General features: G+C 68.2%; 59 protein-coding genes and 2 tRNA genes (2 of these 61 cut by a window edge). 23 read left to right on the forward strand and 38 right to left on the reverse strand.

Annotated elements, in window-relative coordinates:
- On the reverse strand, positions 1-491 hold the 5' end (the start) of the coding sequence (locus ACQPYH_RS30655; protein ID WP_432878307.1) for a carbohydrate ABC transporter permease. It extends 538 nt beyond the left edge of the window; 491 of the gene's 1,029 nt are visible here — the first part of the coding sequence; the start codon lies at positions 489-491; its stop codon lies beyond the left edge, outside the window.
- 1 nt (position 492) lies between these two features.
- Positions 493-1,773, reverse strand: coding sequence for an ABC transporter substrate-binding protein (locus tag ACQPYH_RS30660; RefSeq protein ID WP_432878310.1), 1,281 nt, complete (start codon positions 1,771-1,773; stop codon positions 493-495).
- Between the two features lie 119 nt (positions 1,774-1,892).
- On the opposite strand from ACQPYH_RS30660, the gene ACQPYH_RS30665 reads away from it, so the two are divergent.
- The 3 genes from ACQPYH_RS30665 (at position 1,893) to ACQPYH_RS30675 (ending at position 6,572) form a co-directional block, all read left to right on the forward strand.
- Positions 1,893-2,513: an HAD family hydrolase gene (locus ACQPYH_RS30665; protein WP_432878312.1), complete on the forward strand. Its 621-nt coding sequence runs from the start codon at positions 1,893-1,895 to the stop codon at positions 2,511-2,513.
- An 87-nt stretch (positions 2,514-2,600) separates the two neighbouring features.
- The gene (locus ACQPYH_RS30670; protein ID WP_432878315.1) at positions 2,601-4,247 is read left to right on the forward strand and encodes a GxGYxYP domain-containing protein; all 1,647 of its coding nucleotides are present in this window, start codon (positions 2,601-2,603) and stop codon (positions 4,245-4,247) included.
- 126 nt (positions 4,248-4,373) lie between these two features.
- Complete coding sequence (locus ACQPYH_RS30675) at positions 4,374-6,572, forward strand: DUF222 domain-containing protein (protein WP_432878317.1); 2,199 nt, start codon at positions 4,374-4,376, stop codon at positions 6,570-6,572.
- A 1,168-nt stretch (positions 6,573-7,740) separates the two neighbouring features.
- On the opposite strand, the gene ACQPYH_RS30680 is transcribed toward ACQPYH_RS30675, so the two are convergent.
- The 6 genes from ACQPYH_RS30680 to ACQPYH_RS30705 form a co-directional block, all read right to left on the reverse strand.
- A complete protein-coding gene (locus ACQPYH_RS30680; RefSeq protein WP_432878319.1) occupies positions 7,741-8,484 on the reverse strand; it encodes a peptidoglycan-binding protein in 744 nt (247 codons plus the stop codon).
- Positions 8,481-8,693 (reverse strand): hypothetical protein, encoded by a 213-nt coding sequence (locus ACQPYH_RS30685; RefSeq protein ID WP_432878321.1) that lies wholly within the window; start codon positions 8,691-8,693, stop codon positions 8,481-8,483. The genes ACQPYH_RS30680 and ACQPYH_RS30685 overlap by 4 nt, the downstream gene beginning before the upstream one ends.
- Before the next feature lie 133 nt (positions 8,694-8,826).
- Entirely contained in the window at positions 8,827-9,309 is a 483-nt protein-coding gene (locus tag ACQPYH_RS30690) for a GNAT family N-acetyltransferase (protein WP_432878323.1), read from the reverse strand.
- Positions 9,310-9,435: 126 nt separating this feature from the next.
- Positions 9,436-10,269 (reverse strand): SMP-30/gluconolactonase/LRE family protein, encoded by an 834-nt coding sequence (locus tag ACQPYH_RS30695; RefSeq protein ID WP_432878326.1) that lies wholly within the window; start codon positions 10,267-10,269, stop codon positions 9,436-9,438.
- Positions 10,270-10,306: 37 nt separating this feature from the next.
- Positions 10,307-11,551 (reverse strand): MFS transporter, encoded by a 1,245-nt coding sequence (locus ACQPYH_RS30700; RefSeq protein ID WP_432878329.1) that lies wholly within the window; start codon positions 11,549-11,551, stop codon positions 10,307-10,309.
- On the reverse strand, positions 11,548-12,168 hold the full coding sequence (locus ACQPYH_RS30705; protein WP_432878331.1) for an HAD-IA family hydrolase: 621 nt from the start codon (positions 12,166-12,168) through the stop codon (positions 11,548-11,550). The genes ACQPYH_RS30700 and ACQPYH_RS30705 overlap by 4 nt, the downstream gene beginning before the upstream one ends.
- Positions 12,169-12,235: 67 nt before the next feature.
- On the opposite strand from ACQPYH_RS30705, the gene ACQPYH_RS30710 reads away from it, so the two are divergent.
- The gene (locus ACQPYH_RS30710; protein WP_432878334.1) at positions 12,236-13,390 is read left to right on the forward strand and encodes an ROK family transcriptional regulator; all 1,155 of its coding nucleotides are present in this window, start codon (positions 12,236-12,238) and stop codon (positions 13,388-13,390) included.
- On the opposite strand, the gene ACQPYH_RS30715 is transcribed toward ACQPYH_RS30710, so the two are convergent.
- Genes ACQPYH_RS30715 through ACQPYH_RS30725 form a run of 3 tightly spaced genes read right to left on the reverse strand, consistent with a single transcriptional unit; the run spans position 13,387 to position 15,834 of the window.
- Positions 13,387-14,055, reverse strand: a complete 669-nt coding sequence (locus ACQPYH_RS30715; RefSeq protein ID WP_432878337.1) for a DinB family protein — start codon at positions 14,053-14,055, stop codon at positions 13,387-13,389. The two genes, ACQPYH_RS30710 and ACQPYH_RS30715, sit on opposite strands and share 4 nt — an antisense overlap.
- Entirely contained in the window at positions 14,052-14,870 is an 819-nt protein-coding gene (gene thiD / locus ACQPYH_RS30720; RefSeq protein ID WP_432878340.1) for a bifunctional hydroxymethylpyrimidine kinase/phosphomethylpyrimidine kinase, read from the reverse strand. Before thiD ends, ACQPYH_RS30715 begins: the two co-directional genes overlap by 4 nt.
- Before the next feature lies 1 nt (position 14,871).
- Positions 14,872-15,834, reverse strand: coding sequence for a thiamine-phosphate kinase (locus tag ACQPYH_RS30725; protein ID WP_134111537.1), 963 nt, complete (start codon positions 15,832-15,834; stop codon positions 14,872-14,874).
- Between the two features lie 148 nt (positions 15,835-15,982).
- Between ACQPYH_RS30725 and ACQPYH_RS30730 the strand changes: the two genes are divergently transcribed.
- The 4 genes from ACQPYH_RS30730 (at position 15,983) to ACQPYH_RS30745 (ending at position 18,462) form a co-directional block, all read left to right on the forward strand.
- A complete protein-coding gene (locus ACQPYH_RS30730) occupies positions 15,983-16,219 on the forward strand; it encodes an Lrp/AsnC family transcriptional regulator (RefSeq protein WP_170990044.1) in 237 nt (78 codons plus the stop codon).
- Positions 16,220-16,251: 32 nt separating this feature from the next.
- Positions 16,252-16,707, forward strand: coding sequence for a DUF3515 domain-containing protein (locus ACQPYH_RS30735; protein ID WP_432878343.1), 456 nt, complete (start codon positions 16,252-16,254; stop codon positions 16,705-16,707).
- A 130-nt stretch (positions 16,708-16,837) separates the two neighbouring features.
- Complete coding sequence (locus ACQPYH_RS30740) at positions 16,838-17,245, forward strand: YciI family protein (protein ID WP_202878065.1); 408 nt, start codon at positions 16,838-16,840, stop codon at positions 17,243-17,245.
- Between the two features lie 5 nt (positions 17,246-17,250).
- Positions 17,251-18,462, forward strand: a complete 1,212-nt coding sequence (locus tag ACQPYH_RS30745) for an RNA polymerase sigma factor (protein ID WP_432878346.1) — start codon at positions 17,251-17,253, stop codon at positions 18,460-18,462.
- An 82-nt stretch (positions 18,463-18,544) separates the two neighbouring features.
- On the opposite strand, the gene ACQPYH_RS30750 is transcribed toward ACQPYH_RS30745, so the two are convergent.
- Together ACQPYH_RS30750 and ACQPYH_RS30755 are read right to left on the reverse strand one after the other, a co-directional pair.
- Positions 18,545-19,678 (reverse strand): D-alanine--D-alanine ligase family protein, encoded by a 1,134-nt coding sequence (locus ACQPYH_RS30750; protein WP_432878348.1) that lies wholly within the window; start codon positions 19,676-19,678, stop codon positions 18,545-18,547.
- A gap of 101 nt (positions 19,679-19,779) precedes the next feature.
- On the reverse strand, positions 19,780-20,976 hold the full coding sequence (locus ACQPYH_RS30755; RefSeq protein WP_432878350.1) for a cytochrome P450: 1,197 nt from the start codon (positions 20,974-20,976) through the stop codon (positions 19,780-19,782).
- A 107-nt stretch (positions 20,977-21,083) separates the two neighbouring features.
- On the opposite strand from ACQPYH_RS30755, the gene ACQPYH_RS30760 reads away from it, so the two are divergent.
- Together ACQPYH_RS30760 and ACQPYH_RS30765 are read left to right on the forward strand one after the other, a co-directional pair.
- Positions 21,084-21,713, forward strand: coding sequence for a TetR/AcrR family transcriptional regulator (locus ACQPYH_RS30760; RefSeq protein WP_432878353.1), 630 nt, complete (start codon positions 21,084-21,086; stop codon positions 21,711-21,713).
- Positions 21,703-22,815, forward strand: a complete 1,113-nt coding sequence (locus ACQPYH_RS30765) for a trans-sulfuration enzyme family protein (protein ID WP_432878356.1) — start codon at positions 21,703-21,705, stop codon at positions 22,813-22,815. The genes ACQPYH_RS30760 and ACQPYH_RS30765 overlap by 11 nt, the downstream gene beginning before the upstream one ends.
- Here ACQPYH_RS30765 and ACQPYH_RS30770 read toward each other — a convergent pair.
- Together ACQPYH_RS30770 and ACQPYH_RS30775 are read right to left on the reverse strand one after the other, a co-directional pair.
- A complete protein-coding gene (locus ACQPYH_RS30770; protein ID WP_432878359.1) occupies positions 22,808-24,001 on the reverse strand; it encodes an MFS transporter in 1,194 nt (397 codons plus the stop codon). The two genes, ACQPYH_RS30765 and ACQPYH_RS30770, sit on opposite strands and share 8 nt — an antisense overlap.
- Positions 23,998-24,735: a DeoR/GlpR family DNA-binding transcription regulator gene (locus ACQPYH_RS30775; RefSeq protein WP_432878361.1), complete on the reverse strand. Its 738-nt coding sequence runs from the start codon at positions 24,733-24,735 to the stop codon at positions 23,998-24,000. Before ACQPYH_RS30775 ends, ACQPYH_RS30770 begins: the two co-directional genes overlap by 4 nt.
- Before the next feature lie 76 nt (positions 24,736-24,811).
- On the opposite strand from ACQPYH_RS30775, the gene ACQPYH_RS30780 reads away from it, so the two are divergent.
- Positions 24,812-25,981, forward strand: a complete 1,170-nt coding sequence (locus tag ACQPYH_RS30780) for an MFS transporter (RefSeq protein WP_432878363.1) — start codon at positions 24,812-24,814, stop codon at positions 25,979-25,981.
- On the opposite strand, the gene ACQPYH_RS30785 is transcribed toward ACQPYH_RS30780, so the two are convergent.
- Complete coding sequence (locus tag ACQPYH_RS30785) at positions 25,970-26,221, reverse strand: hypothetical protein (RefSeq protein WP_432878366.1); 252 nt, start codon at positions 26,219-26,221, stop codon at positions 25,970-25,972. The genes ACQPYH_RS30780 and ACQPYH_RS30785 overlap by 12 nt on opposite strands.
- Before the next feature lie 48 nt (positions 26,222-26,269).
- Between ACQPYH_RS30785 and ACQPYH_RS30790 the strand changes: the two genes are divergently transcribed.
- Together ACQPYH_RS30790 and ACQPYH_RS30795 are read left to right on the forward strand one after the other, a co-directional pair.
- A complete protein-coding gene (locus tag ACQPYH_RS30790) occupies positions 26,270-27,040 on the forward strand; it encodes a MerR family transcriptional regulator (RefSeq protein WP_432878368.1) in 771 nt (256 codons plus the stop codon).
- Positions 27,041-27,053: 13 nt separating this feature from the next.
- Positions 27,054-27,596 (forward strand): GNAT family N-acetyltransferase, encoded by a 543-nt coding sequence (locus ACQPYH_RS30795; protein ID WP_432878371.1) that lies wholly within the window; start codon positions 27,054-27,056, stop codon positions 27,594-27,596.
- Here ACQPYH_RS30795 and ACQPYH_RS30800 read toward each other — a convergent pair.
- Positions 27,559-28,245, reverse strand: a complete 687-nt coding sequence (locus tag ACQPYH_RS30800) for a FadR/GntR family transcriptional regulator (protein ID WP_432878374.1) — start codon at positions 28,243-28,245, stop codon at positions 27,559-27,561. The genes ACQPYH_RS30795 and ACQPYH_RS30800 overlap by 38 nt on opposite strands.
- Positions 28,246-28,327: 82 nt before the next feature.
- Between ACQPYH_RS30800 and ACQPYH_RS30805 the strand changes: the two genes are divergently transcribed.
- Positions 28,328-29,509, forward strand: coding sequence for an MFS transporter (locus ACQPYH_RS30805; RefSeq protein WP_432878377.1), 1,182 nt, complete (start codon positions 28,328-28,330; stop codon positions 29,507-29,509).
- Here ACQPYH_RS30805 and ACQPYH_RS30810 read toward each other — a convergent pair whose 3' ends face one another.
- On the reverse strand, positions 29,510-30,517 hold the full coding sequence (locus ACQPYH_RS30810; RefSeq protein WP_432878379.1) for a sugar phosphate isomerase/epimerase family protein: 1,008 nt from the start codon (positions 30,515-30,517) through the stop codon (positions 29,510-29,512). It abuts the gene before it with no gap.
- Between the two features lie 11 nt (positions 30,518-30,528).
- Positions 30,529-31,623 (reverse strand): Gfo/Idh/MocA family protein, encoded by a 1,095-nt coding sequence (locus ACQPYH_RS30815; RefSeq protein WP_432878382.1) that lies wholly within the window; start codon positions 31,621-31,623, stop codon positions 30,529-30,531.
- A gap of 75 nt (positions 31,624-31,698) precedes the next feature.
- Between ACQPYH_RS30815 and ACQPYH_RS30820 the strand changes: the two genes are divergently transcribed.
- Entirely contained in the window at positions 31,699-32,838 is a 1,140-nt protein-coding gene (locus ACQPYH_RS30820) for an ROK family protein (RefSeq protein ID WP_432878385.1), read from the forward strand.
- A 71-nt stretch (positions 32,839-32,909) separates the two neighbouring features.
- Here the strand turns inward: ACQPYH_RS30820 and ACQPYH_RS30825 are convergent, their stop codons facing one another.
- The 3 genes from ACQPYH_RS30825 to ACQPYH_RS30835 are packed head-to-tail and all read right to left on the reverse strand — an operon-like array spanning position 32,910 to position 35,601.
- The gene (locus ACQPYH_RS30825; protein WP_432878387.1) at positions 32,910-33,812 is read right to left on the reverse strand and encodes an aminoglycoside phosphotransferase family protein; all 903 of its coding nucleotides are present in this window, start codon (positions 33,810-33,812) and stop codon (positions 32,910-32,912) included.
- Positions 33,809-34,813 (reverse strand): NAD(P)H-dependent glycerol-3-phosphate dehydrogenase, encoded by a 1,005-nt coding sequence (locus tag ACQPYH_RS30830; protein WP_432878389.1) that lies wholly within the window; start codon positions 34,811-34,813, stop codon positions 33,809-33,811. Before ACQPYH_RS30830 ends, ACQPYH_RS30825 begins: the two co-directional genes overlap by 4 nt.
- Positions 34,810-35,601, reverse strand: coding sequence for a lysophospholipid acyltransferase family protein (locus ACQPYH_RS30835; protein ID WP_432878391.1), 792 nt, complete (start codon positions 35,599-35,601; stop codon positions 34,810-34,812). Before ACQPYH_RS30835 ends, ACQPYH_RS30830 begins: the two co-directional genes overlap by 4 nt.
- Before the next feature lie 16 nt (positions 35,602-35,617).
- Here ACQPYH_RS30835 and cofC point away from each other — a divergent pair, with 16 nt between their 5' ends.
- The gene (gene cofC / locus ACQPYH_RS30840; protein WP_432878394.1) at positions 35,618-36,289 is read left to right on the forward strand and encodes a 2-phospho-L-lactate guanylyltransferase; all 672 of its coding nucleotides are present in this window, start codon (positions 35,618-35,620) and stop codon (positions 36,287-36,289) included.
- Between the two features lies 1 nt (position 36,290).
- On the forward strand, positions 36,291-36,497 hold the full coding sequence (locus ACQPYH_RS30845) for a hypothetical protein (RefSeq protein ID WP_432878397.1): 207 nt from the start codon (positions 36,291-36,293) through the stop codon (positions 36,495-36,497).
- Positions 36,498-36,593: 96 nt separating this feature from the next.
- Here ACQPYH_RS30845 and ACQPYH_RS30850 read toward each other — a convergent pair whose 3' ends face one another.
- From ACQPYH_RS30850 to leuC, 4 genes are all read right to left on the reverse strand, one after another.
- Entirely contained in the window at positions 36,594-37,178 is a 585-nt protein-coding gene (locus ACQPYH_RS30850; RefSeq protein ID WP_432878399.1) for an HU family DNA-binding protein, read from the reverse strand.
- 179 nt (positions 37,179-37,357) lie between these two features.
- Positions 37,358-38,524, reverse strand: a complete 1,167-nt coding sequence (gene corA, locus ACQPYH_RS30855; protein WP_432878402.1) for a magnesium/cobalt transporter CorA — start codon at positions 38,522-38,524, stop codon at positions 37,358-37,360.
- A gap of 260 nt (positions 38,525-38,784) precedes the next feature.
- Complete coding sequence (gene leuD, locus ACQPYH_RS30860; RefSeq protein ID WP_432878405.1) at positions 38,785-39,384, reverse strand: 3-isopropylmalate dehydratase small subunit; 600 nt, start codon at positions 39,382-39,384, stop codon at positions 38,785-38,787.
- Positions 39,385-39,398: 14 nt separating this feature from the next.
- Positions 39,399-40,823 (reverse strand): 3-isopropylmalate dehydratase large subunit, encoded by a 1,425-nt coding sequence (leuC, locus tag ACQPYH_RS30865; RefSeq protein ID WP_432878408.1) that lies wholly within the window; start codon positions 40,821-40,823, stop codon positions 39,399-39,401.
- Between the two features lie 107 nt (positions 40,824-40,930).
- Here leuC and ACQPYH_RS30870 point away from each other — a divergent pair, with 107 nt between their 5' ends.
- Complete coding sequence (locus ACQPYH_RS30870) at positions 40,931-41,650, forward strand: IclR family transcriptional regulator (RefSeq protein WP_130387568.1); 720 nt, start codon at positions 40,931-40,933, stop codon at positions 41,648-41,650.
- A 69-nt stretch (positions 41,651-41,719) separates the two neighbouring features.
- Positions 41,720-42,286: an HdeD family acid-resistance protein gene (locus ACQPYH_RS30875; RefSeq protein WP_432878411.1), complete on the forward strand. Its 567-nt coding sequence runs from the start codon at positions 41,720-41,722 to the stop codon at positions 42,284-42,286.
- A 32-nt stretch (positions 42,287-42,318) separates the two neighbouring features.
- Here the strand turns inward: ACQPYH_RS30875 and ACQPYH_RS30880 are convergent, their stop codons facing one another.
- The 10 genes from ACQPYH_RS30880 to ACQPYH_RS30925 form a co-directional block, all read right to left on the reverse strand.
- On the reverse strand, positions 42,319-43,311 hold the full coding sequence (locus ACQPYH_RS30880) for a LacI family DNA-binding transcriptional regulator (protein ID WP_432878414.1): 993 nt from the start codon (positions 43,309-43,311) through the stop codon (positions 42,319-42,321).
- Complete coding sequence (locus ACQPYH_RS30885; protein WP_432878416.1) at positions 43,295-44,179, reverse strand: nucleoside hydrolase; 885 nt, start codon at positions 44,177-44,179, stop codon at positions 43,295-43,297. Before ACQPYH_RS30885 ends, ACQPYH_RS30880 begins: the two co-directional genes overlap by 17 nt.
- A gap of 7 nt (positions 44,180-44,186) precedes the next feature.
- Complete coding sequence (locus ACQPYH_RS30890; RefSeq protein WP_432878419.1) at positions 44,187-45,002, reverse strand: carbohydrate ABC transporter permease; 816 nt, start codon at positions 45,000-45,002, stop codon at positions 44,187-44,189.
- Complete coding sequence (locus ACQPYH_RS30895; protein WP_432878421.1) at positions 44,999-45,862, reverse strand: carbohydrate ABC transporter permease; 864 nt, start codon at positions 45,860-45,862, stop codon at positions 44,999-45,001. Before ACQPYH_RS30895 ends, ACQPYH_RS30890 begins: the two co-directional genes overlap by 4 nt.
- A gap of 10 nt (positions 45,863-45,872) precedes the next feature.
- Positions 45,873-47,180 carry an ABC transporter substrate-binding protein gene (locus ACQPYH_RS30900; RefSeq protein WP_432878424.1) on the reverse strand — a complete coding sequence of 436 codons (1,308 nt, stop codon included), beginning with the start codon at positions 47,178-47,180 and terminating at the stop codon, positions 45,873-45,875.
- A 122-nt stretch (positions 47,181-47,302) separates the two neighbouring features.
- A tRNA-Glu gene (locus ACQPYH_RS30905) sits at positions 47,303-47,378 on the reverse strand.
- A gap of 78 nt (positions 47,379-47,456) precedes the next feature.
- Positions 47,457-47,528 (reverse strand) — tRNA-Gln (locus ACQPYH_RS30910).
- A 118-nt stretch (positions 47,529-47,646) separates the two neighbouring features.
- Positions 47,647-48,534, reverse strand: coding sequence for a lysostaphin resistance A-like protein (locus tag ACQPYH_RS30915; protein WP_432878427.1), 888 nt, complete (start codon positions 48,532-48,534; stop codon positions 47,647-47,649).
- On the reverse strand, positions 48,531-50,048 hold the full coding sequence (gltX, locus tag ACQPYH_RS30920; RefSeq protein ID WP_432878430.1) for a glutamate--tRNA ligase: 1,518 nt from the start codon (positions 50,046-50,048) through the stop codon (positions 48,531-48,533). Before gltX ends, ACQPYH_RS30915 begins: the two co-directional genes overlap by 4 nt.
- Positions 50,041-50,829: a fumarylacetoacetate hydrolase family protein gene (locus ACQPYH_RS30925; protein ID WP_432878433.1), complete on the reverse strand. Its 789-nt coding sequence runs from the start codon at positions 50,827-50,829 to the stop codon at positions 50,041-50,043. Before ACQPYH_RS30925 ends, gltX begins: the two co-directional genes overlap by 8 nt.
- A 41-nt stretch (positions 50,830-50,870) precedes the next feature.
- Between ACQPYH_RS30925 and ACQPYH_RS30930 the strand changes: the two genes are divergently transcribed.
- Genes ACQPYH_RS30930 through ACQPYH_RS30940 form a run of 3 tightly spaced genes read left to right on the forward strand, consistent with a single transcriptional unit; the run spans position 50,871 to position 52,399 of the window.
- Positions 50,871-51,347, forward strand: coding sequence for a GNAT family N-acetyltransferase (locus ACQPYH_RS30930; protein ID WP_432878435.1), 477 nt, complete (start codon positions 50,871-50,873; stop codon positions 51,345-51,347).
- Positions 51,344-52,195, forward strand: a complete 852-nt coding sequence (locus ACQPYH_RS30935; protein ID WP_432878438.1) for a 3-methyladenine DNA glycosylase — start codon at positions 51,344-51,346, stop codon at positions 52,193-52,195. Before ACQPYH_RS30930 ends, ACQPYH_RS30935 begins: the two co-directional genes overlap by 4 nt.
- A gap of 9 nt (positions 52,196-52,204) precedes the next feature.
- A complete protein-coding gene (locus ACQPYH_RS30940; protein ID WP_432878441.1) occupies positions 52,205-52,399 on the forward strand; it encodes a hypothetical protein in 195 nt (64 codons plus the stop codon).
- Here the strand turns inward: ACQPYH_RS30940 and ACQPYH_RS30945 are convergent.
- On the reverse strand, positions 52,386-53,006 hold the full coding sequence (locus tag ACQPYH_RS30945) for a class I SAM-dependent methyltransferase (RefSeq protein ID WP_432878444.1): 621 nt from the start codon (positions 53,004-53,006) through the stop codon (positions 52,386-52,388). The genes ACQPYH_RS30940 and ACQPYH_RS30945 overlap by 14 nt on opposite strands.
- Positions 53,003-53,827, reverse strand: a complete 825-nt coding sequence (locus tag ACQPYH_RS30950) for a class I SAM-dependent methyltransferase (protein WP_432878445.1) — start codon at positions 53,825-53,827, stop codon at positions 53,003-53,005. The genes ACQPYH_RS30945 and ACQPYH_RS30950 overlap by 4 nt, the downstream gene beginning before the upstream one ends.
- Positions 53,828-53,931: 104 nt before the next feature.
- Between ACQPYH_RS30950 and ACQPYH_RS30955 the strand changes: the two genes are divergently transcribed.
- On the forward strand, positions 53,932-54,325 hold the 5' portion of the coding sequence (locus ACQPYH_RS30955) for a Fic family protein (protein WP_432878448.1). Its footprint extends 875 nt past the window's final position; only the first 394 of its 1,269 coding nucleotides appear in the window; it begins with the start codon at positions 53,932-53,934; its stop codon lies beyond the right edge, outside the window.

The raw sequence follows: 54,325 nt of genomic DNA on the forward strand, positions 1-54,325 counted from the left end.
TGACCGACTCCGATCGATTGCAGGAACGCGTTCAGCAGGCCGAAGTTGTTGCTGAAGATCGACCCGAACACGAGGGTGATCGCGACCACCGAGGTGACGTTGGGGATGAAGTACGCGATCCGGTAGAAGGTGCGGAGCCGGGTCGCGTTGTGCAACGCGTTGGCGATCACCAGCGCGAGCAGCAGCATCGGCACGGTGGACAGCACCCAGATGATCAGCGTGTTGCCGATCGTCTTCCAGAACGTGGCGTCGGTGAGCAGGTAGTGGTACTGCTCCAGCCCGACCCATTTCATCTGCCCGATGCCGTCCCAGGAGTGGAACGAGATCCAGATCGAGAACAGCACGGGGAACGCGCCGAAGATCGCGAACAGGATGAAGAACGGCGAGACGGCGGCGTACTGCGGCAGCGCCAGCTTGTACTTGTTCGGCGGCTTCTCGCTGGTGTCGGTGGCCGGTGTGACCGCCGTGACGGCCTTGGTGGTGACAGCCATGTCAGATCGCCCCCGCTCGGGTGAGTTCGCGCTGCACCTGGCGCTGGGCGTCGGCCCAGGCCTGGTCCGGGTTCTTGCCGGCCGCCTCGACGTTCACGAGCTCAGCGCTGATCGGCGTGTCGATGACCGAGTCGAACGGCGAGAAGAAGGCGCCGGGGTACTTCTTCGCCGACTCCGCGAACACGTCGACGATCTGCTGACCGCCGAAGAACGGGTCGGGCGCCGTCAGCGTCTTGTCCGTGTACGTCGCGGGCGTGGACGGGAACAGCACCGGGTCGAGGAACGCCTGGGCCTGGTTCTTCGCCGACTCCAGCCAGCTGATGAACGCGAACGCGGCCTTGGGGTTCTTGCAGTACTTCGTGATCGCCAGGAAGGATCCGCCCCGGTTGCCGGCGCCACCAGGAGCCGCCGTCACCCGCCAGAGTCCCTTGGTCTTCGGGGCCGCGTTCTTGGGCCCGAGCTGCGCCCACCAGACGGCCGCGTTGTACGCGACGAGCTTGCCGTTGGTGACCACGGCGTTCTTGTCGGTGGAGTTCTGCGCGTTGGCCGACAGCCCTTCCTTGACCACCCGGACGGCGAGGTCGAAGGCCTGCCGGACGTGGTCCTGGTCGCCGATGTACTGCCCGTCGGCGGTCATGTAGCGCTTGGACTGCTGCGCCATCCGGTAGCTGTAGATGCCGGTGATGTTGTCGGTGATCGAGGATCCTGGCACGGCCTGCTTGAGCTTCTTGCCGAAGGCGATGTAGGTGTCCCAGTCGGGCGCCAGTTCGGCGACCGCGGCCGGGTCGATGTCGACTCCTGCCTTCTGGAGGATGTCGGTCCGGTAGAACAACGCGGTCGGGCCGGTGTCCATCGGGTAGGCCATCATCTTGCCCGTCTGGGTGATGCCCAGCTTCCACTTCCAGGGCAGGAAGTCCTTCTCCAGCTCCTTGGCGCCGAGGTCGTTGAGGTCGTGGAACTGGTCTGCGTTGGGGAAGTACGTCGCGACGTCGTCGTTGATCGCGACGATGTCCGGCACGAGCGACTTCCCGGCCAGGGCGGTCAGCACCTTGGTCTTGTAGTTGGAGCCGATCCGGGTCATCGCCAGCTTCATGCCGTCGTACCCCGGGACCGCCTTCTCCGCCTGACCGATCAGGCCGTCGTTGACAGACCCGACCCAGGTCCACATGCTGAGCTCGTTCGATCCGCCCAGTGAGCTGCGGGAGCCGCAGCCGGTGAGTCCCGCGGCGGCTGCGGCTGCGGAGCCGCCGGCCGCGAGGAAGTGCCTTCTGCTCAAGGTCATAGCCTCACCTGGCGCTTTCTGTTGGTTTTCGCCGGAAGGTGTCCAGATATGTTTACGTAGCCATTAGGTAAGCGCATACCGACTGAACCGGTCAAGGTGCCGGTGACAAGATTGGTCTCATGATGATGCGTGCCGTGACCGCCGTCCTCTTCGATGCGGATGGCGTCGTCCAGCGTCCGACCTCCGACTGGTGGTCGTCGTTGTCGTCGCTCGTCCCCGCGGATGGGGACGCCTTCGTCGCGGATCTGATGGCGGCCGAGAAGCCGTGCCTGATCGGCAAGGTCGACTTCCGGGACGCGCTGGCCGACGTACTGCGGCGCTGGAACTCGCTGGCGTCCGTGGACGAGGCGCTGGAGCCGTGGAGCTGGTTCGCCGCGGAGCCTGAGGTCGTGTCCTTGATCGGGTCGCTGCGGGCGGCCGGGGTCGGGTGCCATCTCGCGACCAACCAGCAGTCGTACCGGCGGACGATCATGCAGGACGAGCGCGGGTACGGCGCGTGGTTCGACCAGACGTTCTACTCGTGCGATCTCGGGCTGGCCAAGCCGGATCCGGCTTATTTCCGGGCGATTCTCGGGGCTTTGGACCTGCCCGCGTCGTCGGTGCTGTTCATCGACGACAACGTCGCCAACGTGACGGCTGCTTCGAGTGTGGGACTGCGGGCGGAGCTCTACGATTTGTCGGCCGGCGTACCGGCGCTGGTCGAGCTGCTTCGCCGGTATGACCTGCCGATTCCGGCCTGAGGTCTTGTGATGGAGTGACGGCTGTGGCATCGTCGCCGGTCAGTTGACAACGTAGGACATCCACCAGCCGCTCCCTGGAGGCCTCCCATGTCCGATCGCTTCACGCTCTCCCGCCGGCGCCTTCTCGGCCTCACTGCCGGGGTCGGGGTCGGGGCGGCCATTTCGCCATCACTTGCCTTCGGCTCATCAGTTGCGTCGGCGTACCCCAAAGGCCAGCGGCCGCGGTTCCTGAACGTCCTGACCGAGGACTCGCTGTCGTCCGCTGAACGGACACTCGCGACGACATTGCAGGGCCTGATGGCGCGCCGCGGCGGCGAATCCTTGTACCTGAACCTGCCGACCTTGGGCTATCAGCACTGGCTCGACGGCCTCGTCTCGCAGTACGGGGTCCGGGTGCGGACCGAAGACCTGTGGAAAACCGTCGGGCGGTCCGGCGTGCGCGGATATGTTCTCTTCCGTACAGGCACTCCGTCGGTCAACGTCGCGACCACGCTCGCCGGCGTGACGGGTGCCGTGGCAATCGAGGAAAGCTTGGAGGCAGTCGCAATCCAGCACGGATTGCACAAAGTCCTGGACGTGCGGGACAAGGACGACCGCTGGGTGTTCGAGACGTACTGGCCCCGCATGCGACACGACGTCGTGGTCGAGCAGCGCGCCGACTTCCCGGAGCGGCTCCGGGACTACGCCACGATGGCAGGGACGCTCGCCTTCTTCGACGGCAACTCGGACTTCCGCGCCGGGGTAGTCAACGCGTTGGACGACGACGGCACAGTCATCGGCTGGGGCGACGCCTCGAACGGCGAAGACGCATTCATCGGGGTCAACTCGAGCACGGGCGTAAAAGCCCTGCCCGCCGACCACGCACGCAACCTGTCCGTGCTCTCAGGAATCCAAGAGGACCACCTGAAGCAGCAAGGCCGCGCGTTCGACCCCGCCCTGCGCCCAGCGACGTCCACCGCTCAACCGACAAACGGACCACAGAGCGGAGGGGGTGGGGGGAGGGCCCTCGAACCAGCCCCGGACCCCAACACCCACTACGTGAGCTTCCTGATCACCGACGGCGACAACATCCAGTGGGCGCTCGGCGACTTCCCGACCGACCCACGCTGGTTCGGCAGCCCCCGCCGCGGTGAGGTCGACCTCGGCTGGGGCATCTCCCCCTCGCTGATCGACCTGGCCCCATCGGTCATGCGCTGGTTCTACGAACAGTCCGACAAGGACCGCTGGGTCGTCGGCCCCTCCGGCGGCGGCTACATGTACCCGAGCCGCTACCCCACCGCCGCCCTCGAGAAGCACACAGCCTCCCTGGCCAAGGCAATGGGCAGATCTGACCTCTCGGTTGCCCAGATCATCGATTTCGACGCATTCGAGAACACCCGCCTCTGGTCCTCGTACCTCAAACGCCGCGAGATCGACGGTCTGATCTACCTCGAGTACTCCCGGTACGACGGCCTCAAGGGCAAGGTGGTCTGGTCCGAAGGCAAGCCGGTCATCTCGGCTCGCACCATGCTGTGGGAAGGCCTCGACGGCGCCGACGAGGCGTCGGTGACCGCCGAACTCAACGCCGCGACCCGCAACCCGCACTCGACCGCCGGCTACTCGATCGTCGTCTGGCACGCCTGGAGCAAGTCGGTCGACAGCGTCCTGTCCGTCGTCAACAACCTCGCTCCACACGTCAAGGTCATCCCACCGGACACCCTGGTCCGCATGGTCGGCAAGTACGCCAAGCCCTAGCCTCGTTGCCCATAGCAACTACGTCGAGGTTATCCACAGATTGAAATCTGTGGATAACCTGAATCCCTTGAAATAAAGGGCTTCCGAGTTTGAGAACTGTCGGTGGCCGTGTCTAGAGTCATCGGCATGGAACTGATGGGCGAGCGACCGGCATGGTCGATGAGCGGCGCAGAAGTTGTGTCCACTCTCGACCGGCTGGATGCTGACCTCGCCCGCCGCGAAACGTACCGTCTCCAGCTGATCGCCCGGATGGACGTCCTCGAACACGCACAGGAGATCGGCGCCCACAACACCGCCCAACTGCTCGAGTTCCGCTACCGCCTGGACCGCTCCCGAGCCCTCCGCGACGTGCGCCTGGCCCGCTCCCTCGCCAAGTACGACGCCGTATCGGCCGCCCTCCCCGACCCCCACGCCGACCCAGACTCCGCCGGCAGCGACGAAACCCCCGAGGTCGTACTGCGTCCTGCGCAGGCGGAGGCAATCGTGTCAGCGCTCGACCAGGTCCCGTCAAAGATCCCAGCCGAGGACATCGCCGTAGCCGAACGCGAACTGATCGGCCTGGCCCGCCAGCTCTCCCCGTGGGAGCTACGCAAAGCCGGCGAACGCATCCGAGGCATCCTCGACACCGACGGCCCCGAACCCGAAGAACACAAGGCCTACGCCCGCGAAACACTCACCTTGACCAACGCCGACCGAGGTGTGAAGTTCCGCGGCTACCTAGCCAACGAAAACGCAGAACTCTTCCGCTCCCTCATCCACGCCGGCGCGCGCCCCCACAAAACCCTCGATGGCGACCCAGATCCCCGCTCCCGCGAAAAGCGCCAAGCCGACGCCCTAACCACCACCCTCACCATCGCCGCCACAGCCCTAGACGCCGGCACCCCCACCCCACGCACCCCTCGCCCCGCCCACACATCCTCACCCGACCAACACCCCAACACACCGCGTACGCCGGGCGCATCTAGCACGAACGACGCGACCGGAACGTCAAGCACGAGAGGCGCGTCCGGCGCAGTGGGCGGGTCCGACACAGTGGGCACGGACATCGGAACCCACACAGGCGGCAGAACCGACACGAGTCACGCGAACGGCCCGAGCACCGGAGCAAGCACGAGCGATGCAAGCGGTGCGACGCTCGACGGTGCAGGCGTCGGCCGGGGATCTGATGGAAGCCGCGGCGTACCAGGGTTCGGCGCCAAGGCGAACATCACCGTGACCATCGACCTTCAAGACCTGAAGTCTGCCGCCGCCGACGCGATCGGCGACACCGTCTACGGCGACGGCTTGTCGGCAGCCGCGATCCGGCGCCTCGCCTGCGACGCGAAAGTCATACCCCTCGTCCTCGGCACGAGCTCCGAACCACTCGACGTAGGCCGCGCCGAACGCCTTGTGACCCGAGCAATGCGGCGCGCCCTCAACACCCGCGACAAAGGCTGCGTCGTCTGCGGAGCCCCACCGATCATGTGCGACGCCCACCACCTGACCTCCTGGATCGACGGCGGCGAAACCAAGATCTCCAACCTCGTTCTACTCTGCCGCCGACACCACATAGACCTCCACGCCGGCGACTGGACCATCACCATCACCAACGGCAAAGTCCACGTATCCCGCCCCCACTGGGCAGACCCACCACCCCGCCAACGAACAAGCCCCACGCCCCCGAACGCCCCGGCACAGCCCCACGCCGCGCGCCACTCATCCACGCTCGATGACAAGCACTCGCCCACCAACACGCCCCACCACAACCGAGCCATCCAAAACCAGCCCAATCCCACGTCCGCCGACCCGTCCCGCTCCAAGCCAGCACCCCGAGACGACGCCACACCCGATCCATCCCCCAACCACATGTCCAGCGCCCAGGCGACGAACAACCGCAGGCTCGCGGAGCAGCCGTCGAACGACACCGCACCACCACGCCACCCGAGGAACGGCGTACCAACGGTGGACGCAGCAGACGATCCGGAGGCGGGTGACTGTCGTTTGACCGAGCGTTCTGTCGCGAGGGCTGCGGTTGCGTCGGTGATTCGGCGGTCTGCGCTGGGGCGTGAGCTCCTTCGGCGACGGCGGCCGGTCAAGACGCGCGGTGCCGGCAAGAGCTGTGTTGACGAGGGCAGTGATGACGAGGGGTCGACAGCCTCGTTCCGCGAGGCGGCGTACCAAGCGATCTGGGGTGAGACGCCCACGCCGCCGTCCGATCAACTGACCGCCCCTGCACAGATCTCGATCAGGGATCCCCAACCCGACGCTCCGCTCGAGCGCCGTGCCGATCCCCCAGCGACGCCGTCAGCCCATCCCGTGCCGGCTGGCCTGAACCGGGCCTCGTAGTTGGTTGCCTACAGCAACACGTCAGCAGTGCCACGCCGCGCCCGACAGCCGGACCGCATGTGGCGGCGCGGAGGTCGAGCCCGGCTGGGAATCCGACCCGGGCCAACGCGCATTGCCGTTGACACCGCCGTACGCCCGGTCTGGAGCGCAATTGCCGCAACGCTGCTCGACGCCGCCCCAGCCAGAAGCCCGGTTCGGCGTCCACCAGTGACGCCACGTAGTCGAGGAATACGCCCGCCACCTAGCTGGGCAACTCACGCCTGGGTGGATCCGCTCAGCAAACCGGCATGGGGCGAGTCCGTCGGCACGATCGCCGACCGCGCCCCGGGCACGCCCGGTCGACGCTCGTACGTTTCCGGTCACGCCACGGCCGCGTGCGTGATGGCCGGCCGAGCAACCGCGCGCGCCGCCCGGCCGGGCAAGTCCCTCGCGCTCGATGAAGATCCGACCCAGCAACCGCTCCTGGAGCGAGTCCGTCGGCACGATCGCCGACAGCACCCCGGGGCACGTCCGGTCGACGCCGAGCAACCGCGCGCGCCGCCCGGCCGGGCAAGTCCCTCGCGCTCGATGAAGGTCCGAGCCAGCTACCGCTCCTGGAGCGAGTCCGTCGGCAAGACCGGCGACAGCACCTTGGCAGACCTGGGTCGACGCAGCTGGATCCGGCCGACAACTACGCCGCCACGTCGCCCGCGATCGAGCACGCCCGTTCGGCCGTGGCGAGCAGGCGGGCTGGATGCCGGTGGCGCAGGCGGATCGTTGCGCCGCGAATGGCTGTGCGACGTTCGTCGACAAGCACGCAAGGGCTGCCCCTCCGTGCCGGCTCGCGGCGCGCGATGGGTGTGGCGCTGGGCAACGGCTCGACGTGCCGAGAGGCGCGCAGACAGGCGCGCCGAGTTGGATGCCTGCGGCGCATCAGATCGACCCCCGTTGGGAGACCGCGCGCATACGGCTGCATGCTCTGGCGCGACGATGAGCGCTCAAAGAGTGCGGCCAGGTCGTAGGACGCATCGGCAATGCGCGTCGGTCTGGATCTCGTACGTCCTGCCGTTCACCGTCCAGCGCCGACCGAGATACCCGACATCGCCGACGCCCGCCAGGGGTGAGTCCGTCGGTGAAGAGTGTCGACGGACTCACCCCAGCGCATCAAGGGTCGTGCAGCGCCCTAACCTCAGGTGCGGGGGACTTTTAGTTTGTCCCAGGTTTCGGGGCCGGGGATTCCGTCGGCGTCGCTGCCCGGTTGGGCTACTGAGCCGTGGAAGCCTAATTTTTGTTGCCAGGCTGAGTAGGACTTGAGGTCGCCGGTGCCCCAGGTGTCCTTGTTTGTTTGGGTTTCGTATTTGTTGCAGCCGACCGCGATCAGCCGCGCGTGCATTGCCGCGATGATCGGGCTCTTGCGGCCCATCACGAAGAACGACTTGCCCGGGAAGGTGACCAAGCCGGTGCGTGGTTCGGTTGAGTGGACGTACGACGGGCGCCCGTAGCCGGCGATCACGTCCGATCTGCGGGTGTGGCGGTCGCATTTGTCGTCGAAGTTGCCCTCGATGGTGTAGATGTTCGAGCCGCTGACACCGGTGACAAGGCCGACGTGGTCGATCTTTGCTTTGACGTCGGTGCCGCCCCAGTCGAAGAAGACGATGTCGCCGCGCTGGATGCCGGCGACGTCCTTGTGCCATTGGCTGTGGTTCTTGAACGCGTGGGCGTGGGCCGTGGTCAGGGCGAAGTAGCCGCCGTACGTCACCGCGTTCTGGTTGCCCGAATGCCATGCCCAGTAGCTGATCGAGGCGTCGCACCACGGAAAGTTGCCGCTGAAGGCGGAGCCGTTCTGATCGCGGTACCACTTCTGGATCTTGTTCGGCTCGCCGAGGCCGAGGTCGAGTTCGGCCTGATGGACCATGTCCTCGACGCCGCTCATGAGCCTGTGCTCCCGCTGTACTCCGGAGTGGCCGGCGGGCGACCGAAGCCACCGCGCTCGGGTGGGCCGAACTCCTCTTGCAGCAGTTCGGATTCGTCGTCGAGCCGGTGATCGAACTTCGGCTCGGTGAGCAGTCGGGCCTGCTCTTCTTGAGACATCTCGTCCGGGTCGTCCGGATACGGTCCTCCGTTGGACCGCGCGTCGTCCATGCTCACAGCTCCCCCTCAAGACGTTCGAAGCCCCCAGCCTTGATCTGTTCATCATGCTCCGGCCCAGGATGTTCGTCCACGGGCCGGAGCATGATCAGAAGCGCTCGCTCAAGCGCTTCATCGACAAGCGCGTCTAGAGCTCGCGGAAGTACACCGCGACCGGGAGTTTCACGCAGCCGAGACTCTCGTAGAAGGCACGGGCGGGCGCGTGGAAGTCGTCGCCGCCGGTGCCGATCTCGACGTACTCCGCGTGCTCGGCGCGCATCGCCTCGAAAGCGTGCTCGCACAACGCGGTCCCGGCATTCGACCGCCGGTTCGCCGCTGAGACCGCCAGCAGCGCGACCGTACCTTTCGAACGAGCCGGTTCGACGTTCCAGGCGACGTACCCGAGGAGCATGCCGTTGTCTTCGGCGATCGCGACGTACTTGTGCTGCGCCGGGTCGTGCAACCCGGCGACCTCCTGGTGGTAGTCGCCCCGCCAGTCACCGTGCTGGCGCGTGAAGATGGTCTCGCCGACCAGTGGTCGGAACGAGTCTTCGAAGAACGGCCGGAAGGTGTCGATGGTCAGGTCGATGAGCCGGGCCAGGTCAGCATCGACGTACGAACGAATCTGCATGGAGTGTGCCTCTCACAGCGAAGGTGGAATCCGGGCAGGCGTCACCGGCGCGCCGCGCGTGCGGCAGCGGCGGGCCGGTGTCAGCGCCGAGTACGCCCGGCGGCGAAGCACTCCATGCGGGGGATCCTACCGGCCGACGCTGACCGGGACGGTGAAGATCTGGCCGATGCGCGGACCGTTCTTGAGCCGGTCGAGGTTGTCGGTGATGCTGTCGTCCGGCCGCCACTCCGAGGTCAGGATGCAGAGGGTCGGGCCGTTGAAGTCGGCCAGGGTCAGTGCGAACGGCGCCCGGTACTCCGGGAGGTCGATCTGCTGCAGGATTTCGCCGCCGTCAAGGACACGGACGACGGCGTTACCGCCGGTCTGTACCCAGATCGCGCCCTCGGCGTCGAGGCAGATGCCGTCCGGGCCGAGGTTCTCGGCGAACACGCGGCGGTTCGACAACCCGCCGTCCGGCTCGACGTCGAACGCGGTCAGGCGGCCGGCGAACGACTCCGAGATCACCAGGGTCCGGCCGTCGGGCGTGAGCACCATCCCGTTCGGGAATTGGATCTCGTCCGCGACCTGGCGGACCTGACCGTCAGGCGTGACCAGCTTGATGTAGCCGGGTTTCGGCGCCTCACCGGCGGCGAAGTTGAAGTCTGCGCCGTTGAGATAGATGTTGTCGTGCGCATCCAGCACGAGTTCGTTGGCCTTCTGCTCGGCCAGGACTGTGACCGATCCGTCGGGCTCGTAGCGCCGCAGCTTCTCGCCGGTGGTGAGCATCCGGCCGTCGGCCAGCCAGTCGATGGACCAGCCCATGAGCTGTTCGACCGGCACCGGGAAGTACTCCGCTTTGCCGTCGGCGTCGACGGCGACCACCTGCTGCTCGATCCAGTTGCAGAACCACAGCCGCCCGTCGTGCCACCGGGCCGACTCGGGCATCCCGAGACCGTCCAGCAAAATCTTCGGTTCGGACATCACGTCACCTCATTCGTCGATCGGGTCGTTGCACCTCCTACACGAACGAGGTCCGGCCGGATCGACGGCTCAGCAGAAAAAGCATCGCGATCAGCGGCAGCGTCACCAGGTACGCCGTACGCAGATCAACGACTCGGGCCAGTACGGCGAGGATCGCCGGCGCGAGCAGGATCGCCGTACCTGAGGCTAGCGCGCCGACCGCGGACAGGCGGGCTGAGCTGAGGCCGGGCGTCGCGACCAGGGCGGCGAGGGTGACCGGATAGAGCGGGGCGACGCCGAGACCGGCCACGACCAGGCCGAGGGCGACGATCGCCGGGCTGTCGAACAGGCTCACCATCAAGGTGCCGCAGGCGGCGAACGCGCCGGAAGGCAGTACGGGCGACCAACTGCGCCAGCGGATCGGGCCGATCGCCCGCCCGGCCGCCATCCCGATCGGGAACGCACTCCCGAGCAAGGCAGCAGTTGCCGTTGGCAACCCGGTGGCCACCAACCGCGCCACCGCCCACACCACGAAACAGAACTCGACCGAGACCGACAGCACGACTCGCAGCCAGCCGATCCCCACATCCATGACAACCTGCCGCCCCACGCGCCCTCGCCACTTCCGCCCTAGCCCAACCGCCGGCGCAGAATCGATCAACACCGCCACGGGCGGCTCCACGCGCCCATCGACCTGTCGAAACGGCTGGTCCGCGCGTCGGCCGACGGCGGACCCAACGGGGCTCGAGCGGCGGGTGAGAACGGCGAGGAGGAGCAGGGGTGGCGCGGCGGCGAGCATGGCTAGGCGACCACTGGGTCCGAGACCGTCGATGGCGCCGATGGCGAGTGGTGCGAGGATGCCTGTCCCGCTGGCGACCGCGTTAACGCGGCTGAGTCGCACTGCGGCTGTTGGTCCGTTGAGCATGAGCGGTGCGACCAGTGTGAGCATCGCCCCGCCCAGTCCGACGCACAGCGTGCCTGCGATGACGACGGCGTACGCCGGGGCGACCGCGATCAGCACCGCGCCGAACGCGCAGACAACTGAGCCGAACGCCATGGCCGTCGGCATCGACCACGACCGCAGCAACCGCGGTCCGATCAGCGCGACAACTACCAGCCCGACCGCGAAACCCGACGACAACAGCGCCAGCCGAGCCGGCGGCTCGTCGAGGTCGCGGGCAAGGATCGCGACGCACGCGCCGAGGCCGGCCAGCACGAACCCCATCGCCGACAGCGCGATGCCGATCCGGACCTCTTCGCCGCGAGTCCCGGATTCCGCACGCGCCTCCGTGCCCGCAGTCATTCCGAGCCTTTGAACAGCCTGCCGAGCTGGTGCAGGTCAGCCAGCTCGATGTCAGCAGCAATGCCCTTCAGACCAGCAGTCAGCGCGCCAGAAGCCCGCCCCGCCGTCAGACCGACCACGGTGTCCTCGACGACCAAGCACCGCACAGCCGGTACGCCGAGGAGCTCAGCAGCGCGCAGGTATCCCTCGGGATCCGGCTTGCCACGCTTGACGTCGTCGAGCGTGACGAGGATCGACGGCGAAATCCCGACCGCGCCCAGCCGGACCTTCGCCAGCCGGGTCGAGGCACTCGTATAGACCGCCCACGGCAGACCCATCTGATCCAGCAGCGCAGTCAGCTCGAGCGCGCCCGGCGTGGCCACGACATCGGACACGTCGTCGCACTCGATATCCAGCACCCGCGCGACCGCGGCCGCACGCTCAGCCAGCGAGAGGTCGGGCCGCATCCGCGTGATGGTCGCCTCGGCGGGGCTCCCGTGCGCGATCGCGAGCACGTCGGCGACCGGTACGCCGTACTCCGTCGCCCAGCGGCTCCAGCTCCGGTCGACGACTGCATCGGAATCGACCAGGGTGCCGTCCATGTCGAACAGGACGGCGCGGATGTCCCGGATCTCCATGACCTTTCCTCCCATTAAACTCGTCCCACGAGCATAAACTGATCCGGGGACAGAACGAAAGGCAGCTATGAATCCTGTGCGCCGGGGACAGTGGCAGACGGCTTCGGACGTGCTGACCCAACTCACCCGTCAGCCCGGGATCACCCGGGCCGCGGTCGCGCGGACGCTGCGATTGAGCACGGGTTCGGCGACAGAGGTGACGGCTCGGCTACGCGACGTGCACCTGGTGACCGAAGTACCAGCGCCAAGTCAGGGGCGTGGTCGGCCGACCACGCTGCTGCGGGCGCATCCAGAAGGACCTGTGGTGCTCGCGCTCGACCTGCGGCAGAGCAGCTGGCGGAGTGCGATCGTGACGATCGACGGCTCGCTGCAGGATCCGGAGTACCGGCGTCACCGGAGCAGGCGCCCGCAGGTCGTGCTGAACAACCTGCGCCGCCAAGTGGAGCAGGCGCGGCAGCAGTACGGCGACCGGCTGCGGATGGTGAGCCTCGCCGTACCTGGGACGATCCGCGACAACCACCTGATGCAGGCGCCGACGCTGGAGTGGGCCGAGCTGGATCTGGAGACCGTGACCGAGGGCACTGGGCTGCCGCTGCTGGCCGGCAACGACGCGACTCTGAGTGGTGTGGCGGAGGCACGTACGGGCGCTGCCGCGGGAGCTGGTACGGCGCTACACCTGATCATCGAGGTGGGCATCGGTGGGACGCTGCTGATCGACGGCGTGCCGGCGCAGGGTGCGTCTGGGGCTGGCGGTGAGTACGGGCACGTGCCCTTCGGGGACCGGTCACGAGCGTGTCCGTGCGGCGCTCGCGGGTGCTGGGACCTGGAGATCGACGGTCGTGCGCTGGCGCGGCATCTGAAGCAGGGGCGGCCGGACGACCCGTATGCCTACACCGAGGAGGTGCTGCGGCGTACAGACCGGACTGCGCGGGCTGCAGTTACCAAAGTGGTGGCAGCGCTGGGCAGCGGCATCGCGGGTCTGGTCAACGCGCATGACCCGGATGTGATCACCATCGGTGGGCTGGCGATCCCCCTGCGGGCGGCTGCCGAGGGCACGTTCAAGGAGGCCTACGAGGGTGGGCTGATGACGTTCCACCGCGGGTCTCCCCCACCAGTGCTGCCCGCGACGCTGCCCGACGGTCCGCTCCGTGGCGCGGCCGCGCTGGCGCTCGACCAGCTCACCACCGAGCCCGCGATCGCCGCGTGGGTGGCGCAGCGCTAGTCGACTACCTCTTCGACAACGGCCCCCTCGACGGCAGCTTCTTCGACGGCAGCTGCGTCCAACTCTTCGGCCTCTTCGGCCTCTTCGGCCGCTTCGACCTTCGGCTTGGGGACGATCGGCGGCTCCACCTTCGCCAGGATCTCGACGATGTCGTGCCGGTGGTGCTGGATCTCGTGCGCGGTGTGCCGGATGATCCAGCCCAGCGTGCGCGGCGCCCGCACCGGGTAGTTGTACAGCCCCAGCTTCCCCAGCTCCTGCGGCCGGAGTACTCGCGCAGCCGCACCGAAGTCCTTGGCGTTCCGCACCAGCGCGGCCGCCACCTCCATCGGGTCCTGGTTCTCGTACTTCTCCTGCTTCACCCGACCGGTCCGGTCCATCGGCGCGTACACCGGCCGGTCCTCCGCGAGGCACTGCGCGATTCGCAGCCGCTGCACCTCGAGTACGTCGCGCACGTGGCACGCGTACTCGATGGCGGACCACACCTCCGGCTCCGGCCGCAGGCGCACCACACTCGCGTCCGGACCGGCCGCGGCCTTCGTCAGCGCCATGCTGCAGTCCGCCGACTGCCGGATCAGCAGGGTCACAGTGCCCTGCAGGTCACCGGTGTCGTAGTTGAAGCCGCACTGCTCGCAGTACCCGTCAACCGGGGGCTGCTGCTTGGTCAACTGCTTCTCCCTCGAAATCTCCACGCATGATCGACCGGACCGATCCCACCGCCGAGCGCGAACCCGGCTGCGATCGCTCCGGTCACGTACTCCTTCGCAGCACCGACCGCGCTCGGTACGTCGTACCCACGTGCCAGGTACGCCGCGATAGTGCTCGCCAGTGTGCATCCAGTGCCGTGCGTGTGCCTGTTGTCGGCCCGGACCGCGCTGTACGAACGCCGTACCCCTGGGCCGTGCAGCACGTCCACTGCCGCCGTACCGACGTCGTGGCCGCCTTTCACCAGCACCCAGCGTGCACCTGCGTCCAGCAGCAGCTTTGCGGCGAGCTCCCGGTCCTCGATGGTCTCCAGCTCGATCCCGGCGACCGGTCCGAGCTCGGTGAGGTTCGGAGTGAGGACGGTGGCCAGCGGGACGATCTCGGAGCGTACGGCGTCCATCGCGTCAGCGGCTAGTAGCGCGTCGCCGTGCTTCGACACCGACACCGGGTCGACCACGATCGGCACCCCGTCCGGCAGCGTGCGCAGCAGCGAGGCGACGACCCGCACCATCGACTCGGAGGCGAGCATGCCGGTCTTCACCGCATCCACGCCGATGTCGTCGACGACGCTGTGGAACTGGGCGCGCACCTGCTCCTCCGGCAGCTCCCAGGCCCCCTGGACGCCGAGGCTGTTCTGCGCGGTGATCGCGGTCAGCACGCTCATGCCGTGCACGCCGTTCGCGAGCATCGCCTTGAGGTCCGCCTGGATCCCGGCCCCGCCACCGGAGTCGGACCCGGCGATCGTCAGCACTCTGGGCGGTGCGATCCCGACCGGCATCTCAACTCCTGAAGTGGGCGTGGCCTGTCTCGTCAGCATACGGCGAGCCGTCCACTGTCACGGTCCCGGCCGGGCGTTCCTCGTTGCCCTCAGCAACCGACCCGATGACAGTCCAGCCCTCGGGCACGTCGGCAGGCTCGAACGTGCCGACCAGGGCGTGGTCCTCACCGCCGGTCAGCACGAACTTCAGCGCGTCCACACCCGTCGCGGCAGCGACCGCCTGCAGCGGCTCCGGCACGGTCAGCGCCTTCGTGTGCACGTCGATGATCACCTGGCTCGCAGCGGCGATGTGGCCGAGGTCGGAGAGCAGTCCGTCGCTCACGTCGCACAGCGAGGACGCACCGGCGAGTGCGGCGCGCGGACCTTCGGCGTACGGCGGTTGCGGGCGGCGATGCGCTTCGACGACAGCCCGCGGTGAGCGGAACCCGCGGGCGAGAACGGCCCAGCCCGCCTCTGCCCAACCCAGCCGGCCGACGTACGCGACCTCGTCGCCAGGACGGGCGCCTGACCGCAGTACCGGTGGACGGCCGTCGAGCGAGCCGAACGCGGTGACCGACACGACGATCTTGTCCGACTGGACAGTGTCACCGCCGACGATGCTCGCCTCGACCAGCTCGCACTCGTCGACGAGGCCCTGGTTGAGCTCCAGCGCCCAGGCGGTCGGCAGGTCGGCCGGACCGCCGAAGCCGACCACGAGCGCAGTCGGCCGCGCGCCCATCGCCACCACGTCGGCCAGGTTCTGTGCGGCGGCCTTCCGGCCCACGTCGTACGCGGACGACCAGTCCTGGCGGAAGTGCCGTCCCTCCACCAGCAGGTCGGTCGTGATCACCATGCGGCCGTCCGGCACCGCCATCACGGCCGCGTCGTCACCTGGACCTACCAGGACGTCCTCACCTGTGGACAGCCCTTTGGTGACGGCCGCGATCAGGCCGAACTCACCCGTGCTCCCCAACGTCTCTGTCACGTCAGCAGACCTCCCATATCGCTGACCGGAGTCTAGGCGGTACCGTGACCGGGCAACTATGAGTACGCCCGGCTGTCTCGCAGTACCGCTGCACAGCGGTGCCGCAGCGCGGCCGGAGCCAGCTGAGGACGACTGAGTGGAGAACGACGTGGTGGTCCAGGCCTACATCCTGATCCAGACCGAGGTCGGCCGCGCGGCCGACGTCGCCGCGCAGATCGCCGAGGTCCAGGGCGTCACCCTGGCCGAGGACGTCACCGGTCCGTACGACGTGATCGTCCGCGCGGAAGCCCGCAACGTCGACGAACTGGGCAAGCTGGTGGTTGCCCGGGTCCAGAACGTTCCCGGCATCACGCGTACGCTGACCTGTCCCGTCGTCCACATCTGAGCCGTCCACACGAGGACCCGCCTGTTTTCGGTATGCCCAAAATCCTTTTGGCCGCACTCGGCGTGATCGTGCTCGCCGGGTGCAGCCCGGGTCCCACGCCCGTCCCGGTCCCCTCCCCCGCGCCTGAGGTCGCCGCCGCCTGCACGCAGCTCATCCAGGCGATGCCGGCGACGGTTCTCGATCAGAAGAAGCGGAAGACCTCGCCCGAGAGCCCGCTGACCACGGCGTACGGCGACCCGCCCATCGAGGTGACGTGCGGCGTCGCGCCGCCCGCCGGCATGGCCGAGGCCCTGTCGCAGTGCTTCCAGGTCAACGGCGTCGGCTGGTTCGCCAAACAGGTAAAGAACGGCTACATCTTCACCACCATCGGCCGCGAGCTCTACCTCGAGATGGCAGTTCCCTCGAAGTACTCGCCGGAAGCCAACGCGCTGACCGATGTCTCCGACGCTATCCACAACCAGAACAAACTCGTCACGCCCTGTACCTGACGAGTGCATACTCCCTGACGAGATCGAAAATCGTCTGCTGGTGGTGTCCGGTTGGGTGCCGCGGGGGCGACGTCTCGGGTGGAGGCGCCTGCGGTGGGCGTCCGGACGATGGGAGACAGCGGTGAAGTACATGATCCTGACGTATGCGTCGCAGCAGGACTATGACGGGATGGCCGGGAAGGACACCGGGAAGCCCGCCTGGACGCCGGAAGACTTCGCGGCCATGGGGGCGTTCATGGAGAAGTTCAACAACGAGTTGGTCGAGTCGGGCGAGCTGGTCGAGACGCGGGCGCTGGCGGCACCCGTGCTGACGCGGCGGCTCGGGTCGAAGGACGGGCAGTCGGTGGTGACGGACGGCCCGTATGCGGAGACCCAGGAGGTGCTCGCCGGGTACTGGATCGTCGAGTGTGAGTCGTTCGATCGGGCGACGGAGATCGCGTCGCGGCTGGCGGATACGCCGGCGCCTGAGTTCCTGCGCGCCACGGCGTACGCCGACATCCGGCCGATCGTCGAAGGCCAGGACGAACTGGTGGAGTGATCGGGATGACCGTCGCGCTCGGGGAGTTGCTGCGGGAGCTGGCGCCGCAGGTGTTGGGGGCGTTGGTGCGGCGGTATGGGCACTTCGACACGGCTGAGGACGCGGTGCAGGAGGCGCTGCTGGCCGCGGCGGAGCAGTGGCCGGTGGAGGGCGTGCCGGACAGCCCTCGCGGGTGGTTGATCACGGTGGCTTCTCGTCGGCTGACGGACCTGCTCAGGCGGGAGCAGGCTCGTCAGCGGCGGGAGGACCGGGTGGCGCAGTGGGCGCCGCAGGGTGAGCCGGTCGGTGAACTGGTCCGCGGTGCGGACGACACGCTGGTGCTGCTGTTCCTGTGTTGTCATCCGTCGTTGTCACCGGCGTCGCAGATCGCGTTGACGCTGCGGGCGGTCGGTGGCCTGACGACGACGGAGATCGCCCGCGCGTTCCTGGTGCCGGAGGCAACCATGACGCGGCGGATCACCCGGGCGAAGGCGAGCGTCAAAGAGAGCGGGGCGCGGTTCACCGTGCCGGCCGATCGCGAGGAGCGGCTGGGCGCGGTGCTGAAGGTCGTGTACCTGATCTTCAACGAAGGCTATGCGAGTACGGCGGGTTCGAGCCTGCAGCGGGTGGAATTGGCGGCCGAGGGGATCCGGTTGGCGCGGATGCTGCATCGGTTGCTGCCCGACGACACCGAGGCGGCGGGGTTGTTGGCGTTGATGCTGTTGACCGATGCGCGTCGGCCGGCGCGGACCGGGGCGCTCGGTGAGCTTGTGCCGATGGCGGAGCAGGACCGGTCGCTGTGGATCCCGGAGCTGATCCGGGAGGGCGTTGAGCTGATCACCGCGACGTTGCCGCGGGGGCCGGTCGGGCCTTACCAGTTACAGGCGGCGATTGCTGCCGTTCACGACGAGTCGCCGAGTGCAGAGGAGACTGATTGGCCGCAGATCGTTGCGCTGTATGAGGTGTTGCTGCAGCTCACCGACAACCCGATGGTTGCGCTCAACCACGTGGTCGCTGTTGCGATGGCCCGCGGACCGGACGAGGGGCTCGCGCTGCTCGGTGAAATCGAGGACGACGACCACCTCGCGAAGGACCACCGGTTGGCCGCGGTTCGGGCGCATCTGCTCGAGATGTCGGGGGACGCGGCGGCTGCTCGCGTCGCGTACGAGGAGGCGGCGAGCCGGGCGACCAGCGTTCCACAACAGCGCTACCTCCGCTCCCGAGCGAGCCGCCTATGACTGGCTCGCCGGGAGGATGCCGCAGGTTGGCCCAGGCTGGTGGCGCGGATCAGCCCCGGCAGGTGCGTGCCGCGTCGGTGGGTTAGCGGAGGCCGGTGTTGCGGGTCATGGCTAGGGAGAGGAGGTGTTCGACGAGTGCTGCGTAGTCCTTGCCGGAGGCGGCCCACAGGCGGGGGAACATGCTGGTCGGGGTGAAGCCCGGCATGGTGTTGATCTCGTTGATGATCACGCGGTTGTCGGCGTCGAGGAAGAAGTCGACGCGGGCCAGGCCCTCGGCGTCGATGGCGTCGAAGGCGGTGAGGGCCTTGGCGCGGACCTCGGCGGCGATCTCCTCGGGGAGGTCGGCCGGGACCGAGAGCGCGGTGTACTCCTCGCCCTCGGGCAGGTACTTCGTCTCGAAGTCGTAGAAGTCGTGGCCGCCGCCGGAGATCGCGATCTCGCCGCAGACGCTGACCTCGGGCTTGGCGCCATCGAGGCCGCCGAGTACGCCGACCTCGATCTCGCGCGGGCTCTTCGCGGAGGCCTCGACGATCACCTTCGGGTCGTGGGCGCGAGCCACCGCGACGGCTTCATCAAGCTCGTCGAGGCTGTTCACCTTGCTGATCCCGAGGCTCGAACCGCCACGGCACGGCTTGACGAACACCGGGTAGCCGAGCGCGTCGACCGCCTCGCGGCAGGCGTCCTGGTCCCGGGTCCAGTCGCGGTCGCGGATCACGACGTACGGCGTGACCTCGAGGCCGGCGGCCTGGAAGACGACCTTCATGTAGTGCTTGTCCATGCCGACGGCGCTGGCGAGTACGCCAGATCCGACGTACCGGATGTCGGACATCTCGAGCAGGCCCTGGATGGTGCCGTCCTCGCCCCACGCGCCGTGCAGCAGCGGGAAGACCACGTCGACCTGGCCGAGGGTGCTCGGGACCTGCTCGGGTTCGCTGATCACGAGCTCGCGGTTCGCGCCGAACAGCACCGGCATCGCGGTCACGTCGACCTCGGGGAGCTTGCCGTCGGTGATCGACAGCCGCTCGGGATCTCCGCTCTCCAGCACCCAGTGGCCGCTGGTACTGATGCCGATCGGGACCACGTCGTACTTGTCCCGGTCGATCACCTGCAAGACGTTCGCCGCGGTGACGCAGGAGATGGCGTGCTCGCTCGACCGGCCACCGAAAACGACGGCGACGCGGGGCTTGCGCTGTTCTTCCCTCGAGTACTCACTCACCGGCTCGACTGTAGCGGCCCTGGGATCAGGTTCCGACCAGGGTTCGGTTAAGACCCCTTCAGATCGCACTCCGTAGCGGCCGCTCTCCAGGCCGGTCCAGCTCAGTCCCAAGTGACTGGCAACGCTGTCACTCCGTACACGAGCGTGTTGTCCCGGTACTCGATTTCCTCGAACGGTACGGCGAGTCGCAGCGTCGGGATCCGCGCGTACATCCGGGTGAAGACCTCGTGCAGCTCGACCCGCGCCAATTGCTGACCGAGGCACTGATGCGGCCCGAACCCGAACGCGACATGCGCCCCGTCCGACCGCCGCAAGTCCAGCCGGTCGGGATCCGGGAACACCTGCGAGTCCCGGTTCGCCGAGGACAGCGCCGCGATCAGGAAGTCACCTGCCTGCAAAGTGGCTGCCCCGACCGGCAGCTCGTCCGTGACATGCCGGAACAGCCCGAACTGGACGACAGACAGATACCGAAGCAGTTCCTCGACCGCGGCCGGCGCCAGCGTGGGATCGGCCCGCAGCGCGGCGAGCTCGACAGGGTTCCGCAGCAGGGCGAGCGTGCTCAGAGCGATCATGTTCGCCGTCGTCTCGTGCCCGGCGATCAACAGCGTGATCCCGATCGACACCAGCTCCGGCAGGCTCAGCGGCTCGCCCAACTCCTCGCCACGGGCGATGAGCCGCGACAGCAGATCGTCCGACGGCGACGACTGCTTCGCCAGCACGAGCCCGACCATGTACTGGTTGAGCGCGTCGCTGACCCGCATGATCTCGTCCCGATCCCCGTCGACGCGCACCAGTGTCGCGCTCCGCTCCTGGAACTCGGCCCGGTCCGCATAAGGCACGCCCAGCAGCTCGCAGATCACCAGCGACGGGATCGGCAGCGCGAACGCCTGGACCAGATCGACCGGTCCGCCGGAGGCGAGCATCGTGTCGAGCTGCGTGTCGATCATCGCGGCGATCCGCGGCCGCATCGCCTCCATCCGCTTCACCGCGAACTCGGTCGCCAGCATCCGCCGCAACCGCCTGTGCGCCGCACCGTCTGCGTGAAGGATCGAGCCCGAGTCCGCCTCCCGGTCCAGATCAGCGCCCGGTACGACGTGGTCCGACGGCGCGGACAGCGAGCTCAGCCGGCTGTCGCGGAGCAGCGTGCGTACGTCGTTGTACCGGCTGACCACATAAGCGTCGACTCCGGCAGGTGTGGAGACCTTGGCCAGCTCGGGAGTACGACGGAAGCCGGCGTACTCGGAAGCCGGGTCGAAAGGACACCCGGACGGCCTGCCGACGGGGAAGCTCTCGGTCATGAACCCTCCCAAAGGATTTTGGTAGTGACTACCATATGGCTGAGTCACCCAAAGAGAAGCAACATCCGGCGAGTCGGCGAAACGGTACCCTGCCCGCGGAGGTGCTGATGGGACTGCGCGAGGTGAAGCGGGAGCGGACCCGCCGGCTGATCGCGGACAAAGCGTTCGAGCTGTTCAACGACAACGGCTTCGGCCGGACCACGGTCGAGCAGATCGCGGCGGCGGCCGAGGTCGGGCCGAGCACGCTGTACCGGTACTTCCCGACCAAGGAGACGCTGGTCCTCGAGTTCGTCGAGGACTGCCTGGGCGACGCGGTCAGCTGGTTCCGCGATCAGCCCGAGCTGGAGCTGACGGCCGGCCTGCAGGCGGTGATCGAGCGCGTCCTGGAGCAACTGGAGACCAATCCGGGACGGGTGCGGGCCGTGTTCGACATGGCCGCGCAGACCGCGTCGGTGAGCGCTCATCTCAACGAGCTGATCTGGCGTTTCCGCACCGATCTCGCCGACGAGCTGGTACTGCGGTTGCCGGCCGACAACCGGGCCGAGTTCACCGGCGCGCTGGCGGCCGGGATCGCGATGAACATCATCGAGACCGTCGTCCGCGTCTGGGTGGACACTCCCGACACCACCGACGCGAAGTCGCTCGCCCGCCAGGCGATGAGCCTGCTCCGCACCGGCGGCATCCCCCTGCCCGCGGCTGCCTATCGCGTCAGCGACAATTCGGGGTATGACTCCTGAGCTTGATCCGTCCACGGTCGTCGTCCACGCGGGGCGGCCGGAGCGGGTGCCGAACGCGCCGGTCGGCGAGTCGCCGGTGTTCAGCTCGACGTACGTCGCCGGCGGCGATCGCGGGTACGGACGGTTCGGCAACGACGCGTGGTCGGCACTCGAGGAGACGCTCGGCGAGCTCGAAGGCGGTCGTGGGCTGACGTTCGCCTCGGGGATGGCGGCGGCAGCGGCGGTGATCGACCTGGTACCAGTCGGCGGGCGGGTCGTGGCGCCGCAGCACGCGTACTCCGGCGTCGTCGCGCTGCTCGATCAGCAGACCGAGACCGGCCGGCTGACGGTCGAGCACGTCGACGTCGCGGATACCGAGGCCGTCGAGCGGGTCCTCGGCAGCGCAGACGGGGCCGACCTGCTGTGGATCGAGTCACCGACCAACCCCGCGATGGAGGTCGCCGACATCCCGGCCCTTGCCGAAGCCGGGCACGCGGCCGGCGCGATCGTTGTCGTGGACAACACGTTCGCGACTCCCCTGCTCCAGCAGCCGCTCCAGCTGGGCGCGGATGTCGTGATGCACTCGGCCACCAAGTTCATCTCCGGCCACTCGGACGTCATCCTCGGCGCGGTCATCACCGCGGACGACGATCTGTGGTCAGCGATCGAGAGCCGTCGCCGCGGCCTCGGCGCGATCCCAGGTCCGATGGAGGCCTGGCTCGCGCTGCGCGGTCTGCGTACTCTCGCGCTGCGCCTCGAGCGGGCTCAGTCGAACGCCGCGTTCCTCGCCAAGCGCCTCGAAGACCATCCGCTGGTCAGCCGCGTCCGCTACCCCGGACTGCCGAGCGATCCGGGCCATGAGCGCGCCAAAGCCCAGATGTCCGGCTTCGGCGCGATCCTCGCCGTCGAACTCGGAGGCGACGCGACACTCGCCCAACAGGTCTGCGAGCGCACTGAGCTCTGGGTGCACGCGACCAGCCTCGGCGGCGTCGAGTCGATGCTCGAACGCCGCCGCCGCTGGCCGATGGAGGTCCCGACGATCCCGGAGGACCTGATCCGCCTGTCGGTCGGCATCGAGCACCCCGACGACCTCTGGGCAGACCTCGAGCAAGCCCTTAGTTAGTGCCGTTCTTCATCTCACGGCCGTTGAGAACAGGGCCGCCGAAGAACGTCAGTACGCAGAGCACGACCGGCAGGATGAACGCGATGTTCAGCGGCATCCAGTGCGCGAGCCCGCCGATCAGCGCAGGCCCGGCGAGCAGTCCGACGTACCCGAGGCCGACGACGCGCGCCATCAGCGCGCCGGACGACCGTGGGTCGAGGTTGCCCGCGGCGGTGAAGAGCTGCGGTACGCCGCCCGCGAGGCCCAGCCCGAAGATGGCCCAGCCGACGAGCGCGACCGGCACCCACGGTACGACGATCACCAGCGTCAGACCGACCGCTGCCATCGCCGCGCCCCATCGAACGATCGCGGCCGGACCGACGACGGCCGCGACCCGGTCGGTGAGGAATCGGCCGACGGTCATCGCGACCGCGAACGCGCCGTACGCGTAGGCCGCCGTGCTCACGGAGGTGCCGAGGATGTCGCGGAAGTGCAGTGCGGCCCAGTCGTTCGCGACGCCTTCGGACAGCATCAGGCCGAACGCGAGTCCACCCAGAGCCCAGACCAGCTTGGCCGACGGCTTCGCTCGCTGCTCCCCCTCGACGACGTCGTCCTCGGGAGGAACGGTTGCCTCCAGCAAGAACCGGCTGGCGACGAGGGACAGCACGATGCACACCACACCGGCCGACGCGAGCGTGACTTCCGGCGGTACGTCGGCCCGCAGCGTCGCCGCACCGACGATCGCGGCGATGGCGCCGCCGATCGACCACATCGCATGGAAGGCGGCCATGATCGGCCGCGGGTAACCACGTTCTACGACCACAGCCTGCGCGTTCATGCCGACGTCGATCGAACCGTTGCCGAAGCCGATCAGTATCAGCGTGAGGCCGAGCGTCCACCAGTTCGTCGCGAGGCCCGGTCCGGCGAGCGCGATGCCGAGCAGGATGCCGGCCGCCGGGACGAGCCGGCGTTGACCGAGCTTGTCGACGAGCGGACCCGCGACCTGCATGCCGGTGAACGCAGCGCCGCCGAGCACCAGCAGGAGCAACCCGAGCGTGCTGTGGGTGATGCCGGTCTTCTGCTCGATGCTCGGGATGTGCACGACCCACATCCCGACCGCGAACCCGTTCAGACCGAAGTACATCCAGGTGGCGACCCGAGCGGCGCGCGGCGGCGCGGTCTGCGGTCGCAGGTCGGTGGCAGTCAAGAAGCAACCTCTACTAGAACGCCTCGTTGGGTCAGGACTGTGCGCTGGTCTTCGGGGGCCGACTCGTCGGTGATGATCAGGTCCGGGCGGTCGGCGGGGCAGACGTAGGCGAGGGCGGAGCGGTCCCATTTGGCGCCGTCCGCGAGGACGACGGTGCGCGTGGCGACGTTCATCGCCTCCTGCTTGACCTCCGCATCGCCCAGGTCGAACGCGGTCAGCCCTGCGTCGAGGCTGAACGCACACGGGCTCAGTACGGCGGCGTCGAAGCGCAGCGCTCGCAGCGAGGCGACGGTCAGCGGGCCGACCAGGGAGAGCTCACCCTTGCGCGCCTCGCCGCCCGGCATCAGCAGCCGGATCCGCGGTGCATCCGCGAGCTCGTGCGCGACATGCAGCGAGAGCGGCATGACCGTCATCGAGCGGTCGTGCAGCAGCCGCGCGGTCTCCAACGCGGTCGTACCGCTGTCGAGGACGATCGTCTCGCCGTCGTGGAGGTGCTCGACCGCGGCCCGGGCGATCGCCTGCTTGGCGGCGGTCGCGGCCTGCGTGCGGAGCGAGTACGGCGGCTCGAGCCCGGACGGCATCGCGGACACGGCACCACCGTGGACGCGCTTCAGCACGCCCTGCGCCGCCAGGAAGTCGAGGTCGCGGCGGACCGTCATGTCCGATGCCTCGGTCGCCTCGACCAGTTCCTGGACCGACACTCGGTCGACGACTCGTAGTCGTTCTACGATCACTTGATGCCGTTCTGCACTTCTCACGTGCAAAAATCTACCATCCGCCTGATCGTTCAAACAGATTGTCTGTTTACTTGTGACTGAAGACACCACCCTCGTCAAGCGCTCCCGGTACGCCGTGGCCGCCGTCTTCTGCGTGCACGGATCGGTGACCGGGTCGTTCGCGACCCGGGTGCCGTGGATCCAGGAGCATGCGGGAGTGTCCGCGGGCCAGCTCGGGCTGGCGCTCGCGTTCCCGGCGCTCGGCGCGGCGCTGATGATGCCGCTCGCTGCCCGGGTCAGTCACCGGTTCGGCACCCGGAACGCCTTGCGCGGTCTGCTGGCGCTCTGGACGCTCGCGCTGATCCTGCCGTCGCTCGCCCCCGGCCTGCTCGGGTTGTGCGCCGCGCTGTTCATCTACGGCGGTACGGCGGGCATGGCCGACGTGGCGATGAACGCGCTCGGAGTCGAGATCGAGCACCGGCTGAAGAAGTCGATCATGTCCGGGCTGCACGGTCTCTGGAGTGTGGGCGCCCTGCTCGGTTCCGCGGTCGGGACGCTCGCTGCGCATGCGAATGTCAGCGCACAGGTCCATCACGCGGTCGTAGCCGTCGTCCTGACGGTGATCGGTGCGGTGGTGTGTCACTTCGTGCTGAACATCCATCCCGAGGAGGACGAGGAGCCGCCGGCGCGGTTCGCGTTGCCGCCGAAGTCGGCCTTGCTGATCGGGGCGGTCGGGTTCTGCGCGGTGTTCGCGGAGGGTGCGAGCCTGGACTGGTCGGCCGTGTATCTGCGGGACATCCTCGGCAGCTCGGCGGCTGTCGCGGCCGGGGCGACGACCGGGTTCGCGTTGACGATGGCGATCGCGCGGTTGACCGGCGATGCGGTGGTCGACCGGTTCGGCGCCGTACGGACGGTGCGGTGGAGCGGTGTGATCGCGACGCTCGGCGGGCTGCTCGTGGTGGTTTCGCCGACGGCGGTCGTGGCGATGGCCGGGTTCGGCCTGATCGGCGTGGGGATCGCGGTCGTCGTACCGCTCGCCTTCGCAGCCGCCGGTCACACCGGCCCGAACCCGAGCCAGGCGATCGCGGGCGTCGCGACCATCACCTACGCGTCCGGGCTGGTAGCGCCGTCGATCATCGGCGGCATCGCGCAGGCCAGCAACCTGACGATGTCGTTCATCGTGGTCACCGCACTGGCAGCGGGCATCGGCGTCTTTGCGCGCGTGCTCGCACCCCGTCAGCCGGCTGTCCGCTCAGGCCAATAGGTGGTTGAGCACTTCGCCTGCCTCGTCGTAGCCGGCGTCGCTGATGCGTTTGAGCTCGATCAGGTCCTTCGCGGCGGCGGCGCGGCGGGTGAGATGTTCACCGGCCCGGGTGCAGCCTTCGTCGAGTAGTTCGCTCAACGCTTCGACGTCGTCTCGCTCGTCGGCCAGATCGGCCAGTCGGTCGAGGGCCTTCTCGTTGCCTTCGTCGGCGAGGGTGCGCAGGGTGTCCCAGTCGGTCATGCAGCCATCGTGTGACATTGCCCTAGGGGCAAGGTCAAGAATGGTGTCGTGCTCACCATCGGACAGCTGGCCCGGTACGTCGGGGTGTCGACGAAGACCGTCCGCGTCTACCACGCGAAGGGCCTCCTGCCCGAACCCGAGCGGGACTCGTCCGGATACCGCCGGTACTCCGCGGACGCGGTCGTCCAGCTGGTCCGGATCCGCATGCTGGCGGACGCCGGCGTACCACTCGCCCGGATCCGCGAGCTCGGGTCAACGCCGGAGCAGCTCAGCCCCGCCCTGGAGCAGATCGATGCCGACCTGACCACCCGCATCAAACGGCTCCGCGACACCCAGCGCCGACTCCGCAAGCTGGCCGCCGGAGAGATTCGCATCCTGCCCGCCGACGTCGAAGAGCACCTCGCCGGACTGCCCGCCCTGGGCTTCACCGAGCGGTGGATCGCGATGGAGCGCGACCTGTGGATCGTCGTCTACGCAACCGACCCCGACCTCGCCGACACCTTGTTCCAGGACCAAGCGCAGTCGCTGACCGAACCGGAACTGCGAGACCTCTACCTTGCCGCGGACCACGCCCACGACCTCAACCCCGACGACCCGTTCCTGTCAGAGCTCGCCGACCGGATCGTTGCCGCCAGCATCCAACGCTACGGGACCGAATCACCCGGGGCCTCCGCCGATCCCGCCATCCCCGACCTCCTGCAAAGCACCCTCAACGCATCCTCACCAGGCTGGCAGCGACTCGACTCGTTGATCCGCGGCCGAATGGCGGACGCCGGGTTCACCCTTCGGACAAGCCCCAACGAGCACCACCGCGAGTGATACGAATTCGAGGGTGAATGAGCTGCGGTTTCGGACGGCTGGGGCAGATGACGCGGCGGCGGTAGCTGAGCTGCACGGGGACAGTTGGCGGCGGCACTACCGCGGTGCGTACGCCGACGCGTTCCTCGACGACGAGTCGGCCGGCTACCTCGACGCGATGTGGGCCAAACGGCTGGCGGCGCGCGAGGGTACGCGGACCACGCTCGCGGAGTACGACGGCCAGCTGGTCGGGCTGTCGCATCTGATCATCGGCGCCGACCCGAAGTTCGGCGCGCTCGTCGACAACCTGCACGTCCGCGCACCGCTGAAGCGGCAAGGCATCGGGACCCAGCTACTCGCGTTGACCGCCAAGGCCCTGCAGGAGGCGGCGCCCGGGTCCGGGATCTACCTGTGGGTCCTCGAGCAGAACACCGCCGCCCAGGGGTTCTACGAAGCCCGCGGAGGCGTCCGCGGCGACCGCAAGGACGTCCCGCCGCCCGGCGGGGAGCCTCGGCGGCTCAACGGGCAGCCGGCCTGTTTCAGGTACTACTGGCCGGATCCTTCGCTTCTTGCTTGATCGTCTCGATCAGGGCGTACGACGCCTGACTCGCCGCCTCGGGATCCCCCGCCCGGATCGCCCCGAGTACATCGACATGCGCGTCGAGGATCCGATGATCCTCGGGCATCGTCGCGGTCTGGTGGATCGACTCGGTCAGCACTTCGGCGATCGCGTCGTACAAACGCAACAGGAGCGGGTTCCCGCTTGCGACGACGACTCCGCGGTGGAAGTCGGCGTCCGCAGCCACAAACGCGTCCAGGTCGCCCGCAGCCGCCCGAGACTCTAGTGCAACGGACAAAGCAGCCAGGGTCTCCTGGTCGGGGCGTTGCGCGGCCAGACGGGCGGCTGCGGCCTCGATACCGGCGCGAGCGTCGAGCACATGCGTCAATGACGCCGAGAGCTCATCCCTGACCAGTACGCCGCTGATCTCGTTGGTCGCGCGGACGTAAGTGCCGTCGCCGACGCGCGGCTCGAGCAGGCCGGTCAGGCTCAGTGAACGCAGCGCCTCCCGTACCGTCCCGCGGCTGACGCCGAGGTCGGTCGCGAGCTGGTTCTCGCCAGGGATCCGCGAGCCGCGTGGCCAGGCCCCGGACTCGATCTGCGCACGGAACCGCTCCGACACCTGCAGCACGAGCGGCACCTGCCGCACAGGTCCTTCGATGGACACTCGCCCACCTCCGTTCAGGGGATAGCGTACAGTGTGTAAATGTAGGACATCTGCAGGAGACGAGAACAGGGAGAGGTGTGTCGTGGCGGTGTTGACCGAACCAGTGGCTCGGGAGCGGTCGGCGCTGATCACAGCGACCGCCTTCGTGGTCGCGCTGAGCCTCCGGCCGGCGCTGACCGCGGTCGGTCCGGTGCTGCCGCGGATCGGTCTCGACCTGCATCTGGGCGAGGCCGCGCAGGGTCTGCTCGGCACGCTGCCGCTGCTCGCGTTCGCCGTCGCCTCACCGCTGGTCCACCTCGCGTCCCGCCGATTCGGCATGGAGCGCGCCGTCTTCGTCTCGCTTCTGGTCCTGGCGCTCAGCAGCGCGCTGCGCCCGTGCACAGGCCATGCAGGCCTTTGGATCGGTACGGCGGTAGTCGGTGCCGCGATCGCGGTCGGGAACGTGCTGGTCCCGGTGATCATCAAGCGGGACTACGCAGGCAATGTCTCGCGCGCGACCGGCGTCTACACGGCGTTCATCACCGGCGGCGCTGCGATCGCCTCGATCCTCGCCGTACCGATCGCCGATGCGGTCGACTGGCGGTTGTCGCTCGCCGTCTGGGGCGGTCTCGCCGTGCTTGTCGCTGTGATCTGGCTACCGCGGACGCTCTCGCCGGAGCCGATGCCGGCGGCAAGCGTCAAGGACAGCACTCCCCCGGTCAGCGTTTGGCGACAGCCGACGGCGTGGCTGGTGACCGGCTTCATGGGGCTGCAGTCGACGAGCTTCTACCTGTTCGTGAACTGGCTGCCGACGATCGAGATCTCGACCGGCGGCGTGTCCGAGCGTGCCACCGGCGTACACCTGTTCCTGTTCCAGGTCTTCGGTCTGATCGGCGGCCTCAGCATCCCGTTCCTGCTGAAGCACCCGACGAATCAGCGGGCCGGTCTGATGACGGCAAGTACGCCGATCCTCGTCGCGCTGCTGGGTCTGCTGCTGGCGCCGCAGCTCGCGATCGTCTGGGCGGTCGTCGGCGGTCTGGGCCAGGGCGCCGGGCTGGTCGCCGCGCTGTCGCTGATCAGTCTTCGCGGCCGCGGCCACCACGAGACCACGCAGTTGTCCGGGATGGCGCAGGCCGTCGGCTACACGCTGGCTGCAGCCGGACCGGTCGTCGCGGGATACCTGACCCAGGTGACCGGCGGCTGGAGTACGACGCTCATCGTGTTCGCCGTACTCTCAGCCACCCAGATCACGCTCGGATTTGTCGCTGGTCGCGACCGGCGCTGATTACTTGTCGGTGGCGAAGGCCGCGTCGAAGGCGGCGGCCGGCTTGTCGAAGGCGAGCGCGCGGATGACGTTGACCGCCTCGGCGGCGCCGACCTTGCGCTCCATGCCGGCGTCCTCCCATTCGACCGAGATCGGGCCGTCGTAGCCGATCGAGTTCAGCACCCGGAAGCAGTCCTCCCACTTCACGTCGCCGTGACCGGTCGAGTAGAAGTCCCAGCCGCGTCGCGGGTCGCCCCAGGGCAGGTGCGAGCCGAGCCGGCCGTTGCGTCCGCCGCCGACCCGCATCCGGGTGTCCTTGCAGTCCACGTGGTAGATCCGGTCCTTGAAGTCCCACAGGAACGCGACCGGGTCGATGTCCTGCCAGACCATGTGCGACGGGTCCCAGTTCAGCCCGAACGCCTCGCGGTGGCCGATCGCCTCGAGCGTCAGCGTCGTGGTCCAGTAGTCGTACGCGATCTCCGACGGGTGGACCTCGTGCGCGAACCGCACGCCCTCCTCGTCGAACACGTCGAGGATCGGGTTCCACCGGTCGGCGAAGTCCCGGTAGCCGGCCTCGATCCGCTCCGCCGGCACCGGCGGGAACATCGCGACGTACTGCCAGATCGACGAGCCGGTGAAGCCGATGACGGTGTTCACGCCGAGCTTCTTCGCCGCGCGAGCGGAGTTCTTCAGGTCCTCCGCCGCCCGCTGACGCACACCCTCGGCGTCGCCGTCGCCCCAGATCCGGGACGGCACGATGGCCTGGTGCCGGAAGTCGATCGGGTCGTCGCAGACCGCCTGGCCGACCAGGTGGTTGGAGATCGCGAAGACCTGCAGGTTGTACTTCTCCAGGATGTCCTTGCGGCCCTGGACGTAGGAGTCGTCGTCGACGGCCTGCTGGACGTCGAAGTGATCACCGGAACAGGCGATCTCGACGCCGTCGTACCCGGCCTCGGACGCGAACTGGCAGACCTCCTCGAACGGCAGGTCGGCCCACTGACCGGTGAACAGCGTGATCGGGCGTGGCATCTCACAGGCTCCTAAGAATTGTCGACGGTGATCCAGGCAGAGTCGCTCGCAGCCGAGCGCAGTACGGCGTCGACCACGCGAGCGGACCGCGCTCCGGCGGCGAAGTCGGGCAGGCCGTCCGGGTGGTCACCCAGTACGGCGGCATAGCTGTCGGCGACGAACGAGTCGAACGCGTCCTGATACCCCTGCGCGTGCCCCGCCGGCAGCCGGTTCACCCGCGCGGCGGGCGGGCTCAGCGTCTCGGGGTCCCGGGTCAGGAGCTGCGACGCGTCGCGACGGCCGACCCACAGGCGGTCCGGGTCCTCCTGGTCGAAGCCGAAGCTCGACTCGGTCCCGGACACCTCCAGGTACAAGCGGTTCTTCCGGCCGGCTGCGACCTGGCTGACCACGATCGTCCCGACCACTCCGGCCTCGGTCCGGAACTGCGCCGTGGCCAGGTCCTCAGTTCGTACTTCGACTCCGCCGCGCTGGGCTCGCACCGTCCGCAGCTGCGCGCTGATCGCAGCGATCCGGTCGCCGGTCACGAACTCGGTCAGGTCACACCAGTGCGACCCGATATCCGCGAACGTCCGCGACGGACCGCCGGTCGTGTCGTCGACGCGCCAGTTCTGGTCGTCCGCACCGGCGAGCCAATCCTGCAGGTACGAGCCGTGCAGGCTGGTGATCGTCCCCGCGTCACCTGCCGCGATCCGGGTCCGCAGCTCGCGGACCATCGGGTGGTAGCGGTACACGAACGGCACAGCGCCGACCAGGCCCGCCTCGGATGCCGCGGCTTGCAGTCCGCTCGCGTCCTGGACCGAGGTGGCCAGAGGCTTCTCGCAGACCACGTGCTTGCCGGCGTCGAGTGCCTTCAGCGTGACGTCGCGATGCGTGTTGTTCGGCGTACAGACGTGGACGACATCGATGTCTGAGGCGAGCAGCTCGTCGATGGTGGCGAACCCGCGCTCGGCGCCGGTCGCCTCGGCTGCAGCATCTGCCCTTGCAGGTGATGAGCCCACTGCGCCGGCCACGGTCGCTCCCGAAACCAACGCGGCCCTGCCATGGACCTGGCCCATGAATCCGCCGCCGACGATCCCGACCTTGAGCTTGCGCGCACTGGTGGACACGTCGTAGGACGCTATGGGACCCTTTTGAACCCTGTCAAGCAAAAGTCCACGGCTGGTACGACGAAAGTCCGACACATGAGCGATCTGGATACGACGGACGCGGTCCTGCGACTGCTCCTCGACGGGCAGGCCCGGACCCGCGCCGAGCTGATCGACGTCACCGGTCTGGCCCGCTCCACGGTCACCGGGCGGATCGAGGCGCTGCTCGCGGCCGGTCTCGTCGTACCGTCCGGTGAGGCCGCGTCGACGGGCGGCCGGCCGCCGGCGCGCTTCCGGTTCAACCCGACCGCGCGACTGATGCTCGCGGCCGACGTCGGGGCGACGCACCTGTCCGTCGCCCTCACCGATCTGGCCGGCGAGATCCTGCACCGGTCGACGACGCCGCTCAAGATCGCCGAAGGACCCGAGGTCGTTCTCGAAGCTGTCGCCAAGGCTGGCCGCGCGCTACTCGAAGAAGCGCACAGGCCGCCGGAGGATCTGGCCGGCACCGGCGTCGGGCTGCCCGGTCCGGTCGAGCACGGCACCGGACGGCCGAACCATCCGCCGATCATGCCCGGCTGGGATTCGTACGACGTGGTCGGCCGACTGAGCCGTGAGCTGCCCGGCCCGGTGCTGGTCGACAACGACGTGAACATCATGGCGCTCGGCGAGCACGCGACGGCGTACCCGGACGTCGAGCACCTGCTGTTCGTGAAGGTTGCCACCGGCATCGGTGCGGGCGTGATCAGCGGCGGCCGCCTGCACCGCGGCGCCCAGGGCGCTGCCGGCGACATCGGCCACATCCAGGCACCTGGCCACACCGAGCTCTGCCGCTGCGGCAACATCGGCTGCCTCGAGGCGGTCGCCTCCGCAGCCGCGCTGGCGACCCGGCTGGGAGTCAGCACCAGCGGCGACATCGTCGAACTGGTCCGCTCCGGAAACACCGCCGCCACTGCCGAGATCCGCCAGGCCGGTCGCGAGATCGGCACGGTCCTCGCCGCCGCGGTCAGCCTGCTCAACCCCTCGGTGATCGTTGTCGGCGGCTCACTCTCCCAGGCCGGCGACAGCCTGCTCGCGGGCATCCGCGAAACGATCTACGCCCGATCGTTGCCTCTGGCCACAACCCACCTGCAGGTCGTGCGCTCGCAAACGGGCAGGGACGCGGCCCTCCTCGGCGCCGCCACCCTCGTGCTGCAGCAATGGTTCTGCAGCTCGACAGGAAGTGTCGGCCTCTGAGGCCACATCGGCCGCCTGGCTGAGCGTGCCGCCGGGCCGGCCGACCGGACACCTCCTGTCGAGCTGCACATCTAGTCGTTCCAGCTGAGAGCCAGTTCGTCGCAGAGGGCGATGAAACGGTCGAGTTGGCTGCCCGAGCGGGCGCGGCCGAAGCCGTGGCGCCGGCCCCAGAAGGCCGACTGGACCATGTTGAGGTGGGCCCAGCGCCGGATTCGTTCGGGATCGAGCTCGGCGGCCTCGGCGAACAGTTCGAGCTCGTGGTTCAGCAGCTTGATCAGGTCGTCGGCGCCGAGCTGATGGGCGGCCCGCGTTCGGAGGAACGTGGTCGCGTCGTACGCCGGGTCGCCGACGTACCCCTTGGGATCGACGGCCAGCCAGGGCTCCCGGTCCGCTCGGAGGATGTTGCGCGGGTGGAAGTCGCCGTGGATCAGGATCTCCGGCTGATCGCGACCGAGCTCGTCGACGACAGCCAGGGCCGCGTCGATCGCAGCCGCCGGTAGCGGGTGGTCCAGCTCGGTGGCGTCACGATGGAGCTCTTCGGCCCAGGTGTCGGCTTGTTCAGACATTCGGGGTAGACCGTCAGGTGCCGGGATCCGCAACCGGCGATGCAGGTCGGCAGCGATGACGACGACGTCCTCGTTGTGCTCCATCAGCGTCGTGGGATGCGCCTGCTCGAGGAGCAGGGCGTACCGGGCGTCGTCGCGTTCGTGCAGCTTGACCGCGCCGCGTCCGTCCCAGGCCGCGAAGGCGTCGGCCTCGTAGTCGTTGCCGGGATGCGGGAACGAAATCTTCACCACCCGCTCGTCCTGGACCGGGATGACGATGCCGACCTGGCCGTGCATCGTTTCACCAGCGGGTATGCAGTCCCAGCGAGCCAGGACGTCGTCGGCGATGGCAGGCAGCTCGGCCAGCCAGGCTTCGCCGACGGCGCCTTCACGATCGATGGTGGCTTTGGCGAACGCGGCCGGGATCATCCCCAGCGCTCCGACTTCGCCGAGCGGGAGACCAGGCTGAACAGCATGTCCTTCGGGGTCATCTCACCGGCGACGACCTTGGTGACATGTTCGGCGATCGGCATTTCGACGTCGTGCCGGTGCGCCAGCTCCGAGATCGACGCGCAGGACTTCACACCCTCGGCGACCTGCCGCGTCGCGCCGGCGATCTCCGCAACGCTCATACCCTGGCCGAGTTTCTCGCCGAAGGTCCGATTCCGCGACAGCGGCGACGAGCACGTCGCCACCAGATCGCCGAGCCCGGCCAGACCGGAGAACGTGTGCTCGTCCGCGCCCAGCGCCGTACCCAGACGGGCGATCTCGGCGAGGCCGCGGGTGATCACCGAGGCGCGGGCGTTGTCGCCGAAACCGAGTCCGACGGCCATCCCGACCGCGAGCGCGATCACGTTCTTGCAGGCGCCGCCGAGCTCGCAGCCGACGACGTCGTTGTTCGTGTACGGGCGGAACGTCGGCGAATGGCACAGCTTCTGCAACCGCGCCGCCGTACCCTCGTCCGCGCAGGCGACCACGGATGCGGCCGGTTGGCCTTCGGCGATCTCGCGCGCCAGGTTCGGCCCTGAGACGACCGCGATGCGTTCCGGCCCGGCGCCGGTGAGCTCGGCGATCACCTCGCTCATCCGCTTCGTCGTACCGAGCTCGACGCCCTTCATCAGACTCACCAGCGGTACGGCGTTCGGCAGTACGCCGGCCCAGTCCGTCAGGTTGTCGCGCAACGACTGGGACGGTACGGCGAGGACGATCGCCTCCGCGCCGTCGGCCGCCGCGGCCGGGTCGTGCGTCGCGGTGATCGCATCCGGCAAGCGCAAGCCGGGCATGTACTCGGCGTTCTCGTGATCAGCATTGATCGACTCACAGAGCGACTCACGCCGGCCCCAGACGGACACCTGGTTCCCGGCGTTCGCGAGCACCACAGCGAACGCCGTACCCCAGGATCCGGCACCGAACACCGCGACCTTCGTCATGCCGTCTCCTCACCTTCGGCTTTCCTGGCTTTGCGCAAGTCGTAGAGCTCCTTGGGCGGGGTCTCTCCGCGCAGCTCGCCGAGGGTTTCGGCGACCCGGGCCATGATCACCTCGGTTGCCTCGTGCAACAGCTGGTTGGTCAGCGGCTTGCCCTCGAACGCGCTCAGGTCGACCGGCGCACCGGCCCGGACCAGCAGCGTCTTGCGCGGCAGCAGGCGGATCCGGATCTTGCCGGTGTACGACTTGATGATGTCCTGCGCGCCCCAGTTGGCGATCGGGATCACCGGGCAGCCGGTCATCAACGCGATCCGGGCGGCGCCGGTCTTGCCGGTCATCGGCCACATGTCCGGGTCACGGGTAATGGTGCCCTCCGGGTAAACGCCCACACACTCACCGCGTTCGACCGCCGCGACGGCGTCCCGGAACGCATCCGCGGCCTGGGTCGAATCCCGGTACACCGGGATCTGCCCTGCGCCTCTGATGATCGTGCCGAGCACCGGGATCTTGAACAGCGACGCCTTGCCCAGGAATCGCGGGATCCGCCGGCACTCCCAGATGAAGTACCCGAGCAGCACCGGGTCGAAATGCGAGATGTGGTTGGGCACGTAGATGACGCCGCCGGTGCGCGGCATGTTCTCCCGGCCGGTGAACCGGCACTTGGTCATCACAATCATGAACGGCTTGACGATCGCCGCGATGATGCCGAACCAGAAGCCCCGCGGCGGACGCGGATCACCCTGCCCGTTGTCCACTGGAGCCTCCTGCTGCTCGTTGCTGCCATCCGTCATGGGAGAATCCTGCCTGATGGCAGACCTACAGGTCGCTCCCTGGATCCTGGCGATCCCGGTGAAGCGTACGGCGATCGCGAAGAGCCGGCTCGCTCCGGCGTACCCGCAGCACCGTCCCGAGCTGGCTCGTGCGTTCGCTGTCGACACTACTGCGGCCGCCCTCGCCTCTCCCCTGGTGCACGCCGTCCTGGTCGTCACGGACGATCCGTTGGTCGCGGCGGATGTGACCGCCGCCGGTGCGTACGTCGTACCGGATCTGCCGGCCGCCGGGCTCAACGAGGCCTTACTGCATGGCGCCGCTGTTGCCGCTGCCGAGTTCCCGGACAACGGCGTCGCCGCGTTGTCCGCGGATCTTCCGGCGCTGCGTCCGGCCGAGCTCACCGCCGTACTCGCGGCCTGTACGGCGCCACGCTCGTTCGTGGTGGACCAGCCCGGCACGGGTACGACGTTGCTCGCGGCGGCTCCCGGCGTACCGCTGGATCCCCGCTTCGGTGTGGGTTCCGCGCTGGCACACCAGGCGTCCGGGGCGATCCCGATCGAGCTGACCGGGATCGAGTCGGTACGTCGTGATGTCGACACGGCCGCCGATCTGGCGCACGCCGTACAGCTCGGAGTGGGGCCGGCGACCGCCGACGTGATGTCGCTGGTTCTCGGTGCCGCGACCGGGACCGAGGGTCTAGCCTGCTGATATGCAGGCAACCGTGAGCCGCTACGACGGCGAGACGTTTTCCGGTGCGGTGCTGACGGACAGCGGGATCGAGTTGCCGTTCACCGTGCACGCGGTCGCCGATACTCCCGTGCGGCATCTACGCGTCGGCCAGCGGGTCCGGCTCGAGACGACCGGTTCCGGGGCGGACCTAACCATCACAAAGGTGGAATTCGCGACCCAGCTCTAGTTGCCCCTAGTTGCCGCAGACAACGGCGAAGGCCGGTCAACCCCTGGAGTGGGGTGACCGGCCTTCGCTGTAGTGCGGTGCCGCAGTGCGTGAAGATCAGCGAGCGGTACGCTTCGCCGCGGTCTTCTTGGCGGGGGCCTTCTTGACCGGCGCCTTCTTCGCAACGGTCTTGACCGGGGCCTTCTTGACCGGGGCCTTCTTGGCAACGGTCTTCGCCGGCGCCTTCTTGGCAACCGTCTTGGCCGGGGCCTTCTTGGCGACCGTCTTCTTCGCGGCGGCGGTCTTTGTTGCGGCGGCGGTCTTGGTTGCAGCGGCCTTGACCGGTGCAGCCTTCTTCGCCGGGGCGGCCGCCTTGGTGGCGGTCGCGGCCGGCTTCGGGACGACCAGCTTCGGCAGCTTCTTCGCGCCGGAGACAACGGCCTTCAGCTCCGCACCCGCGCGGAACTTCGGAACCACGGTCTTCTTGGCACGCTTGGTCTCACCGGTCCGCGGGTTGCGCACGATGCGCGCGCCACGCTCGATGGCCTCGAAGGCACCGAAACCGGTGATGGCGACCTTGCCGCCCTTCTTGGTCAGCTCGCGCTCCACGGTGTCGATCACCGATTCCAAAGCGTGCTGGGCCTGGCGGCGGTTTCCGTCGAAGTGCACTGCGAGCGCTTCGACCAACTGGCTCTTGTTCACTGCTTCCCTCCGTGAACGTAGGCGTCGAGCACAGCGCTCGATCTCACAGGAACGTTATGGACTCAACACGCCGTTCACAAACACCAACGCGGCAATTCGCCCTTGTTTTGGGCGATTCGTGCCACAATTTGGCCCGATCAGGGCCCTGAGGGCCCTTTTCGCAGGAGATTCCCAGGAGTTCAGAGCCAGCCGCGGCGTTTGAAGATCTGGTGCAGACCTCCACACACCAAGGCCATCAGGCCGATCGCGAAGGGGTATCCGTACTGCCAGTGCAGCTCCGGCATCTTGTCGAAGTTCATCCCGTAGACGGTGCCGATGAGGGTCGGGGCGAACAGGATCGCCGCCCAGGCAGAGATCCGCTTCACCTCTTCGTTCTGCTCGCTGCTGGCGATCGCGAGGCTCTTCATCTCCTCGTTCTGCTGCTGGGCGACCAGGGTCGCGTTCACCGTCAGGATGTCGCGCAGCAGTTCGCGGAAGCCGTCGACCTTCTCCACCACCTCGGTGACGTGGTCGGCGACATCGCGCAGTGAACGTTGCAGTTCCTCGTCCACGCCGTACTTCTGGAATCCGCCGCGCAGCTGCTCGAGCATGCCGACCAGCGGCCGGGTCGCGCGCTGGAACTCGATCACCTCACGGGAGAGCTCGTAGATGCGCCGCGACACCTTCGGGTCACCGCGGAACACCTCGGTCTCGATCTCGTCGATGTCGTTCTCGAGACCGGCGACGACCGGAGCGTAGCCGTCGACGACCTTGTCCATGATCGCGTAGAGAACCGCTTCGGCACCTAGGCTGAGCAGCTCGGGGTCGCGCTCGACCCGGCGCCGTACCGCTGCCAGGTTGGGCGCTTCGGCGTGCCGGACCGTCACCACGAAGTCCGGTCCGACGAACACGTGCACCTCACCGAACTCGACCTCCTCGGTCGCGTCCCGGTACCGCGCGGCCTTCAGTACGACGAACAACGTGTCGCCGTACCGCTCCAGCTTCGGCCGCTGATGCGCCTCGTTGGCGTCCTCGATCGCCAGCTCGTGCAGGTCGAACTCCTGCGCCAGCGAGGCGAGCTCGCGGCGGTCCGGCCGGTACAGGCCGATCCAGGCCAGGCTGTGCGGGGCCTGGTGCAGCTCGCCGTAGGTCTCGGCGAGGGAGTCAGGAGAAGCGACCCGGCGGCCGTCGCAGTAGATCGCACTGTCCACGACGCTGTGCCCCTTGGGCATCTGCGGATCGCGCGACTGCTTCTCAGCCTGCTCGGGCACGGCGGCGGAGACGGCAGCAGCGTGCTTGCGAGCGGCAGCACGCAGTGACGGAGTGCGGCTGAACGCACGGATCGTGCGCAGGCGAAGGTCGGACATGAGTCCTCCAGGTGCGGTGGATCAGGTGAGTGATGAACACACGTCTGCCCGACCCCACAACTGCTAGAGGAACTCTGCACCTTCTAGAAGAAGGAAGCCCCCGAAGGTCGAGCGAGACCCGTATGTCTGGAGGGTTCGCTCATCAGCGCCCCACCTCCTCGGTCTCGCAAGCCTTGTTCTGACAACCACGTAAGGGTAACACCAGAGTTATCGCCCCCGGCCCGCCGAACGTTACGGGGGCGCTAACTCTGGCCGATGTTTCAGGCCTTCGCAGGAAGGGTTGCCGGCTTGAAGGACGGCCGGGTTGCTTCGTAGGCAGTGATCTCGTCCGCGTGCGACAACGTGATGCCGACGTCGTCCAGGCCGTTCAGCAACCGGTAGCGCGTGTAGTCGTCGATCTCGAAGGGTGCCGACACGTCACCGGCTGAGATCGTCTTGTTCTCAAGGTCGACCGTCACCTTGGTGCCCGGGTCGCTCTCGATCGTGGTCCACAGCTGCTCGACCACGTCCTGCTCCACCAGGGCCGCGAGCAGCCCGGCCTTGCCCGAGTTGCCGCGGAAGATGTCGCCGAACCGCGAGGAGACGACCACGCGGAACCCGTAGTCGAGCAGGGCCCAGACCGCGTGCTCACGCGACGATCCGGTGCCGAAGTCCGGTCCCGCGACGAGCACCGAGACGCCGCCGTACTCGGGCTGGTTGAGGACGAAGGAAGGATCGTTGCGCCAGGCAGCGAACAGTCCGTCCTCGAAGCCGGTCCGCGTGACCCGCTTCAGGTACACAGCCGGGATGATCTGGTCGGTGTCGACGTTGCTGCGGCGCAGCGGGGCCGCCGTACCGATGTGCTGGGTGAAGGCTTCCATGATTCCCTTGCTCCTCAGGCGTTCGCAGGTACGGCGACGGGCGGCAGGTCCGCCGGTGCGGCCAGGGTCCCGGTGACGGCGGTCGCGGCGGCGACCAGCGGCGACACCAGGTGGGTGCGACCGCCCTTGCCCTGGCGGCCTTCGAAGTTCCGGTTCGAGGTGGAGGCGCTGCGCTCACCCGGCGCCAGCTGGTCCGGGTTCATGCCCAGACACATCGAGCATCCGGCGCCGCGCCACTCGGCGCCGGCGTCCTTGAAGATCGCGTCCAGGCCCTCGGCCTCGGCCTGCAGCCGGACCCGGCCCGAGCCCGGTACGACGAGCATCCGGGTGCCCTCGGCAACCTTCCGGCCGGCGAGCACCCCGGCCGCGGCGCGCAGGTCCTCGATCCGGCCGTTGGTGCAGGAGCCCAGGAAGACCGTGTCCACGTGGATCTCGCGCATCGGCGTACCGGCGGTGAGGCCCATGTACTCCAGCGCGCGCTCGGCGGCGACCTTGTCGTTCTCGTTGTCGAAGTCGTCCGGCGACGGCACCTGCTCCGACAGCGGGATGCCCTGGCCCGGGTTCGTCCCCCAGGTGACGAACGGCGCGATGTCCTCGGCCCGCAGCACGATCTCGCGGTCGAACGCCGCGTCCTCGTCGGTGGCCAGGCTCTTCCAGTACTCGACCGCGGCTTCCCAGTCGACGCCCTGCGGCGCGTGCGGCTTGTCCTGCAGGTAGGAGAAGGTCGTCTCGTCCGGCGCGATCATGCCGGCCTTGGCGCCCCACTCGATCGACATGTTGCAGATCGTCATCCGGGCTTCCACGCTCAGCGCGCGGATCGCTTCACCGCGGTACTCGACGATGTAGCCCTGGCCGCCGCCGGTGCCGACCTGCGCGATCAGCGCGAGCACCAGGTCCTTCGCGGAGACGCCGTCCGGCAGTACGCCGTCGACCGTGACGGCCATCGTCTTCGGACGGGCCTGCATCAACGTCTGCGTGGCCAGCACGTGCTCGACCTCGCTCGTACCGATGCCGAAGGCAATCGCTCCGAACGCGCCGTGCGTGGAGGTGTGGCTGTCACCGCAGACCACGGTCATGCCCGGCTGGGTCAGACCGAGCTGCGGGCCGATCACGTGCACGACGCCCTGGTCCGGGTCGCCGAGGGTGTGGATCCGGATGCCGAACTCCTCGGCGTTCTTCCGCAGCGTGTCCACCTGGGTGCGCGACACCGGGTCGGCGATCGGCTTGTCGACGTCGAACGTCGGGACGTTGTGGTCCTCGGTCGCAATAGTCAGATCGGGACGCCGGACACCGCGGCCGGCCAGCCGCAGGCCGTCGAAGGCCTGCGGGCTGGTCACCTCGTGGACCAGATGGAGGTCGATGTAGAGAAGGTCGGGTTCTCCGTCGGCATGGCGCACGACATGCGCGTCCCAGACCTTTTCCGACAACGTCCTACCCATCAGACTTCTCCTTTGAGGTATGTGGTGAGGTGCTTTCGCTCACAGTGCTCTCGATTGGACCCCTGAAGCGACTTGCGTTCCACGATTCGAGACGGCAGTATCGTCTCATGGACAACTCTAGCGGAGTCGGCGTTCTCGACAAAGCAGCTCTCGTTCTGTCTGCGCTCGAGTCCGGGCCGGCGACCCTGGCCGGACTCGTCGCGGCCACAGGGCTGGCCCGACCGACCGCACACCGGCTCGCGGTGGCGCTGGAGCACCACCGTCTGGTGGGCCGCGACATGCAGGGACGATTCGTGCTCGGTCCGCGACTCAGTGAGTTGGCCTCCGCCGCAGGCGAGGACAGGCTGCTCGCGACCGCCGGCCCGGTGCTGGCGCGACTGCGGGACATCACCGGCGAATCGGCGCAGCTGTTCCGCCGCCAGGGTGAGTACCGCGTGTGCGTCGCCGCCGCCGAGCGTCCGTCCGGTCTGCGCGACACCGTGCCGGTCGGCAGTCAGTTGACCATGGCCGCCGGTTCGGCTGCTCAAATACTGCTTGCCTGGGAGGACCCGGAGCGGATGCACCGTGGCCTCCACAACGCGTCGTTCAACGCGGCCGCACTGGCCGGCGTACGGCGTCGTGGCTGGGCGCACTCGGTCGGTGAGAGGGAGCAGGGCGTTGCGTCCGTCTCCGCCCCGGTCCGCTCCCCCAGCGGCAAGGTGATCGCCGCCGTCTCGGTCTCCGGCCCGATCGAACGGCTGTCCCGCCAGCCCGGCCGTATGCACGCCCCGGCCGTGATGGCCGCCGCCGAGCGACTCTCCGAAGCCCTGCGCCGCGCGTCGGAATAGCCGGGTAGTTGTCACGTAGCGCAACCAGGATCACCATGAGGGTGGAAAGCCCCTCAAAGGAGGTCCGACATGGAGCGGGACTGGCTGACTCTCGGCTGGAAGATGTTGCTCGTCCGCGGTGTCATCGCTGTCATCTTCGGGATCCTCGCGATCGCGTGGCCCATTCACACCGCGATCGCGCTGGCGTTGCTGTGGGGCTTCTGGGCCCTGTTCGACGGCATCGGCTCGATCGTCCAAGCATTCCAGCCCGAGTCGAAGGGCAGCCGGCTCTGGCTGGTCGTCCTCGGGGTCATCGCTCTGGTCGCGGCGTTCTTCGCGATCACCAGCCCCGGGATGACCGCGGCGACCCTGACCTGGATCCTCGGGATCTGGCTGATCATCCGCGGCATCTTCGAGCTCGCCGGCGCCTTCAGCAGTCAGCAGGTGATGCCGCGCTGGCTCCTGGTGCTGAGCGGCTTGCTGTCGATCCTGATCGGCGTACTGTTCGCCGCCAAGCCCGGAGCCGGCGCGGTCAGCATCGCCGTCGTCCTGGGCGTCACCGCACTCGTGTGGGGTGTGGTCCTGATCGGTGTCGGATTCTCAGTACGGCGGGAGCTGAACACCGGGCCCGCCCACTCCAGCCCATCACCGGCCTGACCAGCCACGACTAGCCGCGCGGTGCCGGAGGTTCAGCGATGCGGGTGACAGCCGCAGGATGCGCTCGGGATCAGCGTGTAGTCGAGGACATGGCGGGCGGCCTGGGTGTTCGTGCGATCGAGCAGCAATTCGACGGCGCTGCGTGCGGTCTCCTCGATCGGCTGGCGCACGCTGGCCAGCGGCGGGATCGTCACCGTGCACTCGCTGGTGCCGTCGAACCCCATCACCGCAACGTCTTCCGGCACCCGCAGCCCGGCCTCCCAAGCCGCGAACAGTACGCCGAACGCCTGCTCGTCGGTCGAGCAGTAGATCGCCCGCGGCGGCCGCTTCTGCTTGAACCACGGCTGTACGGCGTCGCGCGCGGCAAAGCGCGACACCGGGCTGGCGACGTACCGCGCCGAGGCCCGCGGGTGCTTGTCCAGCGCCCGTTCGATCCCGCGCCGGTGTTCCGACGTACCGGGTGAATCTTCTGGGCCCGTGACGACGCCGAGGGTGCGGTAGCCGTGTGACAGCAGGTGATCCGTCGACGCCTCGGCGGCCGCGACGTAGTCGATCGACAGCGTCGACACCGTCACGCCCTCAGGCACGGGATGCAGAGCAACAACCGGTACGCCGGCCGCAGCGAACCGCTGGATCGCGGGCTCGACCAGCAGCGAGACGAGTACGACGCCGTCGACCTTGCGCTCGATGAACGAGCCGATGTGCGCGGACTCCTGCTCCGGATCGCCCGCCGAGTCACCGATGAGCAGCAGGTGGTCGTGCTGCCGCGCGAAGTTCTCCAGGTGCTCGGCGAGCGTGGCGAAGTACGGGTTGCGGATCTGCGGGATCAGCAGACCGAGCGAGTACGTGCGGCCGGCGCTCAGCGCGCGGGCGAGGATGTTGGGCCGGTAGTCCAGCTCCGCCGCGGCTTCCAGCACGCGCCGACGGGTCTCCGCCGAGACGGGCCGAGGGCCGTTGTTGAAGACGTAGCTGACGACCGCGGTCGACGTACCGGCCCGCTCGGCAACGTCACGAGCCGTCGCCATCGATCTCCCCATGAGCGGTGACGATCCGGGCCGTGATCTCCTCCGCCACCTCGTCCGCGCGTACACCAGTGACGATCCGCACAGTCCCCTCCGTCTCTGGGACAAAAGTACTGTGCCCACCGGCCGCAACCGTCACCCGCCCGGCCTCGGAGAACGTGAACAACTCCGGCCGGCTCAGCGCGAGGATCGCAACCGGGTCGTGCGGCACGTTCCACGTCTCGTTCCAGTACGCCCACCATTGCTCGATGTCCGCCCCGAGTGCCGCACCCAACGGCCCGGCGGCGCGGATCCTCGCCAGCAGGTCAGCGCCGATCGTCACCTGCTGGGTGATCTCCAGCCCGGTGATCGTCGTCGGGATCCCGGCGTTCAGCACGGCCTGCGCGGCCACGTCATCGGACTTGAAGTTGTGCTCCGACACGTCGTCGCCGAACGACCCGCCCATCACCCACAGATGCCTGATCCATCCAGCGGCCTCCGGTTCGCGCTCCAGCGCCGCCGCAAGGTTCGTCAGCGGCCCGATCGCCGCGACGTCGATCTCTCCCGGGCGCTCCTTCAACCGCGCCACCAGGCGCTCCGGCGCGCTGCCGCTGCTGACGACCTCGGCGGACAGCCCGTGGTGCAACGACCCCTCATGCCCGGCCCACCACACCTCCCGGCCCGACAACGGCTGCGCCACACCCGGTACGACGTCGATGTCCCGGCCGGCCAGCGCGGCGTACCGGCGGGCGAGCTGCGCGCGCAGCCGGGTGTCGCCGTACACGGTGTGGATCTCGAGCAGCTCGACGTCCGGGCTGCCCAGGAGCTGGGCGAGCGCCATCGCGTCGTCGACGTCGGAGCCGATATCGGTATCCAGGATGAGCTGGTGCATGGTCTCCCTATTTCAAGCCCGTGCTCGACACGGACTGGACGAAGTACCGCTGGAAGCCGGCAATGACCACCAGCGGGATGACGGTGAGTACGACGGCGCCTGCGAACACCAGACCGTAGTCGGCGAAGTTCTGACCTTGCAGGTTGGAGAGGGCCACCGGGCCGAGGATGTGCTTGGCGTCGGTGCCGATCAGCAGCGGCCAGACGTACGACTGCCATTGGAACAGGAACAGCATCAGCCCGGCGCCGATCAGCGCGGGCCGCGACAGCGGCAGGTAGATCCAGCGGAAGACACCGAACCAGCCCAGCCCGTCGAGCCGGCCGGCCTCGACCAGCTCAGCCGGGATGCCGAGGAAGAACTGCCGCAGCAGGAAGATCGCCATCCCGTTGCCGATCCCCGGCAGCACCAACCCGGTGAAGGTGTTGGTCAGGTGCCAGTCGCGGAACATCGTCGACAGCGGGATCGCGATCGCGTCGAACGGCACCAGGAAGCTCAGTACGACGATGCCTAACACCAGCCCGCGCCCGCGGTACTCGAACGCCGCCAGCCCGAACGCCGCCGACGCGCAGACCGCGAGACCGATGACGACCGTGGCGGCGCTGACCAGGATCGAGTTGAGCGTCGCACGACCGACATCACTGCTCAGCAAGGCCGAGTAGTTGTGCAACGTCGGCTTCAGCTCGAAGAACGTCTGCCACGACAACGTCAGATGCGCGAACGTCTCCGAGCCCGGCCGCAGCGAGTTGGTCAGCACCCACAGCAGCGGCAGGAAGAACAGGATGCCGATGACGCCGCCGAGCACCGACAGACTCGCGCGCTTCACTGGTCGCCTCGCAACAGCCGGAACTGCCCGGCCACGATCGCGAGCGTCAGCGCGACCAGAATGACGACCTCGGCCTGCGCGACGTGGATGTCGCCGATCGCATACGCGCGGGTGTAGACGTCGTACATCAACAGGTTGCTGTTGCCGTTCGGGCCGCCCTTGGTGAGGATCTGCACCGGCGCGAACACGAGCAGGTTGGAGACCGTGTCAGCGACCAGCACGAACGCCAGCGGCCGTCGTACCAGCGGGAGGATGACCGACACCATCCGGCGCCACGCGCTCGCGCCGTCGAGCAGCGCCGCTTCGCGGACCTCGACCGGGACCTCTTGGATGCCTGCGATCAGGAACAGCATCCAGTAGCCGACGCCGATCCACGACAGCAGCACGATCAGCGACGGCAGCACTTGGCCGGACGACGTCAGGAACGGCTGGGCGGGCAGACCGAGCCGCTCGAGTACGCCGTTCGCGAGGCCGTCCGGCCGGTAGATGACGCTCCAGATCACTGCCGACACCGCAGGCGGGGTGGCTATCGGCAGGATGACCAGGGTGCGCCACAGCCTCGAGCCGGCGGCCTTCTGCGTGAACAGGACCGCCAGCAGGAACGAGACGATCACCTGGATCGGGTTGATCAGAACGGTGAACAGCAGCGTCACGCCGACCGACTGCCGGAAGTCCTGGTTCGACAGCAGGTTCGTGTAGTTGTCGAGCCCCGCGAACACCCGGCCGCCGCGCAGCAGGCTCTCGGTGTAGAAGCTCTCCACGACGGCCGAGATCGCCGGGACAATCCGCAGTACGGCGAGGCACAGCAGCGCTGGCGCGAGGAAGGCAAGGGCGATCAGCCCTTGCCCACGCTTCCTCACTTGATTGGCCTCATTTGATAGTCCGCCAGGCGTCGGTGAGCTGGCGGGTCGCCTCCTGCAGCCGGGTGTCGGAGTTGGTGCCGTTGCGGATGTCGGCGAACGCCTTGCCCATGACTTCCTCGAACTGGATGTACCCGACACTCACCGGCCGCGATACCGCCGTGTGCTCACTCTCGTACGCCGTGATCGCTGCGGCGCCGGCCGTCTTCGCACCGGAGAACGCGTCCATCTTCGGGGTGTACTGCTTCTGCGCCTCGAGGTTGGCCGGGATGATCGTCGTCGTACTGGTCGTGGCCAGATTGCCGGTGGCATCGAGCGTCGCGAACTCGAGGAACTTGCGGGCCATCCCCTGCTGCTTCGACGCCGGGTTGATGCCGAGCGACCACGACCCGGTCGGCGTGACCGGCTTGCCGCCCTGGAAGTACGGCAGCGGCGCGACGCCCCAGTCGATCTTCGAGCTGCCGAAGATCTTCAGGTCCCACGGCCCGCCGACGAAGAACGCCAATTGGCCGTTGGAGAACACCGGCCCGGTCTGGAAGCCGCCGATCCCGCGCGGAGACAGTCCGCTCGCGAAGGTAGCGCCGTACCACTGCATGGCCTTCTTCCAGCCGTCGGTCTCGACCGCCGGGGTGAGGGCGTCGTCGCCTTCGATCCCGGAGCCGCCGCCGAGCGACTCGGCCAGCGGCTGCAGCTGGTAGTACGCCTCGGGCTGCTCCATGAACAGGCCGTACTTCGTACCGCCCGACTGCATCGCCTTGCGGCCGGCCGCCTCGACCTGCTCCCAGGTCCAGCGCTGCTGCGGGTCCGCGGTCGGCGGCGTCACCTTCGCCTTCGCGAGCGCGGTCTTGTTGTAGAAGAGGAACTGCGTCGAGTTCCACATCGGCAACGACCACAGCTTGTCGCGGAAGTGGTTGGTCTTGTACGCCGCGGCGCTGACCTTCGTCTTCACCTGATCGTCGAGGTCGCTGAGATCTGTGAGGAATCCCTTCGCGGCGAGCTGCGAGACCCGCGGTTCGTCGACCGTGTAGACGTCGATACCGCTGTCCTTCGCGCTCAGCCGCTGCTGCATCGTCGCGTTGAACTGGTCGAACGGGATCTGGGTGTAGGCGACCTTGATCCCCGGGTTCTTCGCCTCGAAGGCCTTGATCACCGGCTGGTAGGTCTCGGCGTTGTCGGTGCCGGTGAACGTGATGGTCCCGGTCGCCGGACCGGAGTCGGCCGCGGCCGGCTGGTCGGCCGAGCCGGAGGAGCCACAGCCGGCGACGAGCAGGGCTGCCGCGATGACGGCGGCAGGGACGGCGAAGAGGTTCCGCTGCACGGCGATCCCCTTTCAGGAGTGGTCTAAGCGGTTAGACTCTAAGCGGTTAGATAACGCCGTGTCCAGCAGTTGGGTGGGAACGCACGAAGGCCCCCGTCCGTGAGGACGGGGGCCTTGTTCTCTGGTAGCCCCGACGGGATTCGAACCCGCGCTACCGCCTTGAGAGGGCGGCGTGCTAGGCCGCTACACAACGGGGCCAGAGTGTTGTCAGCCGGACCTTGCGGCCCGGGCAACGAGGTTGAACTCTACCGATTCTCATCGGTGCGGTCCAATCCGCTGGGGTACTAGGACTCGAACCTAGACTAACTGAACCAGAATCAGACGGGCTGCCAATTACCCCATACCCCAAAGGCATTTCACCGTTGCTGGGAGTTTGTTTCCGCCCTCACCAACCCGGCTCGGAGAGCTTACCCGAGGCTGGGACCGGACACCAAAACGGGTCCCCTCCGGCGCGTTGTCACTCCCGTCACACCAGACTCTTGCGGTTGTCGGCGGTCAGCCCGAGCCGGCGCGCGATCACCAGCGCGACCGCTCCGAACGCGACGAACTTCACCACATCGACCGTGACCAGCGACCACGGCGCATCCTTCACGCCGAGGCTCGCGCCGACGGTGTCGGTCAGCGCCGCGAAGATGAACGTCACCACGTTGTTGGCCGCGTGCGCCGAGATCGACGCCTCCAGGCCACCGGTGCGTACGACGAGCACCGCCGCGACCAGCCCGAACGCGAGCCGGTCCACGAACAGCGCCGGACTCTGCCACGGCCAGATCCCGTGGGCCGCCGTGAACAGCAGCGCGGTCACCACGACGACGATCGCCGTACTGCGAACCAGCGCGCCCATCGCCTGCAGCAGGTACCCGCGGAAGTAGTACTCCTCCCCCGCGGCCTGGAACGTCGAGGTGAACAGCGTGACGACGATGACCGCGATCGCATCCGGCGCCGCGCCACCGCTGTGCCGCTCGCCGGTGGCGAGCTGGATGTCGCCGAACTGGACGACAGCGAGCGCGAGCAGCTCGATGACGATCGCCGCGAGGGCGAACCAGGCCAGCGGCTTCCATCGCAGACCGCCTGCCACCGAGGACAGCAGCCCCGGTCCTTGCCGGTTGAGCTTGCGGGCGACGAGCATGCTGAGCGGGATCAGCACGATCAACGTCAGGTTTGTCGCGAGCAGGCCGAACCAGGACAGCGTGCCCTCGGGATCCTTCCGGATCGCCTGCTGGATGCCGAGGATGATGAGGCTGGCGATCATCCAGCCGACCAGGATGGTCAGCGCGCCCAGCACGACGTACCCACGCGGGGCATCAGGGTTGCGCAGCAGCCGCTGGTACGGCGTCCGCGGGCTCAGCTCGCTCATGACAGCGATGACGTCGTACGCCGGGCCTGCTCGAGCCGGCGCAGGGATTTCTCCCGGCCGAGCAACTCGAGCGATTCGAACAACGGCGGCGAGATCCGGCGACCGGAGATCGCCACCCGGACCGGGCCGAACGCGTTCTTCGGCTTCAGCCCGAGGCCGTCGATAAGCGACGCCCGCAGGGCCGCCTCGATCGCCTCGGTCGTCCACTCACAATCACCGAGCGCCTTGGCCGAGGCATCGAGCACGGCGCCGGCGTCGCCGGTCAGCACCTTCGCGGCGGCGTCCGGATCGATCGTGAACGCGTCCTCGTCGACGAAAAGGAACCCGAGCATGTCGACCGACTCGGACAACATGTTCATCCGCTCCTGCACCAGCGGTACGGCGGCCTGCAGCGTCGCGAGCTGATCCGCAGACGGCTCCGCCGGCAGCACGCCGGCACCGGCCAGGAACGGGATCGTCCGCTGGGCGAAGTCCTCCGGCGGCAGCATCCGCATGTGCGCCGCGTTGATCGCCTCGCACTTCTTCGGGTCGAACCGGGCCGCGTTCGAGTTCACCTTGCGGATGTCGAAGGCCTTGACCATCTCGTCCATCGTGAACACGTCGCGGTCGTCGGCGATCGACCAGCCGAGCAGCGCGAGGTAGTTCAGCAGGCCCTCGGGCAGGAAGCCGCGCTGCATGTACTCGCCGAGGCCGGAGCCCGGGTCGCGCTTGGACAGCTTCTTGTTGCCCTCGCCCATCACGAACGGCAGGTGCCCGAACCGCGGCGTCCGGCCGTTGCCGACCCCGATCTCGGCCAGCGCCTCATACAGCGCGATCTGCCGCGGCGTCGACGAGAGCAGGTCCTCGCCGCGCAGTACATGGCTGATCTCCATCAGCGCGTCGTCGACCGGGTTCACCAGCGGGTAGAGCGGGTAGCCGTTCGCGCGGACCAGGACGTAGTCGCCGAGGTTCTCCGGGAGGAACGTGATCTCGCCGCGGACGAGGTCGTCGAACACGATCGGGCGGTCCGGCATCAGCAGCCGCACCACGGGGCGGCGGCCTTCCTCGACGTACGCCTGGATCTGCTCGGGCGTCAGGTTGCGGCAGTGGCCGTCGTACCCGCTGTGCTCACCGGCGGTGCGCGCGGCCTCGCGGCGCTGGTCGAGCTCCTCCTGCGAGCAGTAGCAGTGGTACGCCTTGTTCGCGGCGAGCAGCTTCGCGACGACGTCGGCGTACACGTCCATGCGCTCGGACTGCAGGTACGGCCCGTAGTCGCCGCCGGCCCCGGGGCCTTCGTCCCAGGTGAGGCCGAGCCAGCGCAGCGAGTCGTAGGTGTACTGGTAGCCCTCTTCGGTGTTGCGGGCGGTATCGGTGTCCTCGATCCGCAGCACCAGTTTGCCGCCGTAATGGTGGGCGAAGGCCCAGTTGAACAGCGCGCTGCGGATGTTGCCGACGGTCAGCAGGCCCGTCGGCGAGGGTGGGAAGCGCACTCGGACCTTGCTGGGCTCGAGGTCTCCCAGTACGTCATCAGTCACGCACGATCACCTTGTTAGTCAGAGTTCCGAGGCCTTCGACGGTGACCGAGACCTCGTCACCGGGCAGCATCGGCCCGACCCCCGCCGGGGTGCCGGTGAGCACCACGTCGCCGGGCAGCAGCGTCGTGAAGGACGTGATGTAGGCCAGCACGTCGGGGATGTCGAAGATGAACTGCGACGTCCGCCCGTCCTGCTTGGGCTCGCCGTTCAGCTCGGTGCTGACCCGCAGGTCGGACGCGTCGAGCTCGGTGCTGATCCACGGACCGAGCGGGCAGAACGTGTCGTACCCCTTGGCCCGGGCCCACTGCCCGTCGGTCTTCTGCAGGTCGCGCGCGGTCACGTCGTTGGCGACCGTGTAGCCGAAGATCACCTCGTTGGCCCGCTCCCTGGGCAGGTCCCGGCAGATCCGGCCGATCACGATCGCCAGCTCACCCTCGAAATTCAGGTCACTGGTCTGCTCCGGGTAGACGATGCCGTCCCGCGGGCCGATCACGCTCGTGTTCGGCTTCAGGAAGATCAGCGGCTGCTCGGGCACGTCGTTGCCGAGCTCCTGGGCATGCGCCGCGTAGTTGCGGCCGACGCAGACCACCTTGCTGCGCGGAATGACCGGCGCGAGCAGCCGGACGTCGGCGAGCTGCAACCGCTCGCCGGTGAACTGCACCGGGCGGTAGAGCGGGTCCGAGTCGAGAACGTTGACCGTCCCGACGAGTCCTTCGGGGTCGTCGGTCTCGACCACGCCGTACTTCGGCTCGTCATCCACAGAGAATCTGGCGATACGCACGGGCCGAGCCTACCGTCGGGTCCGGATGAGACAGTTAGCTGGTGACTATTCGCCTTGCGCTGCCGTCTGAGTACGACGCTGTCGGTGAGTTGACCGTGCAGGCGTACTCGCACGACGGATTCGTCCGCGGCCAGTACGCGATGACGCTCCGCGCCGCCGCCGACCGCGCCGCCAAGGCCGAGCTGTGGGTCGCGGTGGACGGCGAGGGCCTGCTCGGCACGGTGACCTATTGCCCGGTCGGCTCTGTCTACCGGGAGATCGGCCGCGACGACGAGGGCGAGTTCCGCATGCTCGGCGTCGCCGGAAGAGCCCGCGGGCAAGGCATCGGCACGGCGCTGACCGAGCGCTGTATAGAACGGTCGCGCGAACTGGGCCTCCGCCGGGTGGTCTTGAGCAGTGCCACCTATATGACCGGAGCCCACCGCATCTACGAGCGCCTGGGCTTCACCCGTCTCCCTGAACGCGACTGGGCCCCCATCCCGGGCGTCGACCTGTACGCCTTCTCCCTGGACCTATGACCACCACGCTCCCCTTAGCCGAGTGGTCGTCGTACGCGATGGACCACTGGGCTCGTGTCGACGGGTTGGTGGCGGGCCATCTCGAGCGCCGCGAGCGTCGTGAGGCGCACCCGGTCGAGGATTTCCTCTTCACCTATTACTCCACCCGCCCGAATCAGCTCCGCGTCTGGCATCCCGGCCCTGGCGTGCGGTTGCTCGACGCATCGGAGTACGCCGACCGTCGCGGCTACGTCGTCATCGACGGGACGGCCTCGCTCGACCCTGCGGAGATCACGCGCCGTGCGGACACCATCACGTGGATCCGGCGGCTGCTGGCGTCGACGCTGGATCGGCAACCGCAGTTCGGCTGTTTCGGCCTGCACGAGTGGGCGATGGTCTACCAGACATCCGACGTACGGCATGAGAAGTGGCCGCTGCGGTTAGGGGCCGAGGGCACCGATCAGGTCGTCGAGTCGCACAAGGTCGCCTGCTCGCACTTCGACGCGTTCCGCTTCTTCACGAAGTCGGCGCGACCGCTCAATGTGTTGCAGCCGACGCGCGAGTCTCAGCCGGCGTTGGAGCAAGGCGGCTGTCTGCACGCCAACATGGACCTCTACAAGTGGGCATCCAAGCTCATGCCCTTCACGCCAAGCCCCTTGCTGCTGGACTGCTTCGAGCTCGCCCGCGACATCCGCACGCTCGACATGCAGGCGTCGCCGTACGACCTGGCCCCGCTCGGCTACGCGCCGGTCCGCATCGAGACGCCCGAGGGCAAAGCCGAGTACACAGCAGCCCAGCGATCCTTCGCCGATCGCGCCCGCCCACTCCGCCGCCAACTCGTGACCCTTTGCGACGCGCTCCTCGGATAACCTCGCCCCATGGGAAAGATCGTCGCCATTGCCATCGCCGCACTGCTCATCGCGATCGGCGGCGTCTGGACCCTGCAAGGCCTCGGCTACGTCAAGGGCAGCTCCATGACCGGCAACACCGTCTGGGCAACAGTCGGCCCGATCGTCGCCGCCTTCGGCGTCGCCCTGATCTACGTAGCCTTCCGCGGCACTAAGAAGCGCTGACCACGGCCCATTGGTAGTGCAGGGCGCTCTCGTCGTCCCAGGTCGCCCACTCCGTCAGCACGCCGTACCGCTCGAGCACTGCACGGAGTCCGTCGTCGGTGCGAATGCTGAAGAACCGCCCGGGCCCATAGCCCTTTCCGTCGTCCCACACGTTCTCGCCGCCGCTCGCACTCCCCCACAGCCCGACCGCCAACGGCGCGCCCGGCCGCAGCACCCGAACGATCTCACCGAGTGCCTGGTCCAGATCCTCGTCGGCGACGTGCAGCAAGGTGCTCATCGTCCATCCCGCGTCGAACGTCCCGTCCTCGAACGGCAACTCGAGCACCGACGCCACCCGGGCATCCAGCCCGAGCGACCGACAGGCCTCAACGCTCGCCGGCGAGAGGTCGACCCCGGTGTACGCGAAACCAGCCCCAGCGATCGCCTCGCCGTCCCGCCCGGGGCCGCAACCCAGCTCGACGACACTGTGCCGGCCCTCGTCGCGCAGCCGGGTGAGGAAGGCATCGCGACGGGCGACCCGCGGCTCGGGCAGAGCGCGGTCGGTCCGCGCTCCGATCTCGTTGGAGTAGTAGGCGATGAGATCTTGCTCGCGCTCGTTGCGGCTCATGGCTTGGTCGCCTTCAGGGCGAACAGGAGCGGGATGCGTGGGGCGTCGTCCGGGAGGCGCCACCAGCCTTCCGGGGTCTGTTGCATGGTCGACCAGCGGGGCCAAGGGAGTACTTCGGACTCGCGCAAGCTGGTGAGGTGGAAGCCGGCGGTGGCGAGGGTGGTGGTGATTTCGCCGAGGCCGTGGCGCCATTCGTAGCTGGTCTGGCGGCCCGGGACCTCGTCGCCGGTGTAGGTGACGGTGGAGTCGTGGGCGATCGGGCCGCGGCCTTCGAGATAGTCGGCACGGAGGACCAACTCGTCGGACTCGCCGGGGAGTGAGACCTCGCGGAGTGAGTTCAGCAGCGGGTGGAACTCGACGATGTAGAGAGCGCCACCAGGCTTGAGGAGGTCGCGGACGACCTCGGCCCACTCCTTCAGGTCAGGGAGGTAGCAGAGCGCGCCCTTGCCGGTGTAGACGATGTCGAACTGCTTGCCCTGGACCGCATCGACGGCGTCGTAGACGTTCGCGTGCACGTAGTCGACCTCGACGCCCGCCTCGTCAGCGATCCGTCGCGCGGCCTCCAACGACTCGCTCGACAGATCGAGCCCGCTGGTCCGAGCGCCCCGGCGCGCGAACGCGATCGTCTCGGTGCCCAGATGACACTGCAGGTGCAGTACGTCGCGACCCTCGAGCGGCCCGAGATCCTCCCACTCGTAGTCGGCGAACCAGAACTCCGCGGGCCGGTCGTAGAAGTCGCTCGCCGCGTGCAGCGGCGCCCGGGCGTCCCAGTCGGCTTCGTTGGCGGCCACCATCTCCAGGGTCTGCGCGTCGAGAGTCACAGCCAGCAGTCTGCCCACAGCCAGGTCCACAGCTGGGTCCACAGGCTGGTGCGCTCACATCCACAAGTCTTGTTCAAGGTTTGTGGATAAGGTTGAATAAGGGTATGGCACGGGTGGAGTTACATCGGTGGCCCGGACACCCCGACGGGTTCACCCGGGCGGAGCGGCTCGGCGGGTCGTACGAGCTGTACTTCCCCGATCCGCTGGTCGGGCGTGAGTTCGACCTGAGCGACGACGTACTCGCGGTGCTCGAGGACGCCGCGGGCGATCTGGCGCGGCTCGACGCCACCGCGGCCGTGCTGACGAACAGCGAGGCGCTGGCTCGACTGCTGCTGCGGGCCGAGGCCGTCGGGTCGTCGCACATCGAGGGGCTCGTCGTCGGAGCGCGACGGCTGCTGAAGGCCGACGTACTGCGGGAGCGAACGCGGGACGTGACGGCCGAGGAGGTGCTCGGCGCGGTCGACGCGATGACCTGGGTGACCGAGTCCGTGCAGGCCG

This window comes from Kribbella sp. CA-245084 (genome assembly GCF_050942355.1).
GTDB lineage: Bacteria > Actinomycetota > Actinomycetes > Propionibacteriales > Kribbellaceae > Kribbella.

Bases quoted from the DNA above. Each gene is read 5' to 3' on its own strand.
- ACQPYH_RS30660 (WP_432878310.1), bottom strand. From the start codon at position 1,773: ATGACCTTGAGCAGAAGGCACTTCCTCGCGGCCGGCGGCTCCGCAGCC.
- ACQPYH_RS30665 (WP_432878312.1), top strand. From the start codon at position 1,893: ATGATGATGCGTGCCGTGACCGCCGTCCTCTTCGATGCGGATGGCGTC.
- ACQPYH_RS30670 (WP_432878315.1), top strand. From the start codon at position 2,601: ATGTCCGATCGCTTCACGCTCTCCCGCCGGCGCCTTCTCGGCCTCACT.
- ACQPYH_RS30675 (WP_432878317.1), top strand. From the start codon at position 4,374: ATGGAACTGATGGGCGAGCGACCGGCATGGTCGATGAGCGGCGCAGAA.
- ACQPYH_RS30680 (WP_432878319.1), bottom strand. From the start codon at position 8,484: ATGAGCGGCGTCGAGGACATGGTCCATCAGGCCGAACTCGACCTCGGC.
- ACQPYH_RS30685 (WP_432878321.1), bottom strand. From the start codon at position 8,693: ATGGACGACGCGCGGTCCAACGGAGGACCGTATCCGGACGACCCGGAC.
- ACQPYH_RS30690 (WP_432878323.1), bottom strand. From the start codon at position 9,309: ATGCAGATTCGTTCGTACGTCGATGCTGACCTGGCCCGGCTCATCGAC.
- ACQPYH_RS30695 (WP_432878326.1), bottom strand. From the start codon at position 10,269: ATGTCCGAACCGAAGATTTTGCTGGACGGTCTCGGGATGCCCGAGTCG.
- ACQPYH_RS30700 (WP_432878329.1), bottom strand. From the start codon at position 11,551: ATGACTGCGGGCACGGAGGCGCGTGCGGAATCCGGGACTCGCGGCGAA.
- ACQPYH_RS30705 (WP_432878331.1), bottom strand. From the start codon at position 12,168: ATGGAGATCCGGGACATCCGCGCCGTCCTGTTCGACATGGACGGCACC.
- ACQPYH_RS30710 (WP_432878334.1), top strand. From the start codon at position 12,236: ATGAATCCTGTGCGCCGGGGACAGTGGCAGACGGCTTCGGACGTGCTG.
- thiD (WP_432878340.1), bottom strand. From the start codon at position 14,870: ATGCCGGTCGGGATCGCACCGCCCAGAGTGCTGACGATCGCCGGGTCC.
- ACQPYH_RS30735 (WP_432878343.1), top strand. From the start codon at position 16,252: ATGCCCAAAATCCTTTTGGCCGCACTCGGCGTGATCGTGCTCGCCGGG.
- ACQPYH_RS30740 (WP_202878065.1), top strand. From the start codon at position 16,838: ATGATCCTGACGTATGCGTCGCAGCAGGACTATGACGGGATGGCCGGG.
- ACQPYH_RS30745 (WP_432878346.1), top strand. From the start codon at position 17,251: ATGACCGTCGCGCTCGGGGAGTTGCTGCGGGAGCTGGCGCCGCAGGTG.
- ACQPYH_RS30755 (WP_432878350.1), bottom strand. From the start codon at position 20,976: ATGACCGAGAGCTTCCCCGTCGGCAGGCCGTCCGGGTGTCCTTTCGAC.
- ACQPYH_RS30760 (WP_432878353.1), top strand. From the start codon at position 21,084: ATGGGACTGCGCGAGGTGAAGCGGGAGCGGACCCGCCGGCTGATCGCG.
- ACQPYH_RS30765 (WP_432878356.1), top strand. From the start codon at position 21,703: ATGACTCCTGAGCTTGATCCGTCCACGGTCGTCGTCCACGCGGGGCGG.
- ACQPYH_RS30785 (WP_432878366.1), bottom strand. From the start codon at position 26,221: ATGACCGACTGGGACACCCTGCGCACCCTCGCCGACGAAGGCAACGAG.
- ACQPYH_RS30810 (WP_432878379.1), bottom strand. From the start codon at position 30,517: ATGCCACGCCCGATCACGCTGTTCACCGGTCAGTGGGCCGACCTGCCG.
- ACQPYH_RS30820 (WP_432878385.1), top strand. From the start codon at position 31,699: ATGAGCGATCTGGATACGACGGACGCGGTCCTGCGACTGCTCCTCGAC.
- ACQPYH_RS30825 (WP_432878387.1), bottom strand. From the start codon at position 33,812: ATGATCCCGGCCGCGTTCGCCAAAGCCACCATCGATCGTGAAGGCGCC.
- ACQPYH_RS30830 (WP_432878389.1), bottom strand. From the start codon at position 34,813: ATGACGAAGGTCGCGGTGTTCGGTGCCGGATCCTGGGGTACGGCGTTC.
- ACQPYH_RS30835 (WP_432878391.1), bottom strand. From the start codon at position 35,601: ATGACGGATGGCAGCAACGAGCAGCAGGAGGCTCCAGTGGACAACGGG.
- cofC (WP_432878394.1), top strand. From the start codon at position 35,618: ATGGCAGACCTACAGGTCGCTCCCTGGATCCTGGCGATCCCGGTGAAG.
- ACQPYH_RS30845 (WP_432878397.1), top strand. From the start codon at position 36,291: ATGCAGGCAACCGTGAGCCGCTACGACGGCGAGACGTTTTCCGGTGCG.
- corA (WP_432878402.1), bottom strand. From the start codon at position 38,524: ATGTCCGACCTTCGCCTGCGCACGATCCGTGCGTTCAGCCGCACTCCG.
- leuD (WP_432878405.1), bottom strand. From the start codon at position 39,384: ATGGAAGCCTTCACCCAGCACATCGGTACGGCGGCCCCGCTGCGCCGC.
- leuC (WP_432878408.1), bottom strand. From the start codon at position 40,823: ATGGGTAGGACGTTGTCGGAAAAGGTCTGGGACGCGCATGTCGTGCGC.
- ACQPYH_RS30870 (WP_130387568.1), top strand. From the start codon at position 40,931: ATGGACAACTCTAGCGGAGTCGGCGTTCTCGACAAAGCAGCTCTCGTT.
- ACQPYH_RS30875 (WP_432878411.1), top strand. From the start codon at position 41,720: ATGGAGCGGGACTGGCTGACTCTCGGCTGGAAGATGTTGCTCGTCCGC.
- ACQPYH_RS30880 (WP_432878414.1), bottom strand. From the start codon at position 43,311: ATGGCGACGGCTCGTGACGTTGCCGAGCGGGCCGGTACGTCGACCGCG.
- ACQPYH_RS30885 (WP_432878416.1), bottom strand. From the start codon at position 44,179: ATGCACCAGCTCATCCTGGATACCGATATCGGCTCCGACGTCGACGAC.
- ACQPYH_RS30915 (WP_432878427.1), bottom strand. From the start codon at position 48,534: ATGAGCGAGCTGAGCCCGCGGACGCCGTACCAGCGGCTGCTGCGCAAC.
- ACQPYH_RS30935 (WP_432878438.1), top strand. From the start codon at position 51,344: ATGACCACCACGCTCCCCTTAGCCGAGTGGTCGTCGTACGCGATGGAC.
- ACQPYH_RS30940 (WP_432878441.1), top strand. From the start codon at position 52,205: ATGGGAAAGATCGTCGCCATTGCCATCGCCGCACTGCTCATCGCGATC.
- ACQPYH_RS30945 (WP_432878444.1), bottom strand. From the start codon at position 53,006: ATGAGCCGCAACGAGCGCGAGCAAGATCTCATCGCCTACTACTCCAAC.